Annotated in this window: 41 protein-coding genes and 1 riboswitch (1 of these 42 cut by a window edge); of the genes, 25 read left to right on the top strand and 16 right to left on the bottom strand. The window is 42.3% G+C overall.

Annotated features, from left to right (window positions below; all coding sequences use genetic code 11):
• Positions 1–324: 324 nt before the first annotated feature.
• Positions 325–1,959: an ABC-F family ATP-binding cassette domain-containing protein gene (locus FQ608_RS02270; protein WP_158856165.1), complete on the bottom strand. Its 1,635-nt coding sequence runs from the start codon at positions 1,957–1,959 to the stop codon at positions 325–327.
• A 60-nt stretch (positions 1,960–2,019) separates the two neighbouring features.
• Positions 2,020–3,096: a peptide chain release factor 1 gene (gene prfA, locus FQ608_RS02265; RefSeq protein ID WP_158856164.1), complete on the bottom strand. Its 1,077-nt coding sequence runs from the start codon at positions 3,094–3,096 to the stop codon at positions 2,020–2,022.
• A 194-nt stretch (positions 3,097–3,290) separates the two neighbouring features.
• Here prfA and FQ608_RS02260 point away from each other — a divergent pair, with 194 nt between their 5' ends.
• The 3 genes from FQ608_RS02260 to FQ608_RS02250 all read left to right on the top strand — a co-directional run bounded on the left by FQ608_RS02260 (position 3,291) and on the right by FQ608_RS02250 (position 7,268).
• Positions 3,291–3,950 carry a Tll0287-like domain-containing protein gene (locus tag FQ608_RS02260; protein ID WP_158856163.1) on the top strand — a complete coding sequence of 220 codons (660 nt, stop codon included), beginning with the start codon at positions 3,291–3,293 and terminating at the stop codon, positions 3,948–3,950.
• A gap of 56 nt (positions 3,951–4,006) precedes the next feature.
• Complete coding sequence (locus tag FQ608_RS02255; protein ID WP_158856162.1) at positions 4,007–6,535, top strand: M14 metallopeptidase family protein; 2,529 nt, start codon at positions 4,007–4,009, stop codon at positions 6,533–6,535.
• A gap of 127 nt (positions 6,536–6,662) precedes the next feature.
• Complete coding sequence (locus FQ608_RS02250; protein ID WP_158856161.1) at positions 6,663–7,268, top strand: DNA-3-methyladenine glycosylase I; 606 nt, start codon at positions 6,663–6,665, stop codon at positions 7,266–7,268.
• Between the two features lie 149 nt (positions 7,269–7,417).
• On the opposite strand, the gene FQ608_RS02245 is transcribed toward FQ608_RS02250, so the two are convergent.
• Together FQ608_RS02245 and FQ608_RS02240 are read right to left on the bottom strand one after the other, a co-directional pair.
• Positions 7,418–8,845, bottom strand: coding sequence for a DASH family cryptochrome (locus tag FQ608_RS02245; protein WP_158856160.1), 1,428 nt, complete (start codon positions 8,843–8,845; stop codon positions 7,418–7,420).
• A gap of 269 nt (positions 8,846–9,114) precedes the next feature.
• Entirely contained in the window at positions 9,115–11,550 is a 2,436-nt protein-coding gene (locus FQ608_RS02240; RefSeq protein ID WP_158856159.1) for a TonB-dependent receptor domain-containing protein, read from the bottom strand.
• Between the two features lie 167 nt (positions 11,551–11,717).
• Between FQ608_RS02240 and FQ608_RS02235 the strand changes: the two genes are divergently transcribed.
• On the top strand, positions 11,718–13,457 hold the full coding sequence (locus tag FQ608_RS02235) for a PQQ-dependent sugar dehydrogenase (RefSeq protein ID WP_234364014.1): 1,740 nt from the start codon (positions 11,718–11,720) through the stop codon (positions 13,455–13,457).
• 178 nt (positions 13,458–13,635) lie between these two features.
• On the opposite strand, the gene FQ608_RS02230 is transcribed toward FQ608_RS02235, so the two are convergent.
• The 6 genes from FQ608_RS02230 to FQ608_RS02205 form a co-directional block, all read right to left on the bottom strand.
• The gene (locus FQ608_RS02230; RefSeq protein ID WP_158856158.1) at positions 13,636–15,069 is read right to left on the bottom strand and encodes a peptidylprolyl isomerase; all 1,434 of its coding nucleotides are present in this window, start codon (positions 15,067–15,069) and stop codon (positions 13,636–13,638) included.
• The gene (locus tag FQ608_RS02225) at positions 15,047–15,946 is read right to left on the bottom strand and encodes a peptidyl-prolyl cis-trans isomerase (protein WP_317168879.1); all 900 of its coding nucleotides are present in this window, start codon (positions 15,944–15,946) and stop codon (positions 15,047–15,049) included. Before FQ608_RS02225 ends, FQ608_RS02230 begins: the two co-directional genes overlap by 23 nt.
• On the bottom strand, positions 15,903–17,924 hold the full coding sequence (locus FQ608_RS02220; RefSeq protein WP_234364013.1) for a peptidylprolyl isomerase: 2,022 nt from the start codon (positions 17,922–17,924) through the stop codon (positions 15,903–15,905). The genes FQ608_RS02225 and FQ608_RS02220 overlap by 44 nt, the downstream gene beginning before the upstream one ends.
• A gap of 90 nt (positions 17,925–18,014) precedes the next feature.
• Positions 18,015–18,431, bottom strand: coding sequence for an ATP-binding protein (locus FQ608_RS02215; protein ID WP_158856341.1), 417 nt, complete (start codon positions 18,429–18,431; stop codon positions 18,015–18,017).
• Complete coding sequence (locus FQ608_RS02210; protein WP_158856156.1) at positions 18,421–18,765, bottom strand: STAS domain-containing protein; 345 nt, start codon at positions 18,763–18,765, stop codon at positions 18,421–18,423. Before FQ608_RS02210 ends, FQ608_RS02215 begins: the two co-directional genes overlap by 11 nt.
• 31 nt (positions 18,766–18,796) lie before the next feature.
• Positions 18,797–20,863, bottom strand: coding sequence for a GAF domain-containing SpoIIE family protein phosphatase (locus FQ608_RS02205; protein WP_158856155.1), 2,067 nt, complete (start codon positions 20,861–20,863; stop codon positions 18,797–18,799).
• An 86-nt stretch (positions 20,864–20,949) separates the two neighbouring features.
• Here FQ608_RS02205 and FQ608_RS02200 point away from each other — a divergent pair, with 86 nt between their 5' ends.
• A complete protein-coding gene (locus tag FQ608_RS02200) occupies positions 20,950–21,663 on the top strand; it encodes a DUF4197 domain-containing protein (protein WP_158856154.1) in 714 nt (237 codons plus the stop codon).
• 65 nt (positions 21,664–21,728) lie between these two features.
• Here FQ608_RS02200 and FQ608_RS02195 read toward each other — a convergent pair whose 3' ends face one another.
• Positions 21,729–22,043, bottom strand: a complete 315-nt coding sequence (locus FQ608_RS02195) for a DUF721 domain-containing protein (protein WP_158856153.1) — start codon at positions 22,041–22,043, stop codon at positions 21,729–21,731.
• Between the two features lie 68 nt (positions 22,044–22,111).
• Positions 22,112–23,236: a radical SAM family heme chaperone HemW gene (gene hemW, locus FQ608_RS02190; protein ID WP_158856152.1), complete on the bottom strand. Its 1,125-nt coding sequence runs from the start codon at positions 23,234–23,236 to the stop codon at positions 22,112–22,114.
• A 269-nt stretch (positions 23,237–23,505) separates the two neighbouring features.
• Here hemW and FQ608_RS02185 point away from each other — a divergent pair, with 269 nt between their 5' ends.
• From FQ608_RS02185 to porN, 9 genes are all read left to right on the top strand, one after another.
• Positions 23,506–24,426 carry an SMP-30/gluconolactonase/LRE family protein gene (locus tag FQ608_RS02185; protein ID WP_158856151.1) on the top strand — a complete coding sequence of 307 codons (921 nt, stop codon included), beginning with the start codon at positions 23,506–23,508 and terminating at the stop codon, positions 24,424–24,426.
• 26 nt (positions 24,427–24,452) lie between these two features.
• Complete coding sequence (locus FQ608_RS02180) at positions 24,453–26,153, top strand: BamA/TamA family outer membrane protein (protein WP_158856150.1); 1,701 nt, start codon at positions 24,453–24,455, stop codon at positions 26,151–26,153.
• A complete protein-coding gene (locus tag FQ608_RS02175) occupies positions 26,154–27,272 on the top strand; it encodes a DUF4271 domain-containing protein (protein ID WP_158856149.1) in 1,119 nt (372 codons plus the stop codon).
• Between the two features lie 26 nt (positions 27,273–27,298).
• On the top strand, positions 27,299–28,072 hold the full coding sequence (locus tag FQ608_RS02170; RefSeq protein ID WP_158856148.1) for a uroporphyrinogen-III synthase: 774 nt from the start codon (positions 27,299–27,301) through the stop codon (positions 28,070–28,072).
• A gap of 77 nt (positions 28,073–28,149) precedes the next feature.
• Positions 28,150–29,127 carry a PorP/SprF family type IX secretion system membrane protein gene (locus FQ608_RS02165; RefSeq protein WP_158856147.1) on the top strand — a complete coding sequence of 326 codons (978 nt, stop codon included), beginning with the start codon at positions 28,150–28,152 and terminating at the stop codon, positions 29,125–29,127.
• 114 nt (positions 29,128–29,241) lie between these two features.
• Complete coding sequence (gene porK, locus FQ608_RS02160; protein WP_158856146.1) at positions 29,242–30,336, top strand: T9SS ring complex lipoprotein PorK/GldK; 1,095 nt, start codon at positions 29,242–29,244, stop codon at positions 30,334–30,336.
• Between the two features lie 55 nt (positions 30,337–30,391).
• Entirely contained in the window at positions 30,392–31,207 is an 816-nt protein-coding gene (gene porL / locus FQ608_RS02155) for a type IX secretion system motor protein PorL/GldL (RefSeq protein ID WP_234364012.1), read from the top strand.
• A gap of 61 nt (positions 31,208–31,268) precedes the next feature.
• Positions 31,269–32,870: a type IX secretion system motor protein PorM/GldM gene (gene porM / locus FQ608_RS02150; protein WP_158856145.1), complete on the top strand. Its 1,602-nt coding sequence runs from the start codon at positions 31,269–31,271 to the stop codon at positions 32,868–32,870.
• Positions 32,871–32,970: 100 nt separating this feature from the next.
• On the top strand, positions 32,971–33,822 hold the full coding sequence (porN, locus tag FQ608_RS02145) for a type IX secretion system ring protein PorN/GldN (RefSeq protein ID WP_449405371.1): 852 nt from the start codon (positions 32,971–32,973) through the stop codon (positions 33,820–33,822).
• 31 nt (positions 33,823–33,853) lie between these two features.
• Here porN and uvrC read toward each other — a convergent pair whose 3' ends face one another.
• The 3 genes from uvrC to porW are packed head-to-tail and all read right to left on the bottom strand — an operon-like array spanning position 33,854 to position 40,703.
• Positions 33,854–35,686: an excinuclease ABC subunit UvrC gene (gene uvrC / locus FQ608_RS02140; protein ID WP_234364011.1), complete on the bottom strand. Its 1,833-nt coding sequence runs from the start codon at positions 35,684–35,686 to the stop codon at positions 33,854–33,856.
• A 36-nt stretch (positions 35,687–35,722) separates the two neighbouring features.
• Complete coding sequence (locus FQ608_RS02135) at positions 35,723–38,035, bottom strand: penicillin-binding protein 1A (protein WP_158856144.1); 2,313 nt, start codon at positions 38,033–38,035, stop codon at positions 35,723–35,725.
• A 7-nt stretch (positions 38,036–38,042) separates the two neighbouring features.
• A complete protein-coding gene (gene porW, locus FQ608_RS02130; protein WP_158856143.1) occupies positions 38,043–40,703 on the bottom strand; it encodes a type IX secretion system periplasmic lipoprotein PorW/SprE in 2,661 nt (886 codons plus the stop codon).
• Positions 40,704–40,801: 98 nt separating this feature from the next.
• On the opposite strand from porW, the gene FQ608_RS02125 reads away from it, so the two are divergent.
• The 9 genes from FQ608_RS02125 (at position 40,802) to atpG (ending at position 47,745) form a co-directional block, all read left to right on the top strand.
• Positions 40,802–41,671: a M23 family metallopeptidase gene (locus FQ608_RS02125; protein ID WP_158856142.1), complete on the top strand. Its 870-nt coding sequence runs from the start codon at positions 40,802–40,804 to the stop codon at positions 41,669–41,671.
• A gap of 2 nt (positions 41,672–41,673) precedes the next feature.
• Positions 41,674–42,054: a bactofilin family protein gene (locus tag FQ608_RS02120; protein ID WP_158856141.1), complete on the top strand. Its 381-nt coding sequence runs from the start codon at positions 41,674–41,676 to the stop codon at positions 42,052–42,054.
• A 15-nt stretch (positions 42,055–42,069) separates the two neighbouring features.
• Entirely contained in the window at positions 42,070–42,309 is a 240-nt protein-coding gene (locus tag FQ608_RS02115; RefSeq protein WP_158856140.1) for an AtpZ/AtpI family protein, read from the top strand.
• Positions 42,310–42,737: 428 nt separating this feature from the next.
• Positions 42,738–43,769, top strand: a complete 1,032-nt coding sequence (gene atpB, locus FQ608_RS02110) for a F0F1 ATP synthase subunit A (RefSeq protein ID WP_158856139.1) — start codon at positions 42,738–42,740, stop codon at positions 43,767–43,769.
• Positions 43,770–43,813: 44 nt separating this feature from the next.
• On the top strand, positions 43,814–44,071 hold the full coding sequence (atpE, locus tag FQ608_RS02105) for an ATP synthase F0 subunit C (protein WP_010854327.1): 258 nt from the start codon (positions 43,814–43,816) through the stop codon (positions 44,069–44,071).
• Between the two features lie 71 nt (positions 44,072–44,142).
• A complete protein-coding gene (locus tag FQ608_RS02100) occupies positions 44,143–44,637 on the top strand; it encodes a F0F1 ATP synthase subunit B (protein ID WP_158856138.1) in 495 nt (164 codons plus the stop codon).
• A gap of 3 nt (positions 44,638–44,640) precedes the next feature.
• The gene (atpH, locus tag FQ608_RS02095) at positions 44,641–45,201 is read left to right on the top strand and encodes an ATP synthase F1 subunit delta (RefSeq protein ID WP_158856137.1); all 561 of its coding nucleotides are present in this window, start codon (positions 44,641–44,643) and stop codon (positions 45,199–45,201) included.
• 36 nt (positions 45,202–45,237) lie between these two features.
• Complete coding sequence (atpA, locus tag FQ608_RS02090) at positions 45,238–46,818, top strand: F0F1 ATP synthase subunit alpha (RefSeq protein WP_158856136.1); 1,581 nt, start codon at positions 45,238–45,240, stop codon at positions 46,816–46,818.
• Between the two features lie 51 nt (positions 46,819–46,869).
• The gene (gene atpG, locus FQ608_RS02085; RefSeq protein ID WP_158856135.1) at positions 46,870–47,745 is read left to right on the top strand and encodes an ATP synthase F1 subunit gamma; all 876 of its coding nucleotides are present in this window, start codon (positions 46,870–46,872) and stop codon (positions 47,743–47,745) included.
• Between the two features lie 97 nt (positions 47,746–47,842).
• On the opposite strand, the gene FQ608_RS02080 is transcribed toward atpG, so the two are convergent.
• Positions 47,843–49,177, bottom strand: a complete 1,335-nt coding sequence (locus FQ608_RS02080) for a voltage-gated chloride channel family protein (RefSeq protein ID WP_158856134.1) — start codon at positions 49,175–49,177, stop codon at positions 47,843–47,845.
• Positions 49,178–49,241: 64 nt separating this feature from the next.
• A riboswitch (Fluoride riboswitch) is annotated at positions 49,242–49,335 on the bottom strand.
• A 208-nt stretch (positions 49,336–49,543) separates the two neighbouring features.
• On the opposite strand from FQ608_RS02080, the gene FQ608_RS02075 reads away from it, so the two are divergent.
• Both FQ608_RS02075 and FQ608_RS02070 read left to right on the top strand, forming a co-directional pair.
• On the top strand, positions 49,544–50,437 hold the full coding sequence (locus FQ608_RS02075; RefSeq protein ID WP_158856133.1) for a TIGR01777 family oxidoreductase: 894 nt from the start codon (positions 49,544–49,546) through the stop codon (positions 50,435–50,437).
• A gap of 27 nt (positions 50,438–50,464) precedes the next feature.
• Positions 50,465–51,336: the 5' end (the start) of a M14 family metallopeptidase gene (locus FQ608_RS02070; protein ID WP_158856132.1), read on the top strand. It continues 1,690 nt past the right edge of the window; only the first 872 of its 2,562 coding nucleotides appear in the window; it begins with the start codon at positions 50,465–50,467; its stop codon lies off the right edge, out of view.

The following is a 51,336-nucleotide window of genomic DNA, read 5'->3' as shown; positions in this document are numbered from 1 at the left end:
CATCGCTGCGCCCGCTGCGAGAAACCTTTTCACGCCACCACCACTGCGAAGGTTTATATTAATCTGACCGAATTGAATAAGATAGGATATCGCTGGCCTTGTTGTTTTGCATCAAATTAAAAAATAATCCGCTGCGTCCGCCGCGTTCATCGCTGCGCCCGCTGCGAGAAACCTTTTCACGCCACCACCACTGCGAAGGTTTATATTAATCTGACCGAATTGAATAAGATAGGATATCGCTGGCCTTGTTGTTTTGTATCAATTTAAAAAATAATCCGCTGCGTCCGCCGCGTTCATCGCTGCGCCCGCTGCGAGAAACTTTACCTACTTCCGCTCCACCTCCCTGAGGTTTTCCAGTTTTTTGTCCCGGAGGAAGCCGTTGATATCTTCGAAATGCTCCTTTACCCGCTTGTTGCCAAACTCAAATACCTTTGTCACCAACCCATCCAGAAAGTCCCTGTCATGGGACACCAAGATCAAGGTACCGTCAAACGCTTTTAGGGCATCTTTGATAATGTCCTTGGTTTTCATGTCCAAGTGATTGGTAGGCTCATCCAGAATAAGCAGGTTGACAGGTTCCAAAAGGAGTTTGATTAGCGCCAGGCGGGTTTTTTCTCCACCGGAAAGAACCTTTACCTTTTTGGCAGATTCCTCGCCGCCAAACATAAAAGCTCCCAGCAAATCCTTGATTTTGGTCCGAATTTCCCCCACCGCAAGCTGGTCGATGGTATCGAAAATAGTCATACTTTCATCCAAGAGCGATGCTTGATTTTGCGCAAAATAGCCTATATGGGTATTATGAGCAAGTTCACATTTGCCTTGAAAATCAATTTCTCCCATAATGGCTTTTACCATGGTGGATTTTCCTTCTCCATTTTTTCCCACAAAAGCGATTTTCTGACCCCGTTCTATGGTCATGGAAGCGTTTTTGAAGACTACATGTTCACCATAGGTTTTGGTAAGTTCCTCCACGACGACGGGATACTTCCCGGAACGGGGTGCGGGAGGGAAACGAAGCCGTAATGCAGAATTGTCCACCTCATCTACCTCCACAATATCCAGTTTCTCCAGCATCTTCACCCTAGACTGTACCTGTAGGGTTTTGGAATAGGTGCCTTTAAACCGCTCGATAAATTGCATATTGTCTGCGATTATCCTTTGCTGATCGTCGTATTGCTTTTGCTGTTGTTCGCGGCGTTCTTTTCGAAGTTCCAGGTAATGGCTGTACTTGGCTTTGTAGTCATATATACGGCCCATAGTTACCTCAATGGTCCTTGTGGTGATATTATCCACAAAGGCCCGATCGTGGGAAATTACCACCACCGCTTTGGCCTTTTGTGTCAAAAACTCCTCCAGCCATTGAATGGACTCAATATCCAAGTGGTTAGTTGGTTCATCCAACAGGATTAGATCGGGCTTTTGCAAAAGAATTTTGGCCAGTTCGATACGCATTCTCCAACCTCCAGAGAACTCCGAAGTGGGCCGGGTAAAATCCCTACGCTCAAACCCAAGGCCCAAAAGTACCTTCTCCACCTCAGCTTCATAGTTGACTTCTTCTATCGCATAAAATTTTTCACTAAGTTCAGAAACCCGTTCGATGATCTTGTAGTAAGCGTCAGAATCGTAGTCGGTTCGGACGGTGAGTTCCTCATTCAATGCTTCGATTTCTTTTTGCATTCCCAAGTAGGAGGCAAAGGCTTTGGAGGTTTCTTCCATCACTGAGCAATCGTCGGCTGTAAGTAAATGCTGGGGAAGATATGCAATGACTGCATCCTTGGGGGCAGATACTCCGCCCTTTGACGGCTTGGACAATCCGGCAATTATCTTTAGCATGGTGGATTTGCCCGCACCATTTTTGCCCATAAGGGCTATTTTATCTGTCTCGTTAATAGAAAAGGAAACCTCGCTGAAAAGAGGCTTTCCCCCGTGAATGACAGAAATGGAATCTACTGAAATCATGAATGCATGAAATAAGAATAGTGGAAATAGTTATTCGGTGTATTTAGAAAAAGAAGTAGCTTAATCCTCTATACCGCCTGCCTGCATTTTTTCCGCATTTTCGGCAAAACGCAAGGCTTGGATAAATTCTTCGATATTGCCTTCCATTACCTCGGGAAGGTTATAAACAGTACGGTTGATACGGTGGTCCGTTACCCGGCTTTGCGGATAATTGTAGGTTCGGATCTTATCAGAGCGATCCCCACTTCCGACCATCGATCTTCTCTGAGCACCTACGGTTTCATTGTGCTTGGCGAGTTCGATTTCATAAATCCGGCTACGGAGCACTTTAAGGGCTTTTTCGAAGTTTTTGATCTGTGATTTTTGATCCTGGCAAGTGACGACCAATCCGGTAGGTTCGTGGGTCAATCGCACCGCAGAGTAAGTGGTGTTGACTGACTGACCACCAGGTCCTGAGGAACAGTAGGTGTCTTTCCGTACCTCATTCATGTCAATCTGTACATCCACTTCCTCCATTTCAGGTAAAACAGCGACCGTGGCAGCAGAGGTGTGCACTCGACCTTGTGTTTCAGTGGCTGGAACACGCTGAACTCGATGAACTCCCGATTCGTATTTAAGCATGCCATAGGCATCGGTACCGGAGACGGAGCTAATAATTTCCTTGTATCCTCCCGAGGAGCCAAAAGTCAGGTCAAGAACGGTAAGCTTTAAGTTTTGCTTTTCACAAAACCGCTCATACATCCGGAAAAGATCACCTGCAAATATGGCTGCCTCGTCTCCTCCGGTTCCTCCTCTGATCTCAAGGATGCAGTCTTTCGAATCGTTGGGATCTTTGGGGATCAGCATGGTCCGCAGGTCTTCTTCCATAGTCTCCTGCTTCTCCTTCAGTTCATCCATTTCTATTTTGGCCATTTCCCTGAAGTCAGGGTCTTTTTCCTTTTCCAATATCGATTTGGTACTTTGGATATTCTCCATGACATTTTTGTAGGCGTTGTATGCCTCCACCACCTTTTCCAGATCTTTATATTCTTTGGAAAGTTTGGTGTACTTGCTCATATCCGACATGGCGTCCGGCTGTATGATCAATTGGCCCACTTCCTCAAATCTCTCCTTTATGGCTTCTAACTTGTCCAGCATATATTCTGTCTTTGGCCTGCAAAATTAAGAAAATATGTGATTAGGAGCATTCTTTTTTAAAATGACTGTTCAGAGAATCAACTTTTTCCCACAGATTAGGGTTTTATTTGAAGTTTTAAAAAACGATATTCAAACGAAGTCCCAATTAATTGAAAGGAATGATTGCTTATCTTTACTTCCAAAATCCCTTAAAAATGAAAGCTAACCGTTTATTGCCCGTTTTATTTTTGCTTTGCGTGCTTGTTGCGTGTGAGAGCGAAAAAAAAGTGAATAAGGACGTCATTGACGAAATAAAGAAACTTAGTGAAGTGAAGAAAGTCAATGAGGCTGACATGATCTCCCATGCCATGAAGTGGGGGGATGAGATTAGTACTGAGGCCCAGCAGGCTTTAATTAGTACCTTGCAGAAAGCCATTGCCGAACAGGGAATAGGAGGAGCCGTGGAATTTTGTCATACCGAGGCCTTACCTATAACGCATGAAGTTGGCCAAAAGCATAATGTCACTATAAAGCGCGTTTCGCTGAAAAACCGAAACCCGTCCAATAGTCCAAGCGATGTGGAGAAAAATCTGCTAGAAGCATATGCCTACAATGTGGAAAATGGCATCGAGAACAAACCCAATATTCAAAAAATTGACCAAGGTGAAACCTTGTTATTTACAAAAGCCATTGCCATTCCCAATGGGATGTGCCTAAACTGCCACGGAGAACCCGGTGCGGAAATCGCCGAAGAAACTCGGAATAAAATTAAAACCCTTTATCCGGAGGATCAGGCGACGGGCTTTAAGGTCGGTGACCTGCGGGGAATGTGGAGCATTTCACTCCCGAAAAGTGAAGTGATAAAAAACATGTAGTTTTTGACATTCCTTATCATTAATAATTCCTATTCAGTTTCCAATTACCATATAGCATGAAGCAAATCTATTTACTGTTTTTCAGTCTTTTTATTATTAGCTCGGGATTTTGTCAGACCAAAAGTCCTGCTGAATTTTTAGGGTATGAGTTGGGGCAACGATTCACCCCCCATCATAGGGTGGTCGCCTATTATGAACACGTAGCCGAGACAAATGAAAATGTCGTTTTAGAATATTATGGGCAAACTTCCGAATTTAGACCCTTGTTGGTGGCTTTTATTTCCGCCAAAGACAACATTGATAAACTGGAAACTTTGCGGACTGACAACCTCAAACGGACTGGCATCATAGCAGGTAACCCAGAGACACAAGTTCCGATAACTTGGCTGAGCTACAACGTGCACGGCAACGAAGCGGTGTCGTCGGAGGCAGCCATGATGACCTTATTTGCCTTGGTAGATCCAAATGAATCAAAAACAAAGGCCTGGCTTGAAAATTCCTTGGTTGTGATGGATCCCTGCCTCAATCCCGATGGGCAGGAACGCTATGTCAACTGGTATAATCAAAAAGCGAACGCCATCCTCCAGCCCGATCCGCAGTCGGTAGAGCATCGGGAGCCTTGGCCCGGAGGCAGGCCCAACCATTACCTTTTTGACCTAAACAGGGATTGGGCGTGGCAGACGCAGAAGGAATCGCAGGAACGGGTAACACTGTACAACCGTTGGTTACCTCAGGTGCACGTGGATTTTCATGAAATGGGTATTGATGAGCCTTACTTCTTTGCCCCAGCAGCAGAACCCTTGCACGAGCAGCTTTCAAATTTTCAGAAAGAATATCAGGAACTTTTCGGACGGAATACGGCCAAGTATTTCGATCAGGAAGATTGGTTCTATTATACCAAAGAGCGTTTTGACCTGCTTTATCCCAGCTACGGAGACACTTACCCCATGTACAACGGAGCCATTGGGATGACCATAGAGCAGGGTGGCTCCGGAAGGGCTGGGCTTGGCATGCTAAATGCCGAGGGCGACACCGTTACGCTCACCGACCGTATCCTTCACCACCATACGACTGCATTATCAGCTGTAGAAGTAACTTCACAGCATGCCAAACGTGTCGTGGATGAGTTTGCAAACTACTTTGCGGAAAACAGCTCCAACCCCAGAGCCAAATACAAGAGCTTTGTCATCAAGGGAACAAACGCCCCGGATAAGATTGCTAAGTTGCTTGATCTGCTGGATAAAAATGGCATTCGCTACGGGAGAGGAGGAAGCAATACAGGTTTAACTGGATTTGATTACTTGAAGGGTACTACCGGAAGATTTTCAGTTAGTGAAAACGACATTGTCATCAATGCCTATCAACCTAAAGCTGTGTTGACCCAAGTTCTCTTTGAGCCGGAGCCGGTCTTGAATGACAGTCTTACTTATGATATTACTACTTGGGCCTTGCCGTATGCATATAACTTGGAGGCTTATGCCGTGGAGACTAGAGTTAATGCTGGCGGAAGTTTTGAAAAAACAGCTTTTGAAATGAATATAGCAGACCCAAGTGCCTTAGCCTATATTGCACCTTGGAACGCGACAAAGCACGCAGTCTTTCTTACGGCCCTAATGCAGGAAAAAATACGGGTACGTGCTGCTGCTCTACCTTTTAGTTTCGGTGATCAAAGCTATGCTGGAGGTTCATTAATCATCACCCGATCTGGCAATAAGTATGTTCCTGATTTCCACCAAAAAGTAACCGATATTGCCAATAAACTTGAAATCACCCTAGGAAAAACAACCACGGGGTATGTGGACGAAGGAAAGGATTTGGGATCTGATTTTGTGCGTGCTATTAAAGCTCCCAAAATAGCCTTGATTGGAGGGCAAGGGACTTCTTCATTGAATTTTGGGGAGCTTTGGCATTTCTTGGAGCAAGAGTTAAGCTATCCGCTTTCGGTTTTGGAAAAGGACAATCTGGCCTCATTTGATTTGGGAACATATGATGTCATTATTATGCCATCAGGAAGCTATGGTAAATCGACAGATGCTGGTAACACGAACCTGATTGACTGGGTAAAAAAGGGGGGGAAATTGATTGCGGTAGAAAACGCCGTGGAAATGTTTGTAGAGACGGAAGGATTTTCTTTAGCAAAATATGGCAATCAGGATGAAAAAGACAGTTTGCAACAGGCGGAGGCCGATGCCATGGAACAGCAATTAACCCTTCTTTATTTGGAGCGGGAGCGCAATGAGATATCCGGCTCTGTGGTCGGTGCGGTGATGGAAGCAACGATCGATCAGACACATCCCTTGGGATATGGAGTAGGTGATCGTTTTTATACCTTAAAAAATAATTCAAATAGATATTCATATTTATCTAAGGGTGTCAATGTAGGATATATCCCCTCCTTAGATAGACATAGGGCCGGATTTATCGGGTACAGGATCAAACCTCAATTTGAAAAATCACTTGTGTTCGGCATGGAGGATGTAGGCAATGGAAAGGTTGTCTACCTTGTGGATAACCCGATGTTCAGAAGCTTTTGGGAAAGCGGAAAGCTTATTATGGCTAATGCGGTATTTTTGGTTGGGAATTAATGTGAAATCCTTTCTACTACTTATTTTAAGCCCGGCCAATTCGGTCGGGCTTTTTTTATTGGGAAAAAAGCCCGATTTTGGTTATTCGTTTTTGTAAACTGATAGACCTTTCTAATCCACGTATACTATGCCAGTACCACCTGAATCTCCCCTGTCCGAACAATTCCGCTGCCCTTGGTGCCTGGGTTTTGAGGGTTACCGGAAATACCATGACGAAGAGTGGGGAGTTCCGGTTTACACCGACAAAAAACATTTTGAATTTTTGGTGTTAGAGAGTGCGCAGGCGGGATTGAACTGGGCCACTATTTTGAAGAAAAGAGAAGGATATAGAAAGGCTTTTTCGGACTTTGACTATCAGCAGGTCGCGGAATTTCCCGACAGTTATGTAGAAACTCTTTTGGAGGATAAGGGAATAATCAGAAATCGGCTTAAAATAGCAGCAGCTATCAACAATGCCCGGAAACTCATCGAGATACAGAACGAGCTCGGCTCTTTTACGTCCTACATTTGGAATTTCGTTGGGGGAAAGCCGATCCTAAATCACTGGTCTGACCTGTCAAAGGCACCGGCAACTACCGAGATTTCCGATAAGCTTGCCAAGGACATGAAGAAAAGGGGATTTAAATTTCTTGGGAGCACAACGCTTTATGCCCATATGCAAGCAACCGGACTGGTGAATGACCACCTTGTTAAATGTTTCCGGCATCAGGAAGTGCAAGAATACGTGCGTTAGTGAATCTCCAAAATCGCTTTACTTTTCTGCACGGTAGGAAAAAAGCCCTCCAGGTTTTATACGTTAACAGATCGACTAGATGATTATCTAAAAAATCTGGAGGGTTTTCGGACTCTTGTTATTAGGTTCAGGATAATATCGCTTATTATTTAGCTCCAATTTTCAAAAGATACGATAGGGAACGGATAGTTGTCACCTAAATGCACCCCCTTGCTGTTCCGCATTTTTTCGGAAAGGGATTCAGGCTGATGGATATCGAATCCGGGAAGTTTGGCAAGTTCCGGAATCCATGTTCGAACATAGTCGCCTTTTTTGTCGTAGTTTTTTGCCTGTAGCAGGATGTTGAAGTAGCGGTCTTTGCGGGGATCATTGCCTACGCCTGCCACATACATCCAATTCCCCCAATTGCTGCATACATCATAATCGATCAACTTACTCTCAAAATAGGCTGCTCCCCATCTCCAGTCTATTTGCAGGTCATTCGTCAGAAAGCTGGCAACCAATTGCCTGCCTCGGTTGGACATAAATCCGGTCTGATTCAATTCACGCATATTGGCATCAATAAAAGGAATTCCTGTTATTCCTGCAGCCCAAGCCTGAAACGCATCCTCATCCTGCTTCCAAGATATAGTATCGGATTGTATGCCGGAAAGCTGGAAGATTTTATTACCGTGCTTTTTACAGATAAAGCGGAAGTAATCCCGCCATATCAATTCAAAGATTAACCAGTAAGTGGAATCATTTTTTTCAACCTCCTTTTCGTAATTTCGAATTTCCGAATAAATCCAACGAGGAGATAGTGCCCCTACCGATAGCCAAGGGGAGAATTTACTTGAATAATTAGCCCCAAGCAAACCGTTTCGGGTTTGTTTGTATTCGGCAATGGAATCAGTTTCCCAAAGGTAATGCGCAACACGTTGAAGTCCTTGCGTTTCACCGCCTTTGAAAGACAGGACAGACCTTTCATTTTCGACGGGATTTTCACGTCCCAGCTCTTCCAAACTGGGAATTTCCCCAATCGATCCAATTGCGGTTGGATATGGAATTCTGTCCGGTGTCGGAAGCACCTGTCTGACTATCGAAAGTTTTTCGCAGCCTTTTCGGAATGCGGTAAATACCTCTGGCAACTGTGGAATGGGAAAGGGTAAGTCATCCAGGTGAAAGAGGGTAGCCTGCCAATATCCTTGGGTAGCTATTCCTTTAGCCCAGGAATTCTTTTCCAGAGACTTCTCGACCGTCTGTTCTTCGGTGGTTACTTCCTGTGAGAAATAAATGGCCTCAACCTGATGTTGCTCCGCAAATTCGACCATTACTTTCTCTGGGTGGCCGTTTAGAATGACCAAGTCGGCCGCTTTGGCTTGTAAACTACCTCTAAGATCCAATACGGACTCATTTACAAATTTCGCCCGAAAGGAACCGGTTTTTTCTAAATTGAATGGAGTCTTTTGATAACTGCGTGGATCATAGCAGTAGACTGGGATTACCTCATCCGTCTGCTGCAGGGCCTTGGTCAACGCTTCGTTATCGTGCAGCCTCAAATCATTTCTAAACCATACAATCGCTCTTTTGTATTTCATATACCTGCATAACCAAATGAAAAAGGGAAGTGTTTGGGGCCGCAGCCGGGTTTAACATGTAGGTTATTGGTTGTGGGTTGAATGGTAAGAATATGTATACCACTAATTATTCGCTTCGTGGGTGTTGCGTTTGCATAGTGTATCCATTACACTTTCTTATATTCAATTAACTTGAAAAAAGTATTTTTCTAAAAGCCATTTGCAATGGCCCACCACCGATTTTGTCTGCCAGAAAGTCAACGATATTCTTATTCTGAACTGATTGATCCCTATTCAGCACCCAAAATATCAGATTTCTTGGCGGTCTTGCTTTGCTTGATCCTGTAATTGAGTGACAGATTGATTTGCCGCCGTCTAGGCAAAAAATCACTTTCAGTCACAAAACCCGGTCCTTCGAAAATCATTCGGGTTCTTCTAGTATTGAAGATATCCATGATATTTAAGATAAGCGTGCCTCTGCCTTTAAAAACGTCCTTTGATCCTGAAAGATCCGCATAGTACAGCGCTTTCCGTGTCCCCTGTGCTACACGCTGTCTCCCTTCATAATTGGTTCGCAACTGTATGTCCAACGTATTCGGCAGGCTAAACCGGGTCGTATAGCGGGCAAACCAACTGTAGGTATCCCTCTTGTATTCTTCCATTATGTTGCTGCCATCTATCTGGGCAAAGAACACATTTAAATTTAAATCCATTTTCCACCAGTTGGTTGCATTATAATCGCTGGTGAATTCCGCACCATAGGCCCTTTCAGAAAGTAGATTTTGAGGCAAGGTCATAGAAAAACCGTCCTCATCCACGGTTCGAATTTTTTCTATTTTGTCATGCGTATTCCGGAAATAAACGGTTGAAAAAATGGATCCCTTGTCCATGTATTTGATATGTCCCACCTCATAGGCGTCGGTAAATTCCGGTTCAAGGTCAGGGTTGCCGCTCCAGAAATTCCTGGCATCGGAGAACGTCACAAATGGACTTAGGTCACCGTAAAATGGCCGTCGGATACGACGGCTATAGCTAACCTGCATGGCATCATCCGGACTGATATTATAAGTGACGTGGGCACTGGGAAACAAGTTGGTGTATTGCCGTGGATTGATGTCATTGGCAAGTACCAAGGTCGTCTTTACATTGGTGTTCTCGGCTCTTAACCCTCCTTGATAGGAAAATTTTTGGGTCTTGTTTCCTAAAATGGCATAGGCGGCGTGAATATCTTCATCGTACAGAAAAACATCCTTTAGCCCGGGTAGCGGGATCATATCTCCCGATTCATTTTGTTCGCTGACAATAAAATCATTTTCCATATCCCTGAAACTGCTGCGGATACCCGTTTCGAAATTTCCATCTTTAAATATCGGCTTTGTATAGTCCAGTTGGAAAAGCCACTGCCTTTCAAACTCATCGTTGATGGAAGTTTGGAGTAGATTTCGGTTTGGGATGGGTGTACCGTTTGGTTGAAAGGCAAACTCGGTGTAGACCTGATCTGAATTTTCCCAATAATCCAAATGGGTAACCGCAGCAACTAACTTATGCCCCGCTTGCTCAAAGGATTTGCTGTAGCTAATGCTATACTCGGAATTTGGTTCGTTCTCGACTTCATTTTGCTGTCTCTGAAAATAACTGTCCATGTTCCTATTCACATCATAATCTTCATACCGTATATTGGTAATGCGGTGGGCGTCACTTCTACGGAGTAAGTAGGAACCGGTCAAGATGCTATTGTCTGATAGGTAGTAGTCTAAACCAGCCCGGATATTGTTGTTTCGACTATTGACAAAACCCTCAGTGAACTGCTCGGTGTAAAATGAGGTATCCGCACTAAACACATCTTGGCGAAGAAATCCGTCTCTAGGAACCTCACGGTAGGCAAAACCGTAGTTGACAAACCAGTTGATCTTGTTTTTTCGGTAGTTTAAGTTCGCGGCAAAGCCCAAGTTGGTGGGATTGCCTGTTATAGCCTCGAAGGAACCGTTGAAGCCTTGGGCATTTTCTTTTTTGAGAACTATATTGATGACCCCCGCCATACCTTCTGCTTCGTATCTTGCAGAGGGGTTGGTAATTACTTCCACAGATTCGATGAGGTTAGCCGGGAGCTGCTGTAGGCCGCTGCTTCCCTTAAAGCTCACTAATCCAGAAGGTTTGCCATCTATTAGAATCCGGACATTTTCACTTCCCCTTAAGCGTACATTCCCCTCCGGGTCCACATTGATTGAAGGAAGGTTCATCAGGATATCGGTAGCTGTTCCCCCAGCATTGGCAAGGTCTTTTCCCACATTAAAAATTCGCTTGTCTAAACTGAGCTCCATCAGGTTTTTTTCACCCAATACCACGACTTCATCCAAGTTTTCAGCGGATGATGTCAGGCTGAGTTCACCCAGGTTAATACTGTTTTTTTCCCTGGTCACCGCCATTTCGTTAATAGCAAGCGGTTCATATCCCATAAATTCCACCAATAGAGAAAAATTGCCTAATTCGGTATCCAATGTAAAGGTGCCGTTTTCGGCCGTTATGCTGCCATTTACCAGCCGCTTTTCACCCTGCACTTCCGCAAACATACTGACGGTTGCAAATCCGAGTGCCTGCTTGCTTTGGGCATCGACTATTTTCCCGGTGATTTTGCCAGCGGGACGCTGCTGTGCGAATACCTGATTCCCTGCCAAAATTAAAAGGAAGGTTAGTGCTGCAAAAGAAGACAAATACTGGCTTTTCATTGACTGGAATGTTGAATTGAAGGGTCAAATATAGCAAAGGAAAACTTCTAATGATTTAATTTTTACAGGAATGAAAAGGCGAATCTTTAAAGGCTAGAAAAACCATTTTAAAAATCTTCCTTTTCGAATTCAGAAATTTAGAATTAATTTAGGCCAAATTAATATCTATGGAGGTAATTAAGACTTCCACAAATGCTATGACCAAAAAATACTATCGGTACTTTCCAGCCCTTTTATGTTTGTGGGTGTTTCTTTTTTCCTGTACTTCGAAGACCAAGTCCGTAGAAGAGCTGATTTTGGTGAATCAAGCCACAGTGAGTAAGGGCCAGGAGCTTTTTGAACAGAACTGCGCTACCTGTCATGATTTTAACCAAGACGGCATCGGCCCTCAACTTGGCGGTTTAACCCGTATAGTACCGGTAGATTGGTTGAGGGGATTTATCAACAATCCCACAGAAATGATTGACGGTGGGGATGAGCGTTCCCAAGCCATCTTCGCCAGATACCAATCGTATATGCCCGCTTTTAATTACCTGGGAGAGGAGGGAATTGATGCGATAATCGCGTATATGCACCAATATGACGCTCCGGAGGCAAGCACCTTCATCAGGGCGGACTCGGTTGCGAATCCTATTCCGGAACCGATTCCACTATCTGACTTGGTTGCTAGGATTGAACTAGTCACCCAAGTCGCTCCTTCCAGTGAGGAAATGCCCAGAACTAGGATCGCCAAACTTGACTTTGAACCTACATCCGAGAAGTTGTACATTGTCGATTTACGGGGAAAAATGTTTGAGATCCTCGATGGAAATACTATTCCCTATATGGACATGGAAGCCTTGATGCCCAATTTTATCAATAAACCTGGATTGGCTACTGGATTTGGGAGTTTTGCTTTTCATCCCGAATTCACCCAAAACGGCCTGCTTTACACCACCCACACGGAAGGTCCAGGCTCAGCTCAGTCTGATTTTGGATATGCGGATTCGATCAAGGTTACGCTGCAGTGGGTTGTACTAGAGTGGAAAACCGGGAATCCAGCGGGGACACCTTTCCAAGGAGAAAGCAGGGAATTGTTCCGGATTGATATGGTCACTGGTATCCACGGTATGCAGGAGATCACCTTCAACCCCTTGGCTAAGCCTGGAGATGAAGATTATGGGTTGCTGTATATCGGAATTGGTGATGGGGGCAGTGTCGGATCAGGATATGAATTTATCCCTTATGGACCAAGCCAAGCCTGGGGCAGCATTTTTCGCATAGATCCTCAAGGTACCAACAGTAGCAACGGAAAGTATGGCATTCCTGATTCCAATCCCTTTGTGGGCCAAGAGGACAAAGTGGAGGAGATATTTGTTCATGGGTTCCGAAATCCACACCGATTGACTTGGACCAAGAAAGGGCAGAAATTGGCCACGAATATTGGGCAGGGTAAAGTAGAGTCGCTCTATATGCTTCAGCCGGGAGAAGACTACGGATGGCCAGTGCGTGAAGGAATATGGGTGATCGATTCCAAGGTCGCCATTAATCAAGTATTTACATTGCCTGAAGATGAGGCCAACTGGGGCTTCACCTATCCGGTGGCTATGTACGATCACGACGAAGGCAATGCAATTTCCGGTGGCTTTGAATATTGGGGGGCAAATGTGCCAAAATTAGATGGGAAATATTTGTTTGGCGATATTGTGAGAGGTAGGTTGTTTTATGTAGAAACCGACAAACTATCTTATGGAGCAACGGTTCCAATATATGAGTGGCAGGTAAAAATAGATGGTGTTATAAAATCCCTAGTGGAACTCTCCGGAACCAGAAGAGTTGATCTTCGGCTAGGAAGAGACGCTGATGGTGAAGTTTATATTTTCACCAAGCCAGATGGGAAAGTCTACAAGATCGTTGGAATTGATTGATAAACTGTTGACCTGCTAAAGTCAAAGAGCGTATTCAAGTTTCAATTACTATTAAAAACAAAAACCCGGGAAGGTGCTCTTTTCTATTTCCGGGCGATAACTAAATCAAAGCACCTAAGAAAATAGAATATTTAAATTTTCTTAGGTGCTTTGATTCGTATGGAATTATATTCCTTTTCTACTTTTCCTGAAGTGCCTCACACCTGTCGTAATCCGGATCGATGTCGATAAATACTTCCTCCTTGGCAACAATAAACCACTTGCTAAGAATTTCTTCTTCTTTTTTCCTTCTGGCAGCAGCTTTCAATTTTTCATAATCGTCGTTGATATTTGCACGGTGGGCAGCAAATCGCTCTTTGTAAAAGAGAATTCTAACTGCAGGTTCTGACCTACCTGAACGCGGATCTACATCATCAAACCTCATGGGCGTGGTGACGCTTCCTATTTTCATGCTGTCCAAGGTGAAATATAAAACGGGATCTTCCAACGTACGCAGAGTAAGCCTACTTGATCCGTTAATAGGGTCGGTGAAAAAACCACCATTGTCTGAAGTCGAACGGTCATCTGAATATTCCTTCGCAGCCTTGGCAAACGTAATTTTCTCCTCTACGATTTGTGTACGTAAGCTGTCCAAGTATCTCTCAGCCTTGGCAATATCCTCCTCTGACGGCTTGGGTATGATCAGTATGTGGCGGGTATTAAAGGTAGTGCCTCTTCGTTCAAGCAATTGGATTAGGTGAAATCCGAACATGGTCTCAACAGGATCGCCAATTTCACCCGGACGGAGTGCAAAAGCCATTGCCTCATATTCCGGTGCCAATTCTCCCCTTCTAAAAAAGCCTAAATCACCTCCTTGGACTTTTGAACCCGGATCTTCAGAATATTTCGTGGCCAGACTCGCAAAATCCTCATCACCATCTGCGATTTTTTGCTTTAGCTCAAGTAAAAAATCCCTGACTTTGTCCTTATCTGCCTTATTTACTTCTGGTTTTTTCACAATTTGTCCCACTGTAACTTCTGCGGAGAAAAAAGGAAGGGAATCAGTGGGAATGCTGCCAAAGAATTTCCTTACATCTGCAGGTGAGACGGTCAGATCCTCTGAAATAGTCTTTTGCATCTTGGCCACCACCATCTGTTCTTTAATGGCGTCCTGCAATTCATTTTTTAACTGCTCGGAGGTTTTCCCATAGGCTTCTATCAGCGTCTCCTCATCACCGCCAAACTGTTGCATGATCATGCTAAACCGCTGGTCTGTTTGAATCATTACTTCCGGGTCTGATACGATCACAGAATCGATTTCAGCCTTGGCCATCATCAGTTTATTTATTAGTAAGGATTCAAACACTTCACACCTGGTAGGCGTTGAAAATCCCTCCTGAGCTTGGGATATTGCCTCCAGGTATGCCTTCTGTAAGTCGGATTCCAGAACTATATTGTTATCTACCTTGGCAATGATTTTGTCCAAAACCTGGCCAGTCGGGATTGGAGCCGGAGGTTTTGGAGTATCTGCCACTGCTAGGGTATCCTGACCGAATGAAGGCAGAATGACCAAAACAAAAAGGAATAAGATACAGGTGAATTTCAGGTATTTAATCATAAATTTCAAACTCATTATTTTCCAATGCTTTATCGTATACTTCTTTATGCAGCTTTTCTGCAAGGGCGACACGTCTTTTATTAACGATTATTTTTGATATTTCATCCTTTACAAATTCTAAAGGCGGAACTTGGTCCTGCAATTTGTATTCCAGAATGTGAAAGAAATAAGCATGGTTGTCGTCTTCTATATCAATATGCTTATTACTTTTCAATAATTGTACGTTATTTGTACTTTGTGCCAGAGGTGTATTCAGGATAATATCGTCAAATTTGATCCAAGTTGAGTCTTCCAAGAAATAGTTGTTGGCATAGCGGAGGGAAAGTTCCTTTAGCTCTATACGGTCGCTATCTCTTGTGCTTCTAAGCAATCGCTCTACCTGCCGCTTTTGAGGAAGGCCTTTTTCCATTTTAATAAAATTGGTTCGAACAATTATTTCTTTCAGCGAGAAGTTTTCTTTGAATTTGTCGTAATAGGAAGTAATTTCTTCCAAAGGGACATTTTTGTCCAAAGACTGTTCCACCTGTGATTTTTCAAATTCATAGATAATCAACGCATATCGGTAATCCAATAACTTTCGGTTTAGTTCAGATTCGTCTATTGTAAGGTTTTTACCTGCTTCCTTGATCATAAGTTGCTTTTTGATCCAAGTTTGGATATACCTACTTACGAGTTCTGCGCTGTCCAAGTTGGACTGGGTGTCTTTGGTAATAAAATCAATGTCAGAAATATGAAGGTTAGTTTTACCAACAGAAGCGACGACGGGATCGTCGTCGTCTTCCTCGCTTTTGATCTTAAACATATCACAGCTAGAAAGGAACAGCACAATAAATCCTAGAATAAAAAGATTAGTTGACTGCAAGGTGGTAGATTCTATTTTTTTCACCTTCATTTATTTTAATACTATATTTTTCTTTTAACTTATTTATCAACGTTTCGTCTAGGTATGTCTGATAATCTTGTATAACCTTTCCTCTGGTTTCCTCAAATTCTTTAGAACCTTCAGGTAGTTTGTCCCCGGTTAGGATAAAATAGCGAATTCCATTTACCATTTTTTCGTGAAAATTTTTCGAAAGGTCTAAGTCTTGGAAAATTGGATTTTCAGTAGTCTCTACTAATCGGTCTTCTAAAGTAAATAACAATGGGAATCTTTCTAAAAAGGTTTCCTGAAGCACTTTTTCCAACCCTTTTTCATATTCTTTATTTTGCAGGTATCCCCTTAGTTTGGAGATTTCTTCGTTCTGGGGTTGGGTGATCTTCACTACGAGTGAAGGAACCCTCTCTTGCCAATAATAACGGTCCAAGTGTTCTTCATAGTATGTTCTTTGGCCGACAGAATCATTAATGGCTTTTTGCCAGACCAAATCATTCATCAGATTGAACAGCAAGATTCCATCTCTGAATTCCTGCACGAGCAGCCTATAATCTTTGTTGTTTTTGAATAAATCTCTCTCTTCGGCTTCATTAAGCTGAGTTACTATAAATCCGTCTTTCCATGATTCCAAGTCCGTCTTTTTATTGGCTTTTACCGAAGAACTTTCCTCGATAATATACTGCCAAAAATCTACCACTCTTAAAGTATCTGTTCCAATCCGCAACACCCATTTGTCCCATAACTCTCGCTGTTCCCATTTCCCTTTCAAGCTTTCAGGGGCTAGGTTGTTTTCTTGTTGAAATGTCTCAGCAAGAAGGTGGAAAATGGAATCATTTTCCTGGGCATCGTATTTTGCCTTTTGCATGGCCGTCACTTGGGACTTTATCAGAGTAGATCTGCTATCTCTCAGAATTCGGGATTTCAAGGTTTGTTCGAGTTCTTCGTAAGGAGCTACAGGCTTAACCTCCTCAAGACGGATAATATGGTAACCGAAAGGTGTTTTCACCGGATTGGAAATCTCGCCAATTTCTTGCAGGGCAAAAGCAGCCTGCTCAAATTCGGGAACGATACTGCCGACTCCGAACCAAGGAAGTAACCCTCCGCTTTGGCGGGTACCTGGATCCTCTGAAAATGTGCCTACAATTTCTTCCCAAGTACTGTTCTCTTTGAGCAGTTGTTCATAAATATCAACTACTTTACGCTTGGCCCTATCCTCACTCATCTCATCATCGGGACTGGTTCTTACCAACAAATGAGATACACGGATTTCACCCGGATTTGGTCTTCGGTCTTCCAATTTTATGATGTGATAGCCGTAATCTGTTAATATAGGCTTTGATACCTCCCCGACTTGCAGGTTGTAGGTTGCTGCTTCAAAGGGATAAACCATTTGCATGGCAGTAAAGTAACCCAAATTACCCCGGTTGGTCTCAACGGATGGATCTTGGGAATGTGTTAGGGCTAATTGGCTGAAATCCATTCCCTCACTCGCCTCAGCTTGGATTTTATTGGCCATCCTTAAAACAGTCAAGGAGTCATCAAGATTTGCGTTGGGAGGAAATGAGAGGAGGATATGACTGGCTTTTACTACCTCCTTGAGACGGCTGTAGGCTTTTTGCAACTCGCCTTCCTGAACTTCGTTTTCCAGTAGGAAAGGCTTCCGAATATCTTCCCTGAAGGAACCGAATTCCTCGATGAACTCTTCCGATTCATGATATCCTAGCTTCTCTGCTTCTGTTACTTTTAACTTATAGTTGATGAATAACTGGAAATTTTCTTCAAACTCTGCTGAACTTACGAGTTTGTTTTCTTCGGACGGTGCGCTATTTTTGGATAGAACATACAAAAACTCCTCAGCCGGCACAGGGATACCATCGATTGAAATCAGATAGGGATCCTCCGGTGGGGAGGTTGTCAGCTGGCTGTCTGCAGTGATTTTTGGGGTACAGGCTAGTGCCATACATCCCATCAACAAGCATCTAAGACTGGTTTTCATTTTTACGCATCCAGGAAATAATCATGCAATGTTACAAATTTTAATAGACAATCGGTGTGTTATTGCCTGATATCTCCTTGAATTTAACAATCATTTGGATTTGAGCTGCTTGACCAGCCTGCACACGTTTTGGCTGTTTTTAGACTCAAATTCAATTTTGTCCATGATCTTTTTGACCAATAGAATTCCTATTCCTCCCTTTCGTTTTTCTTTTATCACTTTGGACAAATCAGGAGCTTCGTATTCGAGGATATTAAATGCCTGTCCAGAATCAAAAATCTCAAAAGTTATTTTATGCGCGTCATCAGTGACCCGGAGTTTGATGAAATCGTCCGGGTTGCAGTTGTGGGAGTGGATAATGAGATTGGCACACACTTCTTCCACAGCCAGAATCAATTGATTTTGTACGATTTCATTGAGGTCCTTCGGTTTCAAAATATCTGAAAGAAATGATCTCAGCTCACCCAGCCTATTTTTTTCGCAGGCTAACTTCAGTTCATGCATCATAAATTCTTGCCAATGCTTCATGCTGGTCCTTCTCAATGGTAATCAATTGATCCAATCCTAAAATATGAAATACATTCTGTACTTTATCATTCAGTCCGAAAATGACGAAAGCGATATTATTGTCCTGAAAATCCTCCAAATAGGACATAAAGACTCCTAATCCAGCAGAGGAAATATACTCTAATGTAGACCCGTCAACCAGTATTTTCTTCGTGCCTGCAGCCAATATTTCCTGAATGGCTTGATCCAACTCCACGGAGTTGCTGGCATCAACTTCTCCATTAAGCCGGATAAGGGTATACGATTCTTTTTTGCTTAGTGTTATCTCTAACATAGTCTGTTATACGTGTATGAAATCTTAATGTTCATTCAATAAATTTTATAACCATAAGCGAATAATCATCATCTGGAAGAGCATCTTTTCCTATGAATTCATATACTTTCCGAATAATCTCTTCTTTAATTTCTTTCGCAGAAAGATGGTGGCATAAATTCAACACATTTCTGAGTTGGTCGTATCCAAATTCTTTTGCTGCCAGATTTTTCGCCTCAATTATTCCATCCGTATACATTACCAGTACATCCCTTGGCGCATAGGTTAGTTTCCCTTCTTCTAGAAAATCCCCATATTGTTGGTTTCGCACCATCCCCAATCCCATCCCGTTGATTTTCAAAAACTCGCTCCTTCCCAAGGCAGAATTAAAGTATAACGTGGGGCAATGTCCAGCCCTTGCAAACCGGATATTTTTGGATGCAGTATCCAACAGGTAATAAGTAGTGGTGATGAAATGGTTTTTTTCCAAGCAATGGCTTAGCGCGTTATTTGCTTTTATAAGAAAGGTTATTGGAGGTAGCCCAAACTGCACCAGACTGTGAAAGATACCTTTCATCTGTGACATATTGAAAGCTGCAGATGTACCCTTGCCCGAAACATCTCCAATAATTAGCGCAAAATTATGGTCGTCAAACTGATACGTTTCGTAATAATCCCCTCCAACTTCATCCGCTGCGGCAGAAAACCCCTCGATTTCAAAGCAGGTATTGTGGTGCAGCTCCGTAGGAAGGAGACTGCGCTGAACCCGCTGGGCAATCTCCAATTCTTCCTTATACCTTTCCGTTACGATGGCTTCATTGAGTAGCCGATAGTTTTCTACAGATATAGATGCCTGTCCGACAAAAGTGGAAATAATGTTAATCATCTCTTTGTTGAACCCATCTTTCACTTCCTTTACTAGAAAAATGTTTCCCAGAAGTTTTTTGTTTACCCGAATGGGAAAAACCAATGCGGATTTGTAAAGTTCATGAGGTATTTTTCCGAAGATGTATTCTATCTTCTCATTATTTTCATTGCTCAGGTGATCGGAAAATGGCTTGGTTTGTCCCATAATTTGCCGAACATCCAGACGCTCTTCGTCTGAAATAAAACGCTGATGGACGATTTCCTTTGGATCGGAATCTCTGGGCATGATCTCTAACCACGCGGCATCCACATAGGCAGCACTCATGCAGCTGTCCATCAGAATATCCAACACCTGCTCTTCGTTTTCCCCAGGTTGTATGGATTGACTTAACCGCTGAAAGTTGATTGCTTCGATAAGCTTCTGTTCAAAAACCGAAGAAGTCGGCAAATTAAACAAGGTGACTAAAAAACTGAATAGCGAATAAATTATGACGAAGGCAAATAAACCGAGAAGGAATAGATTTTGCGAAAGATTTATGAAATATGGGTTTTTAAGGCTGTAATCCAAAGTTTGATACAGCAGGTAACCTGCACAAATGAGGATAGTTGACAAAAACAAGATAGATTTCCATTTTTCCTTGAAGGTCAGGTAGGGAATCCATTTTAGATTGGCGGAAAGAATAATGCTGTAAATAATCAAAAAGGTCATTCCAAAAAAGAAGCCGTAATCCAAATCATTTTTATTGATCAATACAAAAAACATACTGACCAGAAGAATGATCTCAAACGCCTGCCATTGTTGTACCACTGCCTTGCTACGCTGGTAGAGAATGAGGTGCTTCCACAACAAAGCCGTAGAAACCAAAAATAAACTCGTAAGCGCGAAGTTGACGTGATAAAAGAAATTCCTAAGCAATGGATCCGAATACAGGGCAGTGTCCTCCATCAGGTTGTATAAAACAACAATCAAAAGGGCAACCCCAGTGGCAAAAAGGCCGGTGGAAGCCGCCCGCCAAATTAGGTGGAGAAAGTTTTCATTTTGATGGCGGGAGATAGACTGGCTGAAAAAAAGGTATAGCAAAATGAAAAAAATGATCTCAAGAATCCAAGTCAGTTCTGAATCCAACCCTACCTCAATCTCATTGACATTACCAAATACTCGGGTAAGGTCAACCAATAATAACCCAATCCAGGTAAGTATTGCAAGAAAAACCGTAATCTTGCTAAGTTGTATGTTAGGTAGTCTGAACATAAATAAAAGGAACGCAATAATACATATTACCTGTCAGAAAGCATGAACTCATTTTATAAAACCTTGTTATATACCTAAACTGAACCATGAACCGAATCAACTATTTATTCTTTTTTACAGTGTCACTATTGACATTTGGATGTACCAGTGCCGATGTCAACCGTTTTATACAAGGGGCTTCCCAAGCTACTCTCACAAATGAAGACGTAGGAAATGGCCTCCGTGACGCACTTGTAAAGGGGATTTCCGTCGGAGCAGACCAGGCAGCTAAGGAAAACGGTTTTTTTGGCAATGATTTGATTCGAATTGCGCTTCCAGAAGACCTTCGCCGATTAGAATCCACCATGCGGCAATTTGGATTGGGGGCAGAAGTGGACCGTGTCCTTCTCACAATCAACAGGGGAGCGGAAAGTGCAGCCAAAGAAGCCAAACCGATCTTTATAAACGCCATTCGGCAACTTACCATTCAGGATGCTTTTGCCGTACTAAGAGGTGATCAGGATGCCGCTACCCAGTTTTTGAGAAGAACCACTACTGAGCAATTGACCGTTCTTTTTGAGCCTAAAGTGCAGGAGTCTCTAAACGAGGTCGGTGCTACCAGGCACTATACCGATTTGGTGAATGCCTATAATGCCATACCTACTACCCGAAAAATAAATCCGGATCTCAATGCTTATGTTACTGAGATGGCCATTGATGGGTTGTTTAAACTGATCGCCGAGGAAGAGCTCAAAATCAGGGAGAATCCAGCCGAACGGACGACTGCCATTATGCGCAGGGTATTTGGTTCAGTGCAATAGTTGAAAAACCTGCCCATTCCGATTGACGAATTTGAAGTTCAGTCGAGTGGGGAAGGGGATTAAGGTTATAAAAAAACCACATCAGTAATCACTCCTTCCCCGTATTTTGCAGAGATGAGGGACAATACCTTTGATTTGTTCATCATGAGTTCTTTCTTAATAGGGCCAGAAGTCAATTGAACGTAGAGCACTTTGTTTCTTACGCTGACGTTTCCTGTCCGTTTGGCCACGGTTTTGCCCATAAGCTCCGACCAGCCATTCACCACTACCCTTTCGTCGAATTTATCCCGGATTTTATAGGCCTCAAGCAGTTCTCTAAACACATCCTTTAACGGAGAAGTGATGCTCTTTCTGGCTGCATCGTTGGCATATTTTCGCATAGGTCAAAGATACAGGATTAATTCAAACCGTCAGATAATGGAGCGAAAGGATTTTCAAAAATGTGATTTTATAGGAACAACTTTGCGGCGACACTGTCTGCCAAAAGTTTGCCTTTTCGGCTTAAAATTAGGTGTCCGTCTTGGATGCTTACCCAACCGGATTTGCTCAAAAAGTTTAATTCCGCTGACTTAAGCTCAATTAAGTTCACCTGATAGGTGGTTTCCAAAAAATTCAAATCTGTACCCCAAATCGTACGTAGAGAGGTAAGTATGTACTCATTAATCCGATCTTCTGCGTTTAGATTATCTGTTTCAAAGACTAACTTTCCTTCACGCAGAGCCCTTACATAACCGGAATTGTTAGATACGTTGTATCCCCGGTTTGTCCCGTCAAAGGAATGTGCGCTTGGACCTACTCCCAAATAAGGGGCGCCGGTCCAATAATTTGTATTGTGCAAGGCGAAGGCATCCGGTTTGCCGAAATTGGAAATCTCATACTGAATATATCCGGCAGCTTCCGTGGCATCCTGCAAGATCTCAAATTCCTCAGCGACAAAATCGTCCGACGCGGGCTGGAAGGTACCTCTTTTTACCCAAGTCCCAAGGGCTGTTCGCGGTTCTATAGTCAATGCATAGCTGCTGATGTGTCCCGGGTCCAGATCCAATGCTGTGCGCAGATCTGCTTCCCACCCGGTATGGTCTAAGGAGGGAAAACCATACATCAGGTCGATGGATAATTTGGCGAAACCGGCGTTTCTGGCCAGTTCAATGCATTGAAGTGATTCCTCGGCATTATGTGCCCGGTTATAAAAAGTTAGCACCTCATTTCTAAAGCTTTGTATTCCAATGCTGAGTCTATCGATCCCACAGGATAAAAATTGAGTAAGTTTTGCGTCATTTAAATCATCCGGATTTGCTTCTAACGTGACCTCCCGCAGTTTGACCGGGTAATTTGCGTGGATGGTATCCATCAAATACGAAAGCTGGGATTGCGACAAAAGAGAAGGAGTCCCCCCCCCAAAATAGATTGATTCAATGATCTCTCCCTCGGGTAGGTAATTTTTTCGAAAGACCAATTCTTTTCCTATTTGATGTATCAATTCTTCCATCAGGTTGCTGCTTGTGCTAAAATGGAAATCACAATAGTGGCAGGCTTTTTTACAGAAAGGGATATGTAGATAGATTCCTGCCATGTATTCACAAATATTTATCGGGATTAATAAGCTAATTAATGGGAAATTCCGTTCAAAGAAACGAAGACTTGCGCAATAGAGCCATATCTTGTCATCATTTTATCGGTAGGAAATAAAAAATTACTAATTTCGAAGAATAATGATTACTGATACTCACCCTTTCATTTCATAAGGGGATCATCAATATTTTATTTTCATTGAAAAGTCTCAATTTAAACTATAAACCCGGTCCATACCAAATGTACATCGGGATAAAACAAACTCAAAAAATGAATCAACTTTCCCAAAAAATCAGTAGCCTCGTTCTGCTTTCCTTTCTTATATATACTGTTCCGGGATTGGCCCAAATGGAAGTCAAAAGTAATTTGGTAGCCAAAAATGCCGAAGTAGTAAAGCTGGGGGATGGGTATAAATTTACTGAGGGCCCTGCCGTGGATAGGCCGGGGAATGTTTTCTTTACTGACCAGCCAAATAATAAGATTTTAAAATGGACCTTTACTACAGGTGAGTTATCTACTTTCGAAGAGGAAGCTGGTAGATCCAACGGTCTCTATTTTAACCTAAAAGGTGACTTACTTGCCTGTGCGGACATGAATAATGAGCTCTGGTCTATTGACAGGGATGGCAATAAAAAAGTGCTGGTTGAAAGCTTTAAAGGGAAAAAACTCAATGGTCCCAACGATCTGTGGATTAATCCCCGTGGAGGGATTTATTTTACTGATCCCCTCTACAAAAGGGATTATTGGGAAAGAGATCCGGAGATGCAACAAGACGGTGAACATCTTTATTACGTGAGCGACGATGGCCTACAATTGTTTCGGGTAGATGAGACTCTGGTGAAACCAAACGGGCTCGTAGGTACACCTGACGGTAAAAAACTATACGTTGCCGATATTGGTGCCAAGAAGACCTATGTTTACGATATTGAGGAAGACGGTTACCTGACCAACAAGCAGCTTTTTGTAGAAATGGGTTCAGACGGAATGACCATCGATAACCGGGGAAATGTATATCTGACCGGAGATGGGGTGACCATTTTCAATGCTAAAGGTGTACAGATAGGCCATATTCCGGTAGATGCACCTTGGACAGCCAATGTATGTTTTGCGGCTGGGGATAGAAAGACTCTGTTTATCACCGCGTCTGACGCCGTGTATACCCTCCAAATGAAAGTGAGAGGAGTTTGGTAAAAAAGGTTACGTCTACCATGCTTTTTATGTCGGGTTTCTTTTTAGCTGAGTTAGCTTTTGGAAACGCCGACTTTAAACTTACCTATATAATAACTGGTGAAACTGAACGCCGGGGTGAAGAGGTTTTTGCCGATACACTTTCCAGACACCAATTTGTACGTGAATTGCTATTCATTCTTCAAGGCGAAGGATACCTATTCGCCCATGTGGCCGAATTATATATTACTGAACAGGGAGACCAAAATGTGAAAATTCAAACCGGTAAAAGGTTTGAATGGCTTTCTTTAAATAAAGGGAATCTGGAGGAGTGGTTGATTCTCAAATCGGGAATAGACCCCCAAAAATTTCAACGAATACCGGTTGACTATACAGCGGTGAAGCGGATTTTTGATGCTGTACTGAAGGTGTCGGAAAATCAGGGTTACCCCTTTGCTTCCATCCATTTGGACAGTATCCGCCTAACCGGACAACAAATTGGGGCAGCTATTGCCTATAATGCCGGACCAAGAATTACATTTGATACCCTAAGGGTGACGGGCAACTCACTGACGCGCCCTATCTTTTTCGCCCGGCTAATGGATCTCCTACCTGGAGAGCCATTTTCTCAAGCAAAGGTGGATCGGTCCTTCGGTTTATTAAAAAATATTCCCTATCTCCAGCTGGTGGGAGAGCCAAAGCTTAGTTTTCAAAATGAAGAAGCAACGGTCTATTTCCCGATCAATGACAGAAGAATAAACAGCTTGGACGGGATCATTGGCATCCTGCCCAATGAGGTGGAGGGCAATAAATTATTGGTAACTGGACAGTTTGATATTGCATTATATAATGTATCCGGAAAAGGCAGAAACTACCTAGCCTCCTGGCAGCGCTTAAGCCAGTATTCTCAAAACCTGCGTCTGACTGCCGTAGAGCCTATGGTATTGGGCTCCGGTCTGGATGTAAAGGCCTCCTTTTTCCTCCTCAAGGAAGACACTACGTTTTTGAACAGGGATTTTAAGCTGGACGTCGGATACCGGGTGAGCCCATCGACGTATCTGAGTTTTTTCACTAGGCGGCAGACAGGTGATTTGCTTTCAACTTCCCAGCTGGCAGAGGTTGAAGTTCTGCCAGATGTTGCGGATTTTAGGTTCACCAATTACGGGATGAGCTTGGAATTCAACACAGTGGATGATGTGTTTTTCCCCAAACGTGGCATTCTTTCATCATTTACTTTTGGATTGGGCAATAAACGGATTGTTCAAAACACAGGTTTGGCCCCAAGGTTGTATGAGGACATCGACAGAGAAACTTTTCAATATTATCTACAGGGTGGTATTACTTACCATCACTTATGGAGGCCTCAGCTGGGAACGATGGTCAATCTACAGGCAGGCCAAACAGCCAATCCAAACTTGCTGCTCAACGATCTTTTCCGGCTGGGAGGACTAAAGTCTATTCGGGGGTTTAATGAAAACTACTTCTTTGCAAGTCAATATGCCTATCTTACCGTTGAGCCGAGATTTTACTTTGATACCTCGTCCTATTTTTTGATTTTTGTGGACGCTGCCGGAATTAACAACCAAGTAACCGAACTGGGAAGGGATTTCCCTTTCTCATTTGGGGGAGGGTTTAGCATGCAGACCAAAGGGGGGATTTTCAATTTTGTCTATGCATTAGGCAGTTCGGAAACCCAACCCTTGGGGTTCAATTATTCACGAATACACTTTGGCTATACCGGAAGATTTTAAATGAAAAGCAATCGGATACTTTTCCTTGTCACCCTTATTTTTTGCTGTAGCTTCTTTCAAATGGGGCGTGCTCAGGTATTGGAAAATTTCAACCCGGAACTGAAGGTAACCACAAGGGGAACGATTTTAAAGACGACTGAAAAGTTGACGGTTTCCATTCCGCTGAACAGCTTTCCCTTATCCCATCTTCAAGTTAAGGTTCCAGAGGGCGCGGCAGTATTTTTGGCTGGGGTGTTATGGGATTTGTCTGTATCCGACACGATTTATCAGCTGCCAATGACAGAAATTCAGCGTTTGGCACCAGCAAAAGAGGAGCAGGTTGAGCTGGTAATCTTCAAGCCGGAAATTGAACTTGGCCAGGTGTCGGTACAAAAGATAAATTTCCAAAATGGAGAGGTGCTTGGAGCACCTGCATTTGAAATGAAGGAGGAGTTTTTAAAACGGACTAAGGACGATTTTAGAGAATTCTTTTTTCTAAGTGTGTTAATTATTTTGTTGTTGGTAGCCATATTCCGGATCGTTCATCCGACTGTGTTCAGTATTTTTTTAAACCCCAGGTTTTTGGTTACAGCGGAAGAGCTTACCGATACGACTATCACCTCTCGTTTTTTCTCGAGTGCGCTGTTGTTTTATTTGTTGGTGGTGAACCTAGTGCTTATACTTATCGCCATCAGTGGCCTCTATTTTCTTGATGTTGATCTAGGGGCTTATACACTTGCAAGAGATTTAAATGGCCTGTTCTTTTTTTGGCTGTTGGGTACAGTAATTGGCACATTCGTACTGTTTGTCAAATATGTGTGGCTCAAAGTCCTGTCAATTATTTTTTCGATTCTGAAATTTGAAATTCCCCATTTTCTTTATATGCTAAGGGCTATTTCGTTAGGATTACTCGTCGTTCTTGTGGTGCTAGTTTTCAGCATTGCAAACGCATCTGCTGATTTGGTGGAACTTACTTCTCTTTTGATTAAGGGGTATTTCATATACTACTTGGTGGCCACAGGCATGCTTTGGATATTAATGACGAATAAACTAACATTAAAAAATTACCATTTATTTTCTTACATTTGCACCGCAGAATTGATTCCCTTTTTGGTGATTACTAAATTGCTCATGGGGTAAACTTACTAATTAAGGAAAAAATTAAGATGACTCATTCAACAAAAGACAGACTTAACCGGGTTAGAAGTATACTGGTGTCTCAGCCAAAACCTACCGATGAAAGGTCACCTTATTTTCAGTTAGCCGAAAAATACAAGATAAAAATTGATTTTCGGCCATTCATCCAAGTAGAGCCAGTACCGGTAAAGGAATTCAGAAAGCAAAAAATTGATATCCTAAAGCACACGGCAATTATTTTTACCAGCCGAAATGCGATTGACCATTTTTTCAATATATGCCAAGAGCTAAAAATTGAAATGCCCGCAGACATGAAGTATTTCTGCATCTCGGATCAAACTGCGCATTATCTGCAAAAATATATTGTTATCCGCAAGCGAAAATTGTTTGTGGGAACGCGGACTGCGGCAGATCTGTTTGACTATTTCAAAAAACATAAGTCTGAAAAATATTTGTTTCCCTGCTCGGATATCCGAAAGGAAGACATCCCTGATTATCTTGCAAAAAACAATATCAATTACTCGGAGGCGATTATTTACCATACAGTACCGGCGGATCTTTCCGACCTCAAAGATATTAAATATGACATTTTGGCTTTTTTCAGTCCATCAGGAATCAAGTCACTATATCAGAACTTCCCTGATTTTGAGCAGAATAACACCCGCATAGCTGCGTTTGGACCGACTACGGCCCAGGCTGTTAAAGAGCAACATTTGATTTTGGATATTGAAGCGCCGCTTCCAAACGCACCGAGTATGACAGGCGCTCTGGAACTTTACATAAAAAAAGCAAACAAATTGTAAATACTTTTAATCTTTTTTAAGGTAATTTCAGTTAAAATGTGTAGAATAGGTTTTCAAAGTCAAAAAGTCATTTACACATGATGAAAAGAATTTACCTGTATAGGAGTGTCATCGTCTGTTTACCCCTATTGGTTTTATTTTCTATTCCCCTAACTGCCCAGCAGGATGCTCAGTTTACGCAGTATATGTACAACGGCCTCTTTTATAATCCTGCATTTTCCGGAAAGGACGCAGGATATTCCTTCTCTGCCTTGCATAGAAGTCAGTGGCTTTCGTATACCACTGGCACAGGAGGTGGCGGGGCGCCAACCACCCAGCTTGTAACCGTTTCCGGAGGATTCGAGAAAACGAACCTTGGTTTTGGCCTTACTGTCGTCAACGATGACATTGGCATCTCAAACAACCAGGAAATTAACCTATCTTTGGCCTATCATTTAAGAGTGGGTAGAGGGAAACTTAGTTTTGGTGCTTCAGGAGGGTTTTTTTCCAGTACATTAAAGTACGATGAATTGAACCCGGTAAATCCAGATCCAAGCCTACCGAGCGCAGGTAGGGAAAATCAGATTAACAATAGCTTTTCTTTAGGTTTTTTGTATGACCGAAGCAATTTTTATGCAGGGGCAAGTACAAGGCATTTTAATGAGCCAGAATTTGATTTTGGAGATGGGGCGCTGGGAAACCAACTGGAAAGGCATCATTATTTACTAGTCGGCTACAGAATAAACACTTTTGCATTGTTCAGTGTTGAACCAAGTATATTATTAAAATCAGTATCTTTGAATAATTTTTCTTATGACGTTAGCGTTATAGGCACGTACAACAAAAAAATAAGTTTAGGATTAGCATATAGAGGGGAGGAATCAGCATCTGTTTTGCTGGGATACAGTTTGTTAAGGGATAATTCTTTACGTTTAGGTTACGCATTTGACCTAGTCGTGGGAGGCCTTGAAGCAAAATCCCCTACTACTCACGAATTTATGTTAACTTACGACCTCCCCCAAGTCAGAAAAGAATTGGAAAGGGTAATACAGAGAACACCGAGATTTAGATTTTAAAACCGAAGTATAAAAAACCAAATTATTTGTGTTTTTCTATTATTTTCTTCTAAATTTCGATTTCTTTGATGAGTTAAATTGTTGAAATTGAATGTAGTTAATTTATTGTCATTTATGTTACGAAAAATGAACTCGCGTTATTTTGCTCTCGCAATTGGGCTTATCGTTGCGACGCTACTTCAGGGTTGCGGGCTTTTTGGAAGCAAGGGTGCTGCCAGTGAAAAGCAGAATAGAAGGGGTGAAGTTACAGGGGTTCCTAAGAGATCCGGCTGGCAACAAGCACTGCCTCATCAAATGGTACCCGTGAAAGCCGGAACCTTTTGGATGGGCCAAGCGGATGAGGATATCTCTCTCAGTATGTCTTCCATGAACAAGCAGGTTACCATTTCAGAGTTCTTTATGGACAAGTATGAAGTATCCAACAATAAATATAGGCAATTTCTGGAATCTGTACGCATGGGCGAACTTGCCTTAGGCACTCCAACCACACAAGCTGAACCTCCTCAGTTTAATATCGAGGAATTAATTCCTGACACTACGGTATGGACCAATAGTTTTACGCATCATTACGGAGATCCCTTGATGCAATATTACTTTGATCATCCGGCTTTTGATGATTATCCTGTCGTTGGAGTGAGTTGGAACCAAGCTAAGCAATTCTGTGAATGGAAATCCTATCACATGAATGCTAATGATCAGTCGGAATTTGACATGCCAAAATTTAGGTTGCCTTTCGAAGCAGAATGGGAATACGCAGCCAAAGGCGGAAAAGATATTGCCAAATATCCATGGGGTGGCCCTTACCTTAAAAATCGAAGAGGTTGCTTAATGGCCAATTTCAAACCGGGTAGAGGTAATTATATTGATGATGGATTTGCGTACACAGCGCCGGTAGATGCATTTGCGCCTAACGGATATGGATTATACAATATGGCAGGAAATGTTTCGGAATGGGTGGAAGATGCATATAATCCAGCGGCGAATGCGTTGGTTTGGGATATGAATCCAACCTATTTTGATGAAAACGAACCCCGAAAGGTCGTGCGTGGTGGATCTTGGAAAGATGTGGCTCATTATTTGGAGACAAGTACAAGAAATTATGAATATCAAGATTTGAAGACAGCACATATCGGATTCAGAACAGCCATGACCTATATTGGTAGATCTGGCTCCATGAGTGTGAAGTCCAACCGAAGAAGTAGAAGATAACAGATTCCTTAATTAGACAATTTAACTTATAATCACCCCTCTTTTTAAAAAACGTATGTCAGCAACAAACAAAAAATCCTTATCTTATAGGTTCTATACAGACGTTATGCCAAAGATTTACGGCATCGGCGCAGCAGTTGTAATTTTGGGTGCAATGTTTAAAATTCTCGACTGGCCTTTTGCAAATCTTATGATAGGTGTAGGGTTGAGTACTGAGGCAGTAATATTTTTTCTCTCAGCTTTTGAGCCAAGAAACGAAGAAATTGATTGGGCGAAAGTGTATCCGGAATTAGCAGAGGGAGAAAATGCGGGTGCTACTCCAATATCAAGAAAGGCTTCACCAGTACAATCCGATCAGACTGCCCAAAAACTGGACAGTCTGCTTGAAAATGCTAAAATCGGTCCGGATCTGATTGAAAGTTTGGGAAAAGGAATCCAAAATTTAGCCACTTCTGCGCAGAAAATGGGCAATATATCAGAGGCTACTTTGGCAACTAACGAATATACGCAAAACCTCAAGAAAGCTTCTACTTCACTTGTGTCCATAAACACCTCCTACGAGAAGACTGCAACAGCCCTGGCAGAAATGACTTCTGCCACGCAGGATGCCAGACAATATAGGGAGCAGGTAGTCAATGTGACGAAAAGCCTGGGCGCACTGAATAATATTTATGAAATGGAACTACAGGAAACCGAAAGCCATGTGAAAGTAATTAATAAATTTTACTCCAATATTGCGGCCGCTATGGAAGGCCTCAATGAGGCGGGCAAAGAAACCCAGTCTTTCAAAACAGAATTGGCAAAGCTTAATTCAAACGTGAACGCGTTGAATAAAGTTTATGGTGGTATGTTAACTGCCATGAAATCTTAATACAGTATTTGCTTCAAATTCGTGTTACAAAATTTTGTTCCTGAAAAAATTAAAATAGATTATGGCGGGTGGTAAAGAAACACCAAGACAGCGGATGATCGGTATGATGTACCTGGTCCTCACGGCTCTTTTGGCCTTACAAATAAGTAATCAAATATTGCAGAAATTCATTTTGTTGAATGATGGTCTGGAGCGAACTTCCAGCAATTACATTCAGAAAAATGAGTTTTCCTTAGATATTATAGCTTCTACTGTTGAACAACAGGGAAACAATGAGAAAGACCTTCCTAAAGTGGCCGCAGCCCAACAGATTAGGACAAAAAGTAGAGAAATCTATAGTTACTTAGAAGACATCAAACAAAGCCTAATTCAGCAGGCTAATTTGAAAAACGACGAAGGAAATTTTAGAACGGCGGCCCTTAAAAACGTTGAAATCCCAGGTAACTTGTTCAACAATAACCGGGTTGGATATGAAATGCAAGAAAAGTTGAATGTATATCCTGCGGAAATAAACGGCATACTATCCAGTTTGGGTATAAATTCCTCTTTTGGAGATATTGCTAAGGATGCAAGTGAAATCGATTTGTTTAAAAATGACAGGGAAGTCAATTACAAGGATTACGTAAATTTAAACTATGTAAAATCTCCGGTTGGAGCAGTGTTGGCAATCCTCAGTCAGCATCAAAATGAGGTTTTGAACATCGAAAGTGAAGCGCTTACTGCAATCACCAACTCGTTGGGTTCCTTTATATTTGAAGCCGATAGACTGATGGCACGGGTTGCTGCTAATTCAAACGTTGTGGCAGCCGGAACCAAATTTGAAGCTGATCTATTTATCGCTTCCGCTTCCTCCGGTGCCGAACTTAGGATGTCTGCGGACGGGCGTACAGTTCCAGTGGTGGATGGTTTTGGCAAGATAGAGTTTCCTGTTGCTCCAGCTTCCAGTTATGACGATAGGGGATTGGCCCGACGAACGCTGAAAGGGGAGATAATTGTACCTATTGGTGGTGTAGACAGTTTAATTTCGGTGGATTACGAATATTTTGTCGCTCAGCCACTAATTAAAGTTTCATCAGTAGTGGTTAGCCAGCTTTACGCTGAATGCGCCAACGACTTGAATATTGACGTACCTGCGTTGGGAAACTCTTATGCTCCTGAGTTTTCCGTTACGGGTGGACAGGCTATTAAAGGTCAGCGAGCAGGGGATGTTACCATTATCCCCGGTAGAAGCGGCAAAGTGGTTATTGGTGTGTCTAGTGGAGGCAATCGAATTGGATCTGTTGATTATGATATCAGACCGGTGCCAGCCCCCACCATCAGAGCATTTAACGGGGATACACCTATAGACTTTCAAAATCCCTTCCCTTTTCCAGGTCCACGATCTTTACAGATTAGAGCTGTGCCAGAGCCTACGTTTGCACAGACTATGTCCAGGGATTCTAATTTTGAAGTTACTTCTGGTGAGGTACGACTCGTGAGAAATGATGTTCCGAGGGCATCAGTGAGGATTTCCGGCAGGAATGTTTCAACCACAAGTTTGTTGGCGGAAGCCCAAGCTGGAGATAGACTGATAATTATTATAAACGAGGTAACGCGTACAAACTTCCAAGGAAATAAAATTGCTAGTCCTTTTAATGAGGTTTATAGTATGGCCATACGCTAATACGCTGGTTTCGACGTTACTCAGTAGTAAGCTATTAAAAAAATGAAATTATGAAATCGAGCAGGACTGAAACCGTCATAAATGGAGCAGATTATCCTACATGCGAGATTCCATATGGCAACTGAAAAACAATTATAATCATATGAAAGCAACGGGTAAATATTCTCTGATTACATCCATCCTGCTTATCTTTATTATTAACCTTGATGTCCTGGCTCAGCAGCCTACCTCCCAATTTGATGGAGGGGATAACCCAAGGTCCGTTATGGATACCACCTTTTCAGTATTGCCTATCCGGGAAGACGACAAGATGTATCAAATTGGCGTTTGGCGAAGGATAGACCTACGGGAAAAATATAATCTCCCATTCTATGGTACTGGCGGGCTTAAGCTCGGAGGAATTGTCCGGAATATCTTAGGAGCAGTACAGTCTGGTATGTTAAAGCCCTATGCGGATGAGGATTTTACGCAAGAGTTAGGTATTACCGATTTCGAGACTAACTTTTGGATTAATGAGCTTGGTGACAGTATTTTTGTAAGGGATCTTTATTTTGTGGATTTTAAGGAAGATTTTCTTTTTGACAAAAATAGATCCGAAATAAAGTTTGACATCAAATACCTGCAATTGGTTATGCCTTCTGAAACTAACAGTAACGCAGGCGAGAGGACGATAGGGTTTTTCAGATACAAGGATTTCTATAATCACTTTAAAAATGATCCTGAAGCTAAATGGCTAAACTTCCAAAACACATCCAAAAGTATTCCCTACAACCAAGCATTTGATATGCGTCTGTTCAAATCTGTTGTAAGAAAATACACCAATGCGGATAACGCCTTAATTGCGGATATGGTGGATAATAGCCAACCGAACGCACGAATGCAAGCCTATTTGAAGTCACTTGAATTTGAGTATGGGTTGCTCGAATGGGAAAATGATCTTTGGGAATGGTAAAAAATTAAAAGCGGGTTTTAGCCCGCTTTTTTTATTCAGCGGTTTCCCAGTTTTGTAAGTGTATTAATAACTTCTCTGTTTTATCCTTCCCAATAAGCGACTCCAGTGCCTCTTTTTCCGCTTCTCTAATCTTTCTCACGGATTTGAAATGGGAAAGTAGCTTCTCCGCAGTTCCGGGTCCAATACCCTCTATATCCGTAAGCTGGGTCCCAAAAGCCTTTTTGCTGCGGACGTCCCGGTGAAAGGTTATTGCAAATCTGTGTGCCTCATCCCGTATCCGTTGCAGCAGTCGGAGTGACTCAGACTTCTTGTCAATGTAAATCGGGAAACTGTCTTCGGGGAAATAGATTTCTTCTAACCGCTTTGCAATGCCTATAATTGGAATTTTCCCATAAATCCCCAGTGCACGTAGTGCTTCGACAGATGCGGACAATTGACCCTTCCCACCATCGATAACAATCAGCTTTGGAAGCGGCTTTTCTTCATCCAACAATCGCTTATACCTTCTGCCAACTATCTCTGTCATGCTGGCAAAATCATTAGGTCCTTCTACAGTCTTGATATGATAGTGGCGGTATTCTTTGTTAGCTGGTTTTCCATTCAGAAAGCAAACCATACTGGCTACTGGACTTGTTCCCTGAATATTGGAATTGTCAAAGCATTCGATGTGGTCTGGAAGCTCTGATAAAGAAAGATCATTTTTCAGTTGGCGGAGTACCCTGTTCTTTTTGTCTTCATTTTCTCCGGCTAGTAAGGCCTTCTCTTTTTTATAATACAGGGCATTTTTCAATGAAAGCTCGATCAGTTTTTTCTTATCGCCGATTTTTGGCTGAGTAATTTGAAAACCTTCTATTTCATCTTCAAAGGGTATGTTGGCGATGATTTCCTTGGCATCACTTTGAAATTGATCCCTAAGTCTGATAATGGCCGTTAGCAACAATTCCGAAGGCTCTTCATCCAACCTTTTTTTCAGCTCAACTGTCTTGGACAGGATAAGTGCTCCGTTTTTGATACGTAAGTAATTTACAAAGGCGAATTTTTCGTCACTGACAATGGAAAAAGCATCCAAGCTGTTGACAGATGGACTGATGACGAGTGACTTTGCCTGGTATTTTTCTAGCAAATCCAATTTTTCCTTGTACCGTTGTGCAGATTCGAAAGCCAGCCTTTCAGCTGCTTCCTGCATTGCTTCCTTAAAGTGGTTTTTGGCGACTCCCAAGTTTCCTTTTAAGATATGCTTCGCTTGCTCGATTTCGTTTAGGTAATCTTTTTCAGACTGAAATTCCTCGCAGGGTCCTAAACAGTTGCCTATATGATATTCAAGACAAACCTTATATTTTTTTTCACGCAGTTTGTAGGGAGAGAGGTCCAGCTTGCACGTTCTAATGGTGAATAAGGATCGGATCAGTTCCAGCACATTGTTCATGCCTTTGACGCTCGCAAATGGTCCGAAATATGTCCCTCTTGACGGGATAACCCTTCGAGTAGCAAATATCCTTGGAAAGGATTCTTTAGTCAATAACAAGTATGGGTAGGTTTTGTCATCCTTGAGAAGGATGTTGTATTTGGGTTGTGATTTTTTGATCAGGTTGTTTTCAAGCAAAAGTGCATCAAATTCCGAGTTAACCATGGTGAATTCGATTTTTTTAATCTCCTTCACCATGCGCCTGGTCTTTCGGTTAATGCCAATACTGTTCCCGAAATAGCTGGCTACCCGCTTTTTTAGGCTTTTGGCTTTTCCAACATAGATTAACTCTCCATCAGAATTATAATATCGATAAACACCTGGCTGATCAGGTAGAAGATGATATTCTGTTGTACTGTAGGATGGAGAATCTAGGTTTGGATTGTGTTCCATTGGCATAGCTCGGGGCAATTGTGATCTTACAAGCTATTGACGCTAGAAGTCTGTCGTATTCGTGTCGTATTCAAACTCGTCAAACTGGTTTCGGTCGAAATCATACATAGAACAGTCAATTTCAACGCTCAGAGGTCTTTCAGGTCTTGGGAACGGCCCTTTTGTAATTCCCAGTGATGCATCCTCATACACCTTGGCCATAAAGTTGGTCCAGATAGGCCGTGCTGTGCGGGATCCCTGCCCACTAATCCAGCTTCGGAAGTGGATAGCGCGATCATCTCCACCTACCCATACTCCACTGACCAAATCTTTGGTGACACCCATATACCAACCATCGGAAGCATTTTGGGTGGTTCCAGTTTTTCCTCCGATTTCATTTCCTTGATCTCTCAGTGCCCAGGGAACGCCCTGGCTGGTGCCACCTTCCTCTTCTGTTCCACCTCGGAGCATATACAGCATCAAGTAGGCGTGTTCTTCACTCATCGCTGGCTTCTTTTTTGGGATAAACTGGTGTAAAACATTTCCGTTTTTATCCTCAATCCGGTCTATATAGATCGGAGTAATATGCTCCCCTTTGTTGGCAAACGTGCTAAATGCACCAACCATTTCAATAATTGATACATCACTTGTGCCCAAGGCAAGTGCCGGAACCTCATCTAAATCACTCGTAATCCCCAGTCTATGGGCCGTTTCCACCACAACCCTCGGGCTGAGTTTTTTCATCATATAGGCGGTCACGGAATTGACAGACTGGGCCATAGCCTTCCGTATAGTCATCCGTTCGTATGTGAACTTATTATTCGCATTAGTTGGTCTCCAGGTAGGTTGGTTAGGAATATTAACTTCAACCGGTTGGTCAATGACCATGTAGCAAGGACCATAGCCATTCTCTATGGCTGCGGCATACACAAATGGCTTAAAGGTGGAACCTGGCTGCCTTTTACCTTGCTTTACGTGATCGTACTTGAAATGCTTGTGATTTATTCCACCAACCCACGCTTTGATGTGCCCAGTGTGTGGGTCCATAGAGACAAACCCTGCCTGAAGGAATTTTTTATAATGCCTCATAGAATCCATCGTACTCATCAAGGTATCTATTTCCCCTTGTTCCCAAGAGAAGACACGCATTTTTTTCTTTTCATTCAACTTATACTGAATTGAATCTTCATTAGACTCGTATCTCCTTTTTAGGTTCCGGTAGGCATCTGTACGTAACACCGCATTTTCTATGAAATTGGGTATGGCTCTTCCGCGGTTGTCTATCCACGGTTCCCTATTACCAACCTCTGTATCAAATTTCTTTTGCAAATCTGCCATATGATCTTGTATGGCGTCTTCAGCATACCGCTGAACCCTACTGTCTACGGTAGCATAAATCCTCAAACCATCCCCAAATAAGTCATAGGTAGATCCGTCTGGCTTGAGGTTTTCACGGGTCCATTTCAGCAAATCCGCCTTTACAACTTCCCTAAAATAGGTAGCCAAACCACGGTTGTGATTCTCCACGTTATAAATTAATTCTATGGGCAATTTTGAAATTGAGTCATACTGTATGGTTGTGATAAATTCATACTTTCTCATTTGATCCAATACAGTATTTCTTCTTCTAGTTGAATTTTCGGGGTTAAAAACGGGGCTGTAGTAGGATGGTGCTTTGAAAAGTCCAACCAAAGTCGCCGATTCCTGAATATTCAAGTCATTTGGTTCTTTGTTGAAAAAGGTCTTCGCCGCAGTCTTGATGCCGTATGCATTACTTCCAAAGTCTGAGGTGTTCAAGTACATGGTCAAAATCTCATCTTTGGTATAGGATTTTTCCAGTTGTGTGGCTACGATCCATTCCTTAGTCTTAATAATGAGCATGTTCAATCCTGGGATTTTATTTAGGAGCCCCTGCGTGTCCCGACTTCGGGTTTTAAACAAGTTCTTGGCTGTCTGCTGGCTTAGGGTGCTACCTCCACCTGCGCTTTTTTGTCGCAAGAGGATGGTTTTGATCAAAACGCGAGAAAGTCCTCTAGCATCAATCCCGGAATGTTTCTCAAAACGGATATCTTCAGTGGCGATTAGCGCGTTGATTGTGTTTTTGGATAACTCGCTGTAAGTTACTGGGCTTCTGTTTTCTCTATAATATTTACCCAACAGATAGCCGTCGCTAGAGAACAGCTCCGAAGCCAGTTCACTTTCCGGATTTTCCAGTGACTTGAATTCAGGCATTTCGCCAAATAAACCCAAGAAATTTGAGCTTACGGCTAAAATAAAAAGCAGGAAACCAACTGTTCCTACTATGAAAATTCCCCAGAGATATCGAATGATTTTGTTAAAATCAACGGAGGAGCTAGTGTTTTTTTTCTTGGCCATTTTTAGTTCAGTAAGACTCTTTATAAAAAGCCTTATATTCATCTATGTCTTTCCTTTTGTTCAACTGTTGAAAGTTTTCAATAGAAATCACAAAACTACTCATTTTTAGTTCTTCGGATAAATTTTCCGTGTTAAAACTCTTTAAAAACTCTTCCCGGTATTTTGTAGCCTTCTCCCCATTGGAAAACGGACTGATGATTACAATCGTATTTTCCCGTGTCAGGGAAATGGTTCCCGTTCTGAGGCGGTCATTGGTGAAGTTTTGTGAGTGGAAGTTTTCCAAGTCGGCTGTTAGATTTTTTGATTCCGATGCAATTCCAGGCTCAATGGCAAGTATAAATACATGCGTTTGATTTAGATTTAAACTATAAGGCGACTCTTCAGCGGGTGTTTCCGGTGTTTCATCTATTGATTCTGTACTTTCGAGCTCGCCCTCGGAGGTCCCCTCAGCTGCCATGGTATTGTCAGCTAGGGCGCCATCTTCAGTTCCTCCAAAATTTCTAAGCATATTCTTTGCCAAATACAGTAAATCCAGATCATTGACGTTTAAAATATAGGTTTCTAGGCGTTGTACAAATTCTTGTGTATTGCCGGATTTTCCAGAGATCATGATGTCCAATAGCAAAAGTCGGTCCGTGTTTTTGGAAAGTGGGTATTCGTCTAGCGTTGATCTAATTATACTCCTAGACTGGTCAAACTCATTGGATTGATAAAGTATATAGGCCTCCCGGTAGTTCCTTGAGGACTCAAAATTGGCCTGGGTACCGGACACTGACTCGGGGTTGTTTACCGACTTGGTATATTGGGAATCCGGAAATTCCTCATTTAGCAAATTAGCATAGTGAGCAGTGTTTTCATTTAACTCCTTAAATGCCAAATACATAGTATAATAAGCTTCGGGTTTTTTAATTGAATTGGGATATTGAGAAACCAGCTTTTCCAAATAGGCAATAGATTTTTGAGGTTCCTTTAGGTCAAAAAACAATAGCTTGCCTAGATTAAAATAGCCATCTTCCATTTCATCCAGCATATTTTTTATAGTGGATTCGTCTTTTGGTATTCGTTCTAGAAGTGAATTTCTATCAGGCAAAGTTGGAACTTGCCCATCAGTCTGTTCCCCTCCATCTATGGCTAGTTCAGCGGAGGGTTCAATGTTTTGTTCATCCTGCTGACCCATGGAAGATTCTTGAAAACTTTTATTACTTCTTCTCCAGTGGTCAGTCAGGTCTCTTTTACCCCATACCCTGGAGAATTCTATAGCTCCCTGTTGAATGGCGGTCGGATTATCCCAGTAAAAAGTGGAACCAGACGCCCCACCAACCGATGCAAGGAGATTTTCAAACGGTCTGCTTGATTTATTGGATTTGGCTGCTTCTGCTTCACGTAAAAGCCGGGCTTCCTCATTTTTCAAAAAATCTTCGACAAACGCTTCCTGTTCTTCCGGCGATAATTTGCTCAGGGCAATAAGGCTGTCATTTCTTTGAATCAGCTCAAAATTAAGGGCGTAATTGTCAAAGACCTCTTTCTGGGCAGCAAGGGCAGCGTAGTTTCGGTCAGTCTCCCGAAACTGCTCCATTGCCGAGTCTAAATAATATTTTGTGGTTAAGTAGTCATTATTGTCCCGAAGATAAATATCAGCCAATTTCTGGTAAATATATCCTTTCTGCCGTCGGTTTTCCGTAGGTTCTTTTGCTGCAAGCGAAAGTAAACGTATACTTTCCGGAATTTCTTCCTGTTTGTATTCAAACATGGCTTTTTCATACAATATCACATCCCGAAATTCTATATTTTTCCGGTCTTTATACAGGTCATCGTAATAGCTTCGTACCCTTCTGAAATCCTTGCTTTTTTCCAACTCGGCTACCTGTTGAGAAAACAGCTGGGCAAAGAATGTTCGCTCATAGGTAGGACTTCCTGTCACTGCCTTTTGGTAATATTCATATGCAACAGCATCCAAACCTGCACGTTGATACAATTGACCCAAAATAAAGTTTATCCTGGAAATGTCATTTTTGTTTTCGGCAAATTCAAGCGCACGGAATAGGGCCGGTGCCACCATATCCTGTTCTTTCTTGGCTTCATAGTAGTAGGCCAATGTTTTATACAACATATAGCGATTTTCATCGCTGATATAGGTCTCTTTCGATAGGAAGTCCATCACATAGACCGCATCGTCAAATTTCTCCAAATCAACAAATAGGCGGAGTAGATGAATCAGGGAAAGATGCCTGACCTCATCTTGCTTACTATTTACATTGAGGTATTTGAATGTGTTTTGAGCATCATCAAAATTTGCCATATAGTAGTCGACCTTTCCCAACAAAAAATAAGAAGGATCCACCCAATTGCTAATCCGGTGCCAATCAATTGCTTTTGAGCAAAGGGACCTGATTTCATCAAGTTCAGCCTCGCTACCTTCAATTACTGCACTATCCAGGGGGTAAAAAACTGGAAGGATTTGTGAGAAATCTTCTTCATATTCCTCCATAATCTTCCGGTCAAGTTCTTCCATTTTTTCTTTTGCCAGATAATATGCGTTGAACCTGGCCGTTGTGTTGTGGTAAAGTCTGTTCATAAAAGTATCCTTCTGGGAGGTGCAGGAAAAAACCAACACACATCCAAGCAAGTATGCAACTAATAGAATCTTTCTATTCAAAACTTTATTCATTTTCCGGTGGGACAAATTACCGCATTTAAAATAAATATGTAAATGCTTCCATTAATATTCTATTTTTGTGGAATTAAATTCAATTAATCAGATTAAAATTGAACGTAAAACAAAAATTAAACGATTGGATTGAGACCAAATTTCTTTTCGTCATTCGAAGGGAGGAGGATTTCTCTGTAATCACTTCATTTAGTATTACGAAGATAAAGATAGGTTTATTGTTATCCTTACTTTTAATGACTTCATTTGGGATTTCTTTGATGCTTTCGAAGTCTCTCTTGGCCCGTTGGTTTGATCCGGCCTACATTGAGTCGGAGAATACGGCTAAAATATATGCGCTTTCCGATGCCATCGATTCCCTGATTCTAGAAGTAGAGGCCAAGGATCTTTATGTGAAGAATATTCAGCAGATCATCTCAGGTGAAGAATTGCCAGAGGAGGCTCCCCAACCCCTCGAGGAAAACAAGCTTGAAGTAAAACGAAATGAAATCGATTTGTATAAATACAGCGAAGCCACCCTTAGCGTTGTGAGGGAATTTGAAAGTATGCCGTTGGATGAAAATAGCTTTGGAAGAATAAGTAGCAGTGCCTTTACAGACACTTACTTTTTTCCGCCGGTCAAGGGAGTGGTAGTAAGTGGATTTACGCCGTCTTCAGGTCATTTCGGCGTGGATGTCGTAGCTGCAGAGAACGAGCCCGTCAAAGCAATTGCTGAGGGCACTGTGATATTTTCCTCTTGGACGCTGGAAACAGGCTACGTGGCAGGCGTACAGCACTCCAATGAGTTGATTTCAATTTACAAGCATAATTCCGTAATATTAAAGGCTGTAGGCGACGCCGTTCGGGGTGGCGAGATTATTTCGATCATAGGAAACACAGGTGAACTCACCACCGGTCAACATCTCCACCTTGAGCTTTGGTATAAAGGCAACCCGCTTAATCCGCAAGAATTTATTACCTTTGATTAAATATGGCAAGCAGTAAAGAGGAAAAAGGAAAAACTACTGAAATGGTAACTTCCAGCAATTTGGTTGCTGCCGGTACCATCATAGTAGGGAATATTGCCACTCCCGGAAATATTCGCGTAGAAGGAAATGTGGAGGGGTCACTGGAGTCGCAGAACAAAGTTATTATTGGAGAATCTGCCCTAGTAAATGGAAATGTGTTTGCCAAGGAAGTGGAGATTTCAGGCCATGTTAAGGGAGAAATTCGCTGCTCCGAATCCCTCTTCTTGAGAAAAACGGCACTTATTATCGGGGATATTTTCACCAAAAAACTAATCATAGAGAATGGTGCGGAATTGAATGGCAAGTGCAACATGGGAAATATGGCAGAAGATTCCCTGAATTAAGCAGTTTACTAACAAATGGCTACCGAAAAGGAAAAGACTTCTGGTTACAAGACCCCCGACTATATCAGATTCATTGGGGTGGCATTTCAAATGATGGCTATTATTGCTTTAGGAACATGGATTGGATACTACTTTGATCAAAACAACTCCTGGAATTTTCCGGTCTGGTTACTTACCGGTTGCTTGCTTTCAATTGGAGTAGCCTTTTATCAGTTGTTTAAAAGTCTGCCCAAAGACAATTCAAGCTCAAAATAACGCGACCGAACTCCCATTTAATTATGACTCCTACCAAAGCCCACTTGTTGCAGTTGCTAATTGGATCAATTATGCTTGGGGGTTTAATTTACTTTCTTCAGCAGGTTTTCCCCGGCAGATGGATCCATGAAAAAATCTGGGCCATCTTTATATTTTATGTCATTCTCACTGCTCTTACTGGCGTGGTTTCCATACATTTTCTAAAAAAGGACAAATTAAATTCTGTGTCTATAATCTTAGGTAGCGCAGTTTTCAGATTGCTTGTCAGCCTAGCCTTTGTTTTAGTGGCATTATGGGGCGGGGATAAAAATATCCTTTGGTTTGTGATAAATTTCTTTACTATTTATTTGTTGTACTTATTGTTTGATATCTACAGCTTAATAACTAATTTGCGCCTTCATTTGAAATAGGCAATAATATTAATGTTGATGGTTCGCAAATTTATACGCTTAACTGCTTTATTGTCAGTAATTTTCCTGACTTTTACGGCTGGTGCTTTCGCGGCTGCCGGTGGAACTGAAGACAAGACGAGCTTCATAATGCACCATATTAAGGATTCTCATGCCTGGCACTTTGCCACAGTGGGCCATACGCATGTTACGCTGCAACTTCCGGTGATTATTTATTCGTCAGATCGAGGGTTTGAGTTTTATTCCTCAGCCAGCTTTGTAGATCCCGAAACCCACCTATTCGGTAAAGAGCACAATGGCTACTTTATCGACGAGAACGACAAGCTCAAAAGTGTAGATGAAAGCAGGTCATTCATTGACCTTTCTATTACCAAAAATGTTGCCATGCTCTTTTTGGTTCTTGCGATCACGCTATATATACTGCTATCGGCGTCCAGACATTACAAAAGCAATCCAAATAAAGCCCCGAAGGGAATCGCTTCTTTTGTGGAACCTATCGTGCTATTTGTCAGAGATGAAATTGCTCTTCCCAATATTGGGCCGAAATACAAAAAATTCACCCCCTACCTGCTTACTCTTTTTTTCTTTATTTGGATAGGTAACCTAATGGGGCTTCTGCCAGGGGCGGCAAACCTTACCGGAAATATTGCCGTGACCATCACCTTGGCTATCATTACTTTCTTTGTAACCAATTTCAACGGAAACAAAGCGTATTGGAAGCACGTGGTCGCCACCCCGGGTGTACCTCTTCCCTTGTTATTGATTATCGTCCCGGTTGAAATTATAGGATTGTTTACAAAGCCTTTTGCACTCACGGTCCGATTGTTTGTTGCGATTACCGCCGGACACATTGTGATCCTAAGTTTTATAGGGCTAATCTTTGTATTTGAATCGTATGCGGTAGGTGTGGCAAGTACGCTAATGGTCGTATTTATAAATATCATCGAATTGCTGGTAGCCACCATTCAGGCATATGTATTTACGTTGTTTTCTGCTATGTATATCGGGGCGGCGGTTGCTGACCACGGGCATGAAGAAGCGCATCATTAATAGAAGAATTTCTTTGTTCAATTTTATATAAATAAATCACACGTATGTTAACTTCATTATTATTGACTGCCGGTTTTGCACTTATGGGTGCTGGTATTGGTGCCGGAATTGTAGCGATTGGCGCAGGTCTAGGTATCGGTCGTATCGGTGGACAAGCCATGGAAGGTATTGCGCGTCAGCCTGAAGCTGCTGGAAAAATCCAGACAGCCATGTTGATCATCGCAGCACTTATTGAGGTGGTTTCTTTATTTGCAGTGGTAGTATGTCTACTTATTGCACTTAATGGCAACCTTACATTCTAAAAAAAATCAGGGATCAACGTTAGGTTGATCCCCATTTTACAGTTGAACAATCACGAAGTAAAAATATAGCTATGGATCTGATTAGTCCCGATTTAGGTTTGATTATCTGGCAAACGATTGGATTTGCCATTCTCTTTATAATCTTGGCCAAATATGCTTGGAGACCCATTCTTTCTGCCTTGGAAGAGCGGGAAGGTACCATCGAAACCGCCTTGTATGCTGCTGAAAAAGCACGCAAGGACATGGAAGGCTTGGTAGCGGAAAATGAAAAAATTCTTCAGGAAGCAAGAATCGAACGGGATGAAATTCTTAAATCAGCGAATGAATATGCTGCCAAGATTATGGAGCAAGCAAAAGACGAGGCGGCAAAACAAGGGGCAAAAATGATCCAAGATGCCAAGGCAATCATTCAGACAGAGAAAGAAGCTGCCTTAACCGATGTTAAAATTCAGGTGGCGGAAATTTCTCTTCATATTGCAGAAAAGCTTCTCCGTAAAAACTTAGCGGAAGTACCCGAACAAAAGAAATTAGTAGAAGAATTTGTAAAGGACATAAAACTCAATTAAGGGATGTCAGAATTTAGAGTTGCTTCCCGATATGCCAAATCCTTGCTAGACCTAGCCGTAGAAAAGCGTATTCTGGATGCTGTACATACGGATATGAATAGGTTTTTGGAAATTGAGCAAATCAGTTCCGATTTTGTTTCCTTGATCAAAAGTCCAATCGTCGGTTCTAATAAAAAACTTTCGGTGATTAATGCGTTGTTTGGAACCAAGACTTCGGAGCTAACACGTTCCTTTTTCAAGTTGGTTTCCCAAAAGGGTAGGGAATCCTATTTGCCCAGTATTGCAAGGGAATTTCACAAGCAATACAACCAACACATGGGGATACAGTTGGCCGAAGTGACGACTACATTTGCAATAGATGATGCACTAAGAGCTGAATTCAAAAGTATTGTCAAAGAGATATCGGGGAAAGAGAAAGTAGAGCTCAAGGAGAAAATCAACGAAAATCTTATTGGTGGGTTTGTCCTGAAAATAGACGATAAACAACTCGACGAGTCCATCAGTAGTCAGCTGAGAAAACTGAAGTTGGATTTTACCGAAAATCTCTACGAGAAAAAATATTAATTGAACATAGTAACTACTATATAATCCAATATAATAATGGCAGATGTAAGACCTGATGAAGTTTCCGCAATCCTGAAAGAACAACTTTCCGGTGCGAGAACTCATGCTGAACTGGAAGAAGTGGGTACCGTCCTACAAGTAGGTGATGGTGTTGCCCGCATCTATGGACTTTCTAAGGCGCAGGCCGGAGAATTGATAGAATTTGAGAATGGCATGAAAGCCATGGTCTTGAATTTGGAAGAAGATAATGTGGGCGCGGTATTGTTTGGTGACTCCAAAACTGTAAAAGAAGGGGATGTCGTCAAAAGAACCCGCCAAATTGCCTCCCTGAAAGTAGGCGAAGGGATGCTAAGTCGTGTAGTAGATACCTTGGGTATTCCAATTGACGGCAAAGGACCTCTTTTAGGAGAATTGTATGAAATGCCTTTGGAAAGAAAGGCTCCTGGCGTAATCTACCGTCAGCCGGTAAATGAACCCCTTCAGACGGGTATTAAGTCCATCGATGCCATGATTCCTATCGGTAGAGGACAGCGTGAATTGATCATTGGTGATCGGCAGACAGGCAAAACAGCCGTCGCTATCGATACAATCTTGAACCAAAAGGAATTTTATGAGCGTGGCGAGCCCGTATTCTGTATCTATGTAGCCATAGGACAAAAAGCTTCTACAGTGGCCAACGTAGTCGCTGCTTTGGAAAAAGGCGGCGCTTTACCATATACAGTTATCGTCAGTGCGTCTGCGGCTGATCCTGCTCCTATGCAGTTCTTTGCTCCGTTTACAGGTGCGGCTATTGGGGAATTTTTCCGGGATACCGGAAGGCCCGCTTTGGTGGTTTATGATGACCTTTCCAAGCAGGCTGTCGCATATCGCGAAGTGTCTCTTTTACTTAGAAGACCTCCGGGACGTGAAGCCTATCCGGGTGATGTTTTCTACCTTCATTCCAGATTATTGGAACGGGCTGCAAAAATCAATGCTTCGGATGATATTGCCAGGCAGATGAATGATTTACCTGAATCGATCAAACATTTGGTCAAAGGAGGTGGATCATTGACTGCGTTGCCAATTATCGAAACACAAGCCGGTGACGTTTCTGCCTACATCCCTACCAACGTAATTTCCATTACAGACGGACAGATATTCTTGGAAACCAACCTGTTCAACGCGGGAATTCGTCCTGCCATTAACGTAGGTATTTCCGTATCCCGAGTGGGTGGCAATGCTCAAATAAAAGCCATGAAAAAGGTGGCTGGTACATTGAAATTGGATCAGGCTCAATTTCGGGAATTGGAAGCTTTCTCCAAATTTGGATCTGATCTTGACCCTACAACCAAGCGAACCATTGAGCGTGGTAGAAGAAACCAAGAGATTCTAAAGCAGAAGCAGTATTCTCCAGTACCGGTAGAATTGCAAGTAGCTATAATTTACTTATCCACAAAGGGATTCCTAGACAAGATTCCAGTAGAGAATGTGAAAGCATTTGAAGGTGATTTCTATAATTTGATCAACGCCCAATATCCTGAAGCCCTTACGGCTATCAAAAAAGGAGATTTGGAAACGGCTGGAGAATTGTTAAAAAAGGCTGTTAACGAGCTGACTCCCAAATACGCAAAAGTATAATAATACTATTTTCAGGTATTAGGGAGGAATAAAACCGCATAGCAGTAAATCATGGCGAACCTTAAGGAAGTAAAAGAAAGAATAAATTCAGTCAGCTCGACACAGCAGATCACCAGGGCCATGAAAATGGTCGCTGCTGCCAAATTGAGAAAGGCCCAAGAAAAGATAATACAGATGAGGCCCTATTCCCAGAAGTTGACGGCTATACTTAATAGTATTTCTTCAGGAACAGAGGGTAGTACCGATATCGTATATGCCCAAGAAAGAGCGGCAGAGAGAATTTTAATAGTTCCTATCACATCCGATAAAGGATTATGCGGAGCTTTTAATTCTAACGTATTGAAAGCAGCCACATATGTTTTGGAAACAAAATATCTTGGAAAGCAGGTGACGGCAATGCCTATCGGAAAGAAAGCCTTGGATTTCTTCAGAAAACAGGAAATGCCATTAGTAACAGATTTTGCTTTTCTCTTTCAGGACGTTTCCTTTGACAATGTAAAGATGGCCGCTGAATATGCCATGGGAGCTTTTGAAAAGGGAGACTATGATAAAGTGGTGTTAGTATATAATGAGTTTAAAAATGTCGCTACCCAATTCGTACAGGTAGAGCAATTTTTGCCGATTGAAAAAAAGGAAATTGATTCCTCCAATACCAGTCAGGTGGACTATATTGTTGAACCTTCACGTGAATATATCATTGAGGAATTGGTTCCAAATTCCTTGAAGATTCAGTTTTACAAAGCTATTTTGGACAGCAATGCCTCTGAGCATGGTGCCCGGATGACCGCTATGGACAAAGCAACTGAAAATGCCAACGATCTACTTAAGGAGTTGAAATTGGTATATAACAGAACAAGACAGGCCGCGATTACCAATGAAATATTGGAAATCGTAGCGGGTGCTGAAGCACTTAGTAGCAGTAAATAAAGTCTTTAAAATACATTTAAACCCCCGAGATCTTAGAATTTTCGGGGGTTTTTTGATTTTCGGATGAATTGTGGAATGCATAAATGAATTGAAGTCTTTAGTCATTTCGAGTTTTATCATTCGAAGTTTTTTTATCCAGCATTCCCAGCATTTTACCCTTTGCTGATATATGTTTTCGATGCTTGGGTGACCCTATGATTTGGGAGTTGTAAATGCCAGCATGTCCGCTAAACATATATGCGACCACACAGGCAAGCCCTATATAGGTTCCTGAGGTAGCACCAAAAAGTTCGATTCCCATTAGGGTGCATGCCAAAGGAGTGTTGGTGGCACCGGAAAATACTCCAACAAACCCCATTCCTGCAAGAAGTGCTACCGGAAGTGGGATAATACCCGATAGTGCGTTGCCAAGAGTTGCTCCCGTATAAAAAAGCGGAGTGACTTCCCCGCCTTTAAATCCAGCTCCCAAGGTAAGGGAAGTCGTTCCGATTTTCACCAAAAAATCATACCACGGCAGATCTTCCGAAAAGGCATCCAATATGGTTGGAATGCCTAACCCTATATATTTGGTCGTACCAGTAAGGTATACGAATAGCGCAATTAAAATGCCACCGACTACTGGCCGAAGGGGTGGATAAGTGATTTTTTTAGTAAACAGAATTCCCCAAAAATGTATTGCTTTTGCAAATACACGTCCAGCCAGTCCAAAACAAATGCCAGCTGGCATAATCCAAAGTAGGTTTATTAAATCCAAATTGGGGATTTCAGGGATGATATAATGTGTGTGTGGAACCATCCATAAGGTAGCGCAGGTATAGTTGGCAATATATGCCGCCAAAAATGCGGGTAAGATCGACTCGTATCGGATGCGTCCAACAAGAAGCCACTCAAGCGCAAACACTGCCCCGGCCAACGGTGTACCAAATACAGAGGCAAACCCGGCAGCTACGCCCATGGTAATCAATATTTTTCGGTCTGGCGCATCGAATCGAAACCATTTTGTGAATTGGTCTGCTATGGCACCTCCCATCTGTACGGCGGTTCCTTCACGTCCGGCGGAACCACCCACCAAGTGGGTCATGACTGTCCCGAAAAGGACTAAAGGTGCCATACGAAGGGGAATTACTTTAAGGGGATTGTAAAACTCCTCTAGAAGCTGGTTGTTTCCTTTTACTACGGATTCCCCAAATCGGTGATAGGCCCAGCCTATAAGGAATCCCCCTAAAGGCAATAGGGCAATGATCCACAAGTTGTTTTCCCGAAAGTCCGTGGCCCAGGTTAAAGAAATGAGAAAGATGGCAGAAGCAGATCCGGCAAGCATTCCTACAATTATAGCCATAACCAGCCATTTTGCAGTGAACAACAAACTTGGAGCAAATTCGGCATTTAAGAATTTATTCAGCTTAAGTGCAGTAGAAATCCTCTTCAACATAAATAAAGCATTAGTTAGGAATAAAAATACACGGGCCCATTCCGTTTGTATTGGCCGGGTATAAGTTGAAGTAGGAGTCATCAACCAAATTCTCTTGGTAGTTGGTAAAACAAATTATTCAACCTGTTTTGAGGTGGAACCCCATCACCTGTGTCAAATATAAATATACCTTTTCCAAAATTGCAACGCAGCCAATAATTTCTCCAACTAATTCTTAAAAAAACGGTTTGATGTATAGCGTAATTGGATTATAGTAAGTTAATTTCCGGTTTCAACCATAGGTGGAATGCTTTTTGAGTTTAATTTATAGGTGGCCGTTTTTCTAAACGACCCCTTTGGACGGGAGTCCTAAAATGGAAAAAAATTATGAAGAACATATTGATTACAGGCGGATCGGGTCTTATTGGAAAAGAGATCACACAAATATTAGAACAAAAAGGTTACAAAGTGGCTTGGTTAAGCAGAAGCCCGGAGAAGAATAAACAAAAGTCATTTTTTTGGGATGTGAATGAGCAGAAAATGGACGATTCAGCACTGCTTTGGTGCGATAGCATCATACACTTGGCCGGTGCGGGTGTCGCAGAGAAGCGGTGGACGGACGAACGGAAGCGGGAAATTATATCCAGTAGGGTAATGTCTACACTGCTCTTATACGACCAGTTAAAGTCCATGAAGAAAAAGCCAGAGTCAATTATAGCCTCAAGTGCAGTCGGTTACTACGGAATGGACACACAAGATGAACTTCAACATGAAGGAAATCCGCCAGGAAATGATTTTTTGGCCGATGTAGTAAAAAAATGGGAAGCAGAATCCGAAAAATTTTCTACTTTAGGCATTCGAACGGTTAAACTTCGTATAGGAATTGTATTAGCGAAAGGGGGAGGGGCACTACAGGAAATGCTAAAGCCTCCTGTGACAGCCCCACTTGGCAATGGGAAACAATATATGAGCTGGATTCATATTCAGGATCTGGCGGAAATGTTTGTTTATGCCATAGAGAACAATGGAATACAGGGTGAGTACAATGCGGTAGGGCCCGTGCCGGTTTCAAATACAATTCTTACACTGAAGGCCGCCAAGGCTGCTGGAAAGCCGTTTATCAACATTGGCGTTCCGGGATTTGGACTAAAGTTGATATTGGGTGAAATGGCTGAAATGGTCTTGGGAGGTAATCGGGTGTGTAATGACAAGATTCAATCCTCTGGTTTTACCTATCGTTTCCCGCTGTTGGATATGGCCTTGGCGGATATTTATAAATAAGTTTTCTATTTCATTTATCAAATTCTTATGAACCGAATTGTACTTTGGCTTTGTATTTTTTCTTTTTTCATATCTACCTCTTTTGGTCAGGATACCGGTTTAGATTATTATTTGCCTAGCGGATATACCTATTCACCGGAGGTTCCCACTCCGGCTTCGGTGCTGGGTTTTGAGGTGGGTGAATGGCATGCCAGCCATGATCAGGTAGTGAATTACTTCCGTAAAGTGGCAGAGTCCTCCGACCGGGTTACGCTGGTGGAATATGGACGGACCTATGAAATGAGACCTCTAGTCATGTTAGTACTTACTTCACCTTCCAATCACCAGAAGTTAGATGACATTAAAGCTAAGCGTAACTCCCTTCGCCATGAACCGGCAGCTGCTGATGTAGAAGGAACTCCCTTGGTCATGTATATGGGGCATTCCGTGCATGGTAATGAGCCCTCTGGTATTCAAGCCTCTCTTATCTCTGCGTACCATTTTGCTGCAGCGGAAGAACTTGAATCAGATTTGGAAAATATGGTTCTCCTCATTGACCCAGCCCTGAATCCAGATGGAATAAACCGATTTGCCTCATGGGTGAATACCCACAAAGGATACCACAGTACCGGAGACCGGAACAGTAGAGAGCTCAACGAGGCATGGCCGGGCGGTAGAACCAACCATTACTGGTTTGATCTTAATCGGGATTGGCTTCCGGTACAGCATCCGGAATCTCGTGGTAGGATTACCCAGATTCAGGAATGGAAACCCAATATCGTCTTGGATTTTCATGAAATGGGTCCCGACAATACCTACTTTTTTCAACCTGGAATTCCAAGTAGAAATCATCCATTGACCCCCCGAAAGAATTTTGAACTTACTGAAAAAATCGCTCAGTATCATGCAAAATATCTGGA

This window comes from Lunatibacter salilacus, assembly GCF_009797935.1.
In the GTDB taxonomy this organism is placed as follows: Bacteria; Bacteroidota; Bacteroidia; order Cytophagales; family Cyclobacteriaceae; genus Lunatibacter; species Lunatibacter salilacus.
This window is presented reverse-complemented; position numbering and strand designations above follow the sequence as displayed.

Excerpts from the sequence above, each read along its gene's own strand:
- FQ608_RS02270 (WP_158856165.1), bottom strand. The coding sequence starts at position 1,959 with ATGATTTCAGTAGATTCCATTTCTGTCATTCACGGGGGAAAGCCTCTT.
- prfA (WP_158856164.1), bottom strand. The coding sequence starts at position 3,096 with ATGCTGGACAAGTTAGAAGCCATAAAGGAGAGATTTGAGGAAGTGGGC.
- FQ608_RS02260 (WP_158856163.1), top strand. The coding sequence starts at position 3,291 with ATGAAAGCTAACCGTTTATTGCCCGTTTTATTTTTGCTTTGCGTGCTT.
- FQ608_RS02255 (WP_158856162.1), top strand. The coding sequence starts at position 4,007 with ATGAAGCAAATCTATTTACTGTTTTTCAGTCTTTTTATTATTAGCTCG.
- FQ608_RS02250 (WP_158856161.1), top strand. The coding sequence starts at position 6,663 with ATGCCAGTACCACCTGAATCTCCCCTGTCCGAACAATTCCGCTGCCCT.
- FQ608_RS02245 (WP_158856160.1), bottom strand. The coding sequence starts at position 8,845 with ATGAAATACAAAAGAGCGATTGTATGGTTTAGAAATGATTTGAGGCTG.
- FQ608_RS02240 (WP_158856159.1), bottom strand. The coding sequence starts at position 11,550 with ATGAAAAGCCAGTATTTGTCTTCTTTTGCAGCACTAACCTTCCTTTTA.
- FQ608_RS02235 (WP_234364014.1), top strand. The coding sequence starts at position 11,718 with ATGGAGGTAATTAAGACTTCCACAAATGCTATGACCAAAAAATACTAT.
- FQ608_RS02230 (WP_158856158.1), bottom strand. The coding sequence starts at position 15,069 with ATGAGTTTGAAATTTATGATTAAATACCTGAAATTCACCTGTATCTTA.
- FQ608_RS02225 (WP_317168879.1), bottom strand. The coding sequence starts at position 15,946 with ATGAAGGTGAAAAAAATAGAATCTACCACCTTGCAGTCAACTAATCTT.
- FQ608_RS02220 (WP_234364013.1), bottom strand. The coding sequence starts at position 17,924 with ATGAAAACCAGTCTTAGATGCTTGTTGATGGGATGTATGGCACTAGCC.
- FQ608_RS02215 (WP_158856341.1), bottom strand. The coding sequence starts at position 18,431 with ATGATGCATGAACTGAAGTTAGCCTGCGAAAAAAATAGGCTGGGTGAG.
- FQ608_RS02210 (WP_158856156.1), bottom strand. The coding sequence starts at position 18,765 with ATGTTAGAGATAACACTAAGCAAAAAAGAATCGTATACCCTTATCCGG.
- FQ608_RS02205 (WP_158856155.1), bottom strand. The coding sequence starts at position 20,863 with ATGTTCAGACTACCTAACATACAACTTAGCAAGATTACGGTTTTTCTT.
- FQ608_RS02200 (WP_158856154.1), top strand. The coding sequence starts at position 20,950 with ATGAACCGAATCAACTATTTATTCTTTTTTACAGTGTCACTATTGACA.
- FQ608_RS02195 (WP_158856153.1), bottom strand. The coding sequence starts at position 22,043 with ATGCGAAAATATGCCAACGATGCAGCCAGAAAGAGCATCACTTCTCCG.
- hemW (WP_158856152.1), bottom strand. The coding sequence starts at position 23,236 with ATGGCAGGAATCTATCTACATATCCCTTTCTGTAAAAAAGCCTGCCAC.
- FQ608_RS02185 (WP_158856151.1), top strand. The coding sequence starts at position 23,506 with ATGAATCAACTTTCCCAAAAAATCAGTAGCCTCGTTCTGCTTTCCTTT.
- FQ608_RS02180 (WP_158856150.1), top strand. The coding sequence starts at position 24,453 with ATGTCGGGTTTCTTTTTAGCTGAGTTAGCTTTTGGAAACGCCGACTTT.
- FQ608_RS02175 (WP_158856149.1), top strand. The coding sequence starts at position 26,154 with ATGAAAAGCAATCGGATACTTTTCCTTGTCACCCTTATTTTTTGCTGT.
- FQ608_RS02170 (WP_158856148.1), top strand. The coding sequence starts at position 27,299 with ATGACTCATTCAACAAAAGACAGACTTAACCGGGTTAGAAGTATACTG.
- FQ608_RS02165 (WP_158856147.1), top strand. The coding sequence starts at position 28,150 with ATGATGAAAAGAATTTACCTGTATAGGAGTGTCATCGTCTGTTTACCC.
- porK (WP_158856146.1), top strand. The coding sequence starts at position 29,242 with ATGTTACGAAAAATGAACTCGCGTTATTTTGCTCTCGCAATTGGGCTT.
- porL (WP_234364012.1), top strand. The coding sequence starts at position 30,392 with ATGTCAGCAACAAACAAAAAATCCTTATCTTATAGGTTCTATACAGAC.
- porM (WP_158856145.1), top strand. The coding sequence starts at position 31,269 with ATGGCGGGTGGTAAAGAAACACCAAGACAGCGGATGATCGGTATGATG.
- porN (WP_449405371.1), top strand. The coding sequence starts at position 32,971 with ATGCGAGATTCCATATGGCAACTGAAAAACAATTATAATCATATGAAA.
- uvrC (WP_234364011.1), bottom strand. The coding sequence starts at position 35,686 with ATGCCAATGGAACACAATCCAAACCTAGATTCTCCATCCTACAGTACA.
- FQ608_RS02135 (WP_158856144.1), bottom strand. The coding sequence starts at position 38,035 with ATGGCCAAGAAAAAAAACACTAGCTCCTCCGTTGATTTTAACAAAATC.
- porW (WP_158856143.1), bottom strand. The coding sequence starts at position 40,703 with ATGAATAAAGTTTTGAATAGAAAGATTCTATTAGTTGCATACTTGCTT.
- FQ608_RS02120 (WP_158856141.1), top strand. The coding sequence starts at position 41,674 with ATGGCAAGCAGTAAAGAGGAAAAAGGAAAAACTACTGAAATGGTAACT.
- FQ608_RS02115 (WP_158856140.1), top strand. The coding sequence starts at position 42,070 with ATGGCTACCGAAAAGGAAAAGACTTCTGGTTACAAGACCCCCGACTAT.
- atpB (WP_158856139.1), top strand. The coding sequence starts at position 42,738 with ATGGTTCGCAAATTTATACGCTTAACTGCTTTATTGTCAGTAATTTTC.
- atpE (WP_010854327.1), top strand. The coding sequence starts at position 43,814 with ATGTTAACTTCATTATTATTGACTGCCGGTTTTGCACTTATGGGTGCT.
- FQ608_RS02100 (WP_158856138.1), top strand. The coding sequence starts at position 44,143 with ATGGATCTGATTAGTCCCGATTTAGGTTTGATTATCTGGCAAACGATT.
- atpH (WP_158856137.1), top strand. The coding sequence starts at position 44,641 with ATGTCAGAATTTAGAGTTGCTTCCCGATATGCCAAATCCTTGCTAGAC.
- atpA (WP_158856136.1), top strand. The coding sequence starts at position 45,238 with ATGGCAGATGTAAGACCTGATGAAGTTTCCGCAATCCTGAAAGAACAA.
- atpG (WP_158856135.1), top strand. The coding sequence starts at position 46,870 with ATGGCGAACCTTAAGGAAGTAAAAGAAAGAATAAATTCAGTCAGCTCG.
- FQ608_RS02080 (WP_158856134.1), bottom strand. The coding sequence starts at position 49,177 with ATGTTGAAGAGGATTTCTACTGCACTTAAGCTGAATAAATTCTTAAAT.
- FQ608_RS02075 (WP_158856133.1), top strand. The coding sequence starts at position 49,544 with ATGAAGAACATATTGATTACAGGCGGATCGGGTCTTATTGGAAAAGAG.